The organism is Roseateles saccharophilus (genome assembly GCF_004342485.1).
GTDB lineage: Bacteria > Pseudomonadota > Gammaproteobacteria > Burkholderiales > Burkholderiaceae_C > Pelomonas > Pelomonas saccharophila.
The window spans coordinates 90,789-147,778 of record NZ_SMBU01000009.1; the positions used below are offsets into that span (position 1 = coordinate 90,789).

Genomic DNA, 56,990 nt, shown 5'->3' on the forward strand with positions numbered 1-56,990 from the left:
TCGTAGACGTGCACCTCCCAGTGCCGGCCGCCGAACTCCAGCGGCATCTTGACCAGGGGCAGGTCGGCGCCTTCGCCACGCTGCACCGCCTCGCAGCCGGGCCGCCCGCCCAGGCGCCGGTAGGTGGCGTCGGGGCCCAGGTCGACGAGGCAGACGCCCAGTTGCTCGGGCCAGCCGGCGGCCAGGTGCGACATCAGCAGGTCAGGCCGCAACGTCGCGAAGACCACCCCGTCCAGCGCCTGCTCGCCCGGCACGGCATTGCGGCGGTACAGGGGCTGGTAGACGACGACGCCGACCGCGCCCTCCTTGTCCTGCGACAGCTGGAAGCCCGCCGACGCGACCGGCCGCCCCAGGGCCGCGGCCTGGGCGATGGCCGCGCGCGCGCCGGGGATGGTGCGGACGTTGATGCCCAGGGCGCCCAGGTTGCGCGACAGCGGCTCGATGAGGCGGATGGCCATCATGTCCTCGTCGGCCGGCACCTGCAGGTCGCCGGCGCGGTTGCGGTCGCGCGCCTGGTAGCCGCCGGGAAAGTTGTCGGCCGCGGCCGCGGCGTTGAAGCGGTCGACGTCGGCGCGCGCCACGCGCAGCGTCAGCCCCAGGGCCAGCAGCGGGGTGTCTTCGCCCAGAAAGGCGCTCGTCGCGCGGGCGAACTCCTCGCGTGTGGGCAGCGGCTTGACCTTGATGAGGCCATGCACGCCTTCCAGCGCCAGCAGCGGCTCGCGCAGCCGGCCGGCCAGGTCCTGGGCCGCGCCGTTCGCTTCGCGGGCGAAGTCGGCGCGATTGCGCTGGCGGTCCCAGTCGACCGTCACGGCCACGCCCAGGCCGACGAGCAGCGTCGTCAGCAGCATCGGCAGCCCGACGCTGAAGCGCCGCGGCGCCCAGGCCGAGCGGGGCTGGCCGATCAGCGCGAGCGTGATCGGCGTCGCGATGAGCACGCCCATCAGGTCGCCGGTCCACCAGATCGTCCAGACCAGGGGCATCTGCGCCGCCGTGATGACGCCCAGAGTTTTCAACACCAGCGTCGCGCAGCTCGGGCTGACGAGGCCGGCCAGCGCCGCGGCGGCCAGGTAGCCGCCGATCTCGCGCGGCGAGGTGAGCAGCGGTGGCCGGCCGCACCAGCGCCGCACCAGCAGCGTGCCGGCGGCGGCCTGGGCCGCCGCGCCGCAGCCGATGCCGGCGGCCAGCAACAGCGCGCTGGCGCCCATGTCGGCCATCGCCGTCGCCTGCACGATGGCGGAGCCCAAGGCCACGGCCGGCAGATGGCGCAGGCCCAGCACCAGCAGTACCGCCAGGCCCCAGCCCGCGGCCGGGTAGATGGGCGCCACATGGTAGGGCGGCAGCACCATCAGCAGGCCGAGCCGGCCCAGCAGGTAGTAGACGAGGGTGATGCCCGCCGACAGCACCAGGTAGCGACCGACGCCGCGGACCGACACCGGGCTGGCCTGCTTCATTCCGCCTGCGCCTCCCGCAGCGTCTGCACGACGGGCCGCTGCAGCACGCCGCGCAGGCTCCACCAGCCGGCGCTCCAGGCCAGCAGCGCGCCGCAGGCCGCGCCCACCAGGGGCACCCAGGGCTTGATCTGCCAGTCGAACTCGAACACGAAGTGCGCCAGCAGCGCCGCCAGCACCAGGGCCACGCCGCCGGCCAGCAGGCCGGCCAGCGCGCCCACGCCGAGCAGTTCGGCGCGCTGCACCCGGGCCAGCAGCGAGGACGGCGCGCCCAAGGCCCGCATCAGCGCGAACTCGCGCGTGCGGGCCTCGCGCGTGCTGCCCACGGCCGCCAGCAGCACGACCAGGCCGGTCGCCAGCGTGAAGCCGAACAGGAACTGCACGGCCTGGATGACCTGGTCCAGCACGCCCTGCACCTGGTTGAGCTGGGCCGACACGTCGATGACGGTCAGGTTGGGGAAGCGCCGCGCCAGCTCGCGGTCCAGCTTGGCTCCCGCCGGCGTGCGGTAGGCGGCGATCTGCGTGGACGGCAGCTCGGGCAGCGCGGCGGCCTCGAACAGCACGAAGAAGTTGACCCGCATCGACGACCAGTCCACCTTGCGCAGGCTGGTGATGCGGCCCTGCACCGGCTGGCCGCCGATGTCGAAGGCCAGCTGGTCGCCGAGCTTGAGGCCGAGGTTCTTGGCCAGCCCTTCCTCGACGCTCAGGCCCATTTCGCCTGGCCTTGCGCCGCCCCAGCGGCCGGCCACGATCTGGTTGTGCGCGGGCACGTCGGCGGCATGGCTGAGGTTGAACTCGCGCTCGGCCAGGCGCTGGGCGCGCTCGTCGGCGAAGCGCCCGGCCTGTACGGCCTCGCCGTTGATGGTGGTGAGGCGGCCGCGGATCATCGGATACCAGTCGAAGCCCGCGACGCCGGCATCCTTCAGCACCTTGCGGAAGTCCTCGCCCTGGTCGGGCTGGATGTTGATGACGAAGCGGTCCGGCGCCGCGGCCGGCGTGGCGCGGCGCCAGCTGTCGATGAGGTCGGTGCGCAGCAGCACCAGCAGGGCCAGGGCCAGCAGGCCGACGGCCAGCGACGCCACCTGCATGACGGCAAAGCCCGGCCGCGCCGCGACCTGGCGCGTGGCCAGCAGCAGCCAGCGCGGCAGGCCAGCGCCGCTGACATTGACCGGCACCAGGCGGCGCAGCAGCCACACGGCGGCCCAGGCCAGCAGCGCGAACAGCAGCACCGCGCCGGCAAAGCCGGCCGCCGCGATGGCGCCCAGCTTCAGGTCGCCCGCCAGTACGACGAGGATGGCCGCGAGACCCGCGACGCCCGCGCCCAGCACCAGCAGGGAGCCGGCCTTGGGCGCGCCGAGGTCGCGGCGGATCACGCGCAGCGGCGGCACAGCGGCCAGTTGCAGCACCGGCGGCAGGCCGAAGCCCAGCAGCAGCGACAGCCCCAGGCCCAGGCCCAGCAGGGCCGGCCAGATGCTGGGCGGCGGCAGGCTCACGTCGATGAGGCCGGCCAGCAGCGACACGAAGACTTGGTGCAGGGCCAGGCCGCCCAGCACGCCGGCCCCGCTGGCCGCTAGGCCCGCGAGCAGGAACTCCAGGCCATAGGCCCAGGCGATGCGCCGCTGCGGCTGGCCCAGCACGCGCAGCATCGCGCAATCGTCCAGGTGGCGGGCCGCGAAGTCGCGCGCGGCCAGGCCCACGGCGACGGCGGCGAGCAGGGCCGACAGCATCGCCACGAGGCGCAGGAAGCGGGCCGCGCGGTCCAGGGTCTGGCGCATCTCGGGCCGGCCCGATTCCAGCGACTCCAGGCGCACGCCGCGCAGCTGCGTCTCGCCGACGAGCTGCTCGGCACTGGTGACGAACTTCTTCACGGCGTCGGGAGCCGCGCCGGGGCCGGGCACCAGGGCCAGGCGATAGGTGATGCGGCTGGCCGGCTGCACGAGGTGGGTGGCTTCGAGATCACTCTCGGACAGCATGACGCGCGGCGCGAAGTTCATGAAGCCGGCGCCGCGGTCGGGTTCGGTCGCTATGAGGGCGGCGAGCCTGAGGCGGGCATCGCCGAGCAGCAGCGTATCGCCGAGCTTGAGGCCCAGGCCGTCGGCCACGGCCGCGTCGACCCAGGCCTCGCCCGGTGCCGGCGCACCGCCGCGGCCGGGCAGGGCCTCGCGCAGCGCGATCCGGCCGCGCAGCGGGTAGCCGCTGCCGACCGCCTTGACCGCGACGAGCCGGCTCTCGCCGCCTTGGGCCTCGTCGGCTCGCGCCATGCTCGCGAAGGTGGCGCTGCGCACGCCGGTCAGCTTCAGCTCGGCCGCGAGGCTGACGAGGGGCTGGGGCGTGGGCTGGTCGCTGGCGACGACGGCGTCGCCGCCCAGCAGCTGGGCCGCGTCGCGCCGCAGGCCCTGGTCGAGCCGGTCGGACAGGAAGGCCACCGCGCACAGCGCCGCGACGGCCAGCGCCACGGCCAGCATCAGCAGGCGCAGCTCGCCGGCCCGCCAGTCCCGCAGCAGCTGGCGCCAAGCGATCAGCAACGTGGCGGGCGGACGCGAAACAGCTGGGGACGTCATGCGCGCGACTGTAGCCGCGGCCGTCAAGCCCTAAGGTGCGTTTGTGGCCGCAAGTGTGGCGCGTGCCGCATCGCGCCAGGCGGCCTCGGCCGTTTCAGTGCGCTGCACGGCGCGTTCGGCCGCTGCCCGCGCGCCGGCGCGGTCGCCGGCATCCAGGCGCAGCCGGGCGAGGTTGATCCAGGCCACGGCGCTGTCGTGGCGCTGCGCCGCGGCCTCGAAGGCCGCACTTGCGCCGGCCGCATCGCCGGCGGCATTCAGCGTGTTCCCCAGGCCGATGCCGGCCAGCAGATTGCCCGGCCAGCGCGCCAGCAGCGTGCGCCAGGCCAGCGCCGCCCGGGCCGGCGGCGCCGCGCGCTCGAAGCCGATGGCGGCTTCCTGCGCGTCGGCCTCGGTCGCCGTGGCCGGCAGGCGGTCCGGTGGCAGTACGGTGATGGCCCAGCGGCCACCGCGGGCCCAGGTGTATTCGAAGGTGCGTAGCGGCAGCGTCTCGCGCGCCGTCGTGCCGCTGCGCAGGATCAGTTCATGCGCGGCCAGGTCGTAGCCGACGACGACGGCGTAGTGCCAGCGCGGCAGCCAGTCCAGGCCGAGGTTCTGCAGCACGACGACGGCGTGGTCGGCCGCCACCTCGCGCAGCAGTGCCTCCAGCTCGCGCGGCAGCCGGGTCGCGACGGCGCCCTGGCGGCGCGCGCCACCCAGCATCTCGATCTGCAGGCTGCCGGCCCGCGAGGGCAGGAAGACGGCGTCGGCCAGGCGGTCGGGGTCGGCGGGCAGTTGCACGTCGGCCAGCGCGGTCGCGAGTGCGGCCGGGCCGCAGTGGTCGCGGGTCTGGGCGAAGAACGGCACGTCGGCTCGCTCGGCCCGCGGCGGCAGGCCGGCGGGCGGCGCGGCCAGCAGTGCAGCCGTCTGCGGCGGCGTGGCCAGCGTCGCGCAGCCGCCCAGCAGCAGCGCGGCGCAGGCGATGAGCTGCCGGGCGATCAACGCACCGAGCGCGTGAACGGGAAGACCTTGGTCAGGCCGAGGATGTCGGTCACCAGCAGGATGATGAAGATGGTGAAGAGCACGCCGACGACGTCGCCGCCCGCTGGCGCCTGGTCGACCTGCTGCAGCATCTGCTGGGCCTCGGCATCGGTCAGCGCGTCGACGCGGGCGCGCATCTCGTCGGTGGACACGCCGCGGGCCTGCAGCATCGCGGCCAGGTCGGCGCGGTCCAGCGCGGCCTGCAGCCGGGCATGGGCCTCACTGCGCGCAGCGGGCTGCAGCGCGGCGGCGGCCTGCTCGGTGCTGATCAACGCCGTCGGCGCTGCCTGCGCCATGCCGCTGAAGACGAGGGAGGCGGTGATGAGGGAAATGAGGGTGCGCCGGACTTGGGTCATGTCGGTCTCCTGTGGGGGAGGGTTGGGAACGGCCGACATGCTAGGGCGGGCGGCCGTTACAAATCCGCCGTGGCCGCCATGTCGCGGCCTTGTCCTACAGGTTCCGTGGCGCCGGCGAGCCGGGTCATAATCCGCTCCCAACGCGGGCGTCGTTCAATGGTAGGACCTGAGCTTCCCAAGCTCATGACGTGGGTTCGATCCCCATCGCCCGCTCCACTTCTGTCTAAGAGATTGATTCCAGAGAGGGAATCATCGCTGTGCCTCCTCCAGGACAGCCGACTGGTACAACCAGAGGCCGAAAATGGACGGAGTCCCACTGACAACGCCTCCGCGTTTCGGTCAATGGAAGTTCCCGCCGTGCGCCCGACGCAAAGGGCGTGCCTCTATATCCGGGGCGGATAACCGAGGTGCCAAACCGGCGGGTGGCAGGATCCCCCGCGAGAAGAGATGATGCGGTCGAACGGTCATGGAAAGACTTCCAGGACTTATGGGACCGGGCGATGGAGAGCCGCAAGCCAAGGCCATTTGGCAGCCGGCCACGAGGCTGCAAAAGCATCACGACGACTCGTGACGAACACAAGTCATCTGCAGCCCTCCAGGCGGCGGGCGTTTTCGCCGACCAGTCCTGGCATGAGAGATCCCCTCAAGCTAGCAGCTCGAAAATGCGCGTGCGAACTTCCGAAACGACTTCGCGCGCTCTGCGGAACGTCCGAATGGGCCGCATGTTTGGCGGTCAGTCCGCGCTCACGCGGCGGGTATCTCGACCGGAATCAACGTGTCGCCGCAGTCTGAATCTGCAGGCCCAGCTTGCCGATCGCGTCTGACACCGGGACGAAAAAATTCATCCCGGCGATCCCCTTGGCGCCCAGCCCGAGGACGGTGATGCCGATCACCTGTCCGGACTTGTCGAGCAGCGGGCCACCGCTGTTGCCGGGCAGGATGGCCACATCGCTCTGAAGGTATTGCTGCGAGCTGATTTCGCGCACACCGCTGAGGATGCCGCGCGTCAGCGTGGTGTTGAAGGCGTCGCCCAATGGCGAACCCAGCGCATACACATCCTCGCCGATCGCCGGGTCGGTCAGGCGGATCGGCATCGGCGGCACGCCGGCCGGCTCGGTCTTCACCAGCGCGACATCGCGCAGCGCCGCCGTGCGTTGCACCTCTCCGACCAGCTCGCGCCCGGTCGCCAGCCGCACCTTGACGAACTTGGCACTGCCGACGACATGCTGATTGGTCAGCAGCCAGCCGCTGCGTCCAATGAAGAAGCCGCTGCCCGAGCCGGCGTCGCCGAAGACAGTCGCGACCGCAGTGCGCAGCAGCGTGATGTTCTTCGACAGCGCGTCGTTGTCCGCTGTCGCCACGCCGTCAATGGTGAGCTTGGCGTTGTCTGCCGGCGCAGAAGCCGCAATGGCGCCGGCAATGCCTGCCAACACTGTCGTGTCGGCAGGCGTGGACACGGCGGTCAGGAAGCCGGGCTCGGCCAGCAGGTTTCTCGCCGCTGCCACGAAGGCTTCGACGGGAATCGCCGAGACTTGGCCGTCCAAGGCCTTGTCCGCAGTATGGAAGCGCCCTTCGGTGGTGGTTTCGAAGACGACCTTCTGCTGCTCGGGCGCAAACACCTGCCAGAACAGCTTCAAATAGGCCTCGCCGGTCCAGGAGTTGGTGCTCTTGCTGCACAGATTCGTCGAAACCTCCTTGATCAGCACACCGACATGGAGCTCATCTTTGCGCTCCTTGCTGGCGCCGACGTTCGCCTTCTCCTCGAACAGCGCATCTGACGGCGTGGGAACTGGAAAATTGGCCTGCTGCAGCAGTTGCTTGAAGCGCGCCGTAATTTGCCCGTTCGGCAAGATGGCCTCGGAGGTTTTGTTGTTCCACTGGATATCGCCGCGTCGCCCACAAAACCAGCCACCCTGCAATTCCCCGATCGGGCCCGCGCCAGCGTCGAAGCGCCGCTTGACGGTGCGTAGATAGGTTGGGCGGCCGGGCTTGCCGTCCGGAAAATGCAGGGCCGCCTTGAGTTCCACCGCCGGGATCTGTGCGGGTGCCGCCTGTGCCACGCCTGCCGCGGTGCTCAGAACCAGGCTGAAAAGCAGGCAATGAGCGAGCGCTGGGCCGGGCATCTTCGGGTGTGTATCGGAATTCATCGGGTCCACCATCGGGATTCAGGGCACTGGATTCAAACGCGGGCGATGCTGCCACACGTTTCTGCGCGCTTCGCTTGGGTGGCGGTGATCTTTCACAAAGCGGGCAGTGTTTCTTGGGCACGACATGGGCCGTGCGCGGCGGCGACCGGGCTCGTCGGCAATCGTCACGGCCGCCGGCGCAGCGGTGCTCGGCCGCTGGTTCTGCCGCTGCAGTAAGCCGGTCTCTCAGCCGTCACGCGGCCCTTCTGCGCCGCTTACGAGGATGTGGTCGGTGCGCAGGTCCTGGTTCCCTGTGGAGGCGAGGTTGCGATAGCCCCGCCAGGTCCAGCTATGGGGCGGCTGCTCTAAGTGGCGGAGACCGACTAGCTGCTGGAACTGCGCGTGTTCCTTGGGCGTGTGGTGGATCTGGCCGGTCAAGGCGATGGGGTCGTAGAAGTCGCGGCCTTCGGGCACGATGTTGGCGTCGTCCATCAGCACGATCAGCACGAACTGCTCGTGCGACTTCATCTGCCCGCCGACCCAGCCGTCCAGCGCGTCAAGCCAGCCGAATTTGTAGACGAACTCGTCACAGCCCGGTGCCTGGCTGTTGGGGAAGTGGCCGGCGATGACGAGGGCCTGTCGGTCGCCGACGCGCGGGCCCAGTTGCGGTGGATGCAAGCGTTCTGGGAAACGAGGTCGCCCTGCGGAAGAACGCTGCTGGTCTACCGCCGCTTGCGCTTTGGGCGGCGCCGACATCAGTCAATGCGTCGCATCCTCACGCGTCCGAGAGGCGATTCGCCGCAGGCCCTTGGAGGCGCGCAACGCCGGACCTCATGCTCCAACCATCTGGAACGGACCGGCATTCCAGGGAGTGGGCGGGGCTTGATCAGTACCTCAGACTGCCCCTTCTCGATTCAACCCTCCACCCAGCTCACCCGCCCGCGCCCGGCCGCTTTGGCGAGGTAGAGGGCCTTGTCCGCGGCCTCGACCAGCCCCTGGGCCTGCGCAGCGGCCGACACGCCGAGGCTGATCGTCACGATGCCGTCGATGCCCGGGTGCGGCAGGGCCAGCGCCCGCACGCTGTCTTCCATCAGCTGGGCCACGCCGATGGCGCCGGCCAGGTCGGTGTCGGGCAGCAGGCAGATGAATTCCTCGCCGCCGTAGCGCGCCAGCAGGTCGGTGGGCCGGCGCAGGCAGCTGCGCAGCGTGGCGGCGATGCGGCGCAGGCAGTCGTCGCCGGCGAGGTGGCCCAGCGCGTCGTTGTAGCGCTTGAAGTGGTCGACATCGGCCAGCACCACGGCCAGCGGCGAGCGCGTGCGCTGGGCGCGGCGCGTCTCGGCAAGGAAGCGCTCGTCGAAGTGGCGGCGGTTGTGCACGCCGGTCAGGCCGTCGATGAAGGCCAGCTCGCGCAGCAGGTCGGACTGGTGCTTGAGCGTCAGCTGGGTGCGCACGCGGGCCCGCACGACGCTGGGGTTGAAGGGCTTGGTGATGAAGTCGGCGGCGCCGGCGTCCAGGCCGCGGGTCTCGTCGTCGGGCTGGTCCTGCGAGGTGACGAAGATGACGGCGATGGAGCGCAGCAGCGGGTCGGCCTTGAGCTCGGCGCAGAGCTCGTGGCCGTCCATGCCGGGCATCTGCACGTCCAGCAGCACGAGGTCGGGCTGGCGTTCGCGGCACAGCTGCAGCGCGCGCGTGCCGTCCGTGGCCATCAGCACCTGGCAGTCGCTCCCGAACACGCGGTGCAGGGCCTGGATGTTGACGGGCTGGTCGTCGACGAGCAGCAGGCGCGGCCGGCGGCCCGGCGGGGCCTGGCTGGTCAGAGGCATGGACAGCATCATGGCGGGGTCTCCAGCATGGCGCGCAGTTCGCGGCACAGGGTCAGCGCGCGGCCGAAGTCGAGCGTGGCGATGGCCGCATCCAGGGCGGCGGCGTGGGGCTGCGGGAGCTGCTCGCGGAGTGCGGCGTGGCAGTCCAGGGCCTCGAGGTCGGCGCCGTCCAGCAACTCGACGAGGCGTTCCAGCCGAGCGGCGAGGCTGCCCGCGGGCGCCTCGGGCGGTGGCGCCACGGGCGGGGTGGCGCGGGCCGCGAGGTTGGCGGCCAGGCGGTCGAGCGCGGCCAGGTCGGCGCGGCGGCGCTCCAGGAAGCGGCGCTGCCAGTCGTCGTCGGGTTGCACCGTGTGTTCGCCCTCGGCGGCCAGCTCGGCGAGGCGCTCGGCGCCCAGCATGGCGGCGAGGCCGCGGAAGCCGTGCAGGCCGCGCGCGGCGCTCGTGCCGCCCTCGCTGAGGACCTGGGCGAGCTTGCGGTCCTGCTCGTGCAGCGCGGCCAGCGTGCGCTCGAACAGTTCGACGCGGCCGGACATGCGCGCCAGCGCCTCGGCCAGCGCAATGCCGGCGCGGCCGGCGTCGGCCAGCAGCGCCGGCGGCAGCGCGGGCCGGGCCGGTGCCGTGGCCTCGGCCTGGGCTTCGCCGCAACGGCGCCGCAGCACGGCGACCAGGCTGTCGGGGTCGAAGGGCTTGCCGATGTGCTCGTCCATGCCGGCGTCCAGGCAGGCCTGGCGCTCGGCGGCCAACGCGCCGGCGGTCATCGCGATGATGGGCAGCTTCAGGCCGAGCTGGCGGCGGATCAGGCGCGTGGCCGTCGTGCCGTCCATCACCGGCATCTGCACGTCCATCAGCACGGCGTCGAAGCCGCGCCGGCCACGGGTCTGGGCGAGCAGGGTCAGCGCCTGCTGGCCGTCGCCGGCCAGCGTGACGGCGGCGCCTTCGAGCTCGAGCAGCTCGCGCGTGACCTGCTGGTTGCCGGGGTTGTCCTCGACGAGCAGCAGGCGCAGGCCGGCGAGGCGCTGCGGCGCGGGTTCCGGTGCGTCGTCGCCGTGGCTGCGCGCGCGGGCGGCGGCAGCCACGGCCTGGGCCAGCAGCGTCGCGGTGACGGGCTTGACGAGGAAACCGTCCAGCAGGGCCTGCTCGCTGGCGCTGCGCTCGGCCAGGCGCTCGCGGTCCTGGCCGGTGACCATCAGGATCAGCGGGCCGGGGCCGAGGCGCTGGCGCAGGTGCACGGCTGTCTGCCAGCCGTCCATGCCCGGCATCACCCAGTCGAGCAGCACGACCTCGGGGGCATTGCTCCCGGCGAGTTCCAGCGCCTGCGCACCGCCGGCGGCGAGGCTGACCTGCCAGCCCAGCGACCCGGCCAGCGCGCCGATGACGCGGCGGGCCTCGGCGTGGTCGTCGACGACGAGGGCGCGCAGGGCCTGGTGAGGCGCCGGCTGGGCCTGGGTCTCGGGCAGCGCGAAGCTCAGCGTGAAGCTGAAGCGGCTGCCCTTGCCGAGTGCGCTGTCGACATGGATGTCGCCGCCCATCAGGCGCACCAGGCGGCGGCTGATGGCCAGGCCCAGGCCCGTGCCGCCGAAGCGGCGCGCGGTGGAGGCCTCGGCCTGGGTGAAGCCGGAGAAGATGCGCTGCTGCTGCTCGGGCGCGATGCCGATGCCGGTGTCGCGCACCGAGAAGGCCAGCGTCGTGCTGCTGGCGGTCTGTGCGACGCGCGCTATGCCGAGCACGACTTCGCCGGCCTGGGTGAACTTGATCGCGTTGCTGGCGAGGTTGACGAGGACCTGCTGCAGCCGCAGCGCGTCGGCGATGACGACGGGTGGCAGCTGCGGGTCGACGTCGAAGAGCAGCTCCAGTTCGCGCTTGTCGACGTTGGCTGCGAGGATGACGGAGAGGTCGCGCAGCAGTTCGTCCAGCCGCGTCGGGTGCGGGTCCAGCTCGAGGTGGCCGGCCTCGATCTTGGAGAAGTCGAGGATGTCGTTGAGCAGGCCGAGCAGGCCGCGCGCAGCGCCCTCGCTCTTGGCGGCGTAGTCGCGCTGGCGTGCGTCCAGCGGCGTCTTCTGCAGCAGGCGCAGCATGCCGAGCACGGCATTCATCGGCGTGCGGATCTCGTGGCTCATATTGGCCAGGAAGCGCGTCTTGGCCTGGGAGGCGCGCTCGGCGGCGAGGCGGGCCTGGGCCTGGGGCGTCAGGTCCAGGCAGGTCAGCACCAGGCCGCCCGGGAGGGACGAGGACGGCGGCAGCAGGGCGGTGCGTGCCTCGACGAGATGGCCGCCGCTGCGGTAGGTTTCCAGGCGGTTGGCTTGCGGGTCGCGGCCCAGGGCCAGGGCGGCCTCGGTGGCGGTGCGGGCGGTCTCGCCCTGGCCGTAGTCGCCGCGCGAGGCGAGGAAGCCGATGAGGTCGTCGAAGCGCAGCGAGGGCTCTTCGAACAGCGAGGCCGGCAGGTTGAAAAGCCGCTCGAACTCGGCGTTGTGCACGATGAGGCGGCGCTCGGCATCGAAGACGGCCAGCCCGCAGGGCAGATGGGCCACGACCTCGCGCATCAGCGGGCTGGCCGAGGCGGTCGCACCAGGGGGGCCAAGTGCGTGCTCGGCGCCCGTGCTGCCTTGCATGTCCCAAGCCGCCATCGCTCCCCCGAACCGCTGGCGCCCGGCTTGCGATGCCAGGCGGTTTCGAGTCTAGGGCGGCCCCACCGGATGGCGCGATGGGGTCGCTGCAAGCAGTTACAGGTTTGCCCTAGTCCCGCACGATGCGGCCGGGTGCGGCCTGCCGCACCGCGTCGGGGTTGGCGCGCAGCAGGTCGACGAGGGCATCGATGTCGGTGCCCAGCACGGCGCGGTCGCGGCCATGCTTGAAGCCGGCCTGGGCATCGCCACCCTCGGACAGGAAGTTGTTGACGACGACGCGGTAGTCGCGTGTGCGCTCGAGCGGCTGACCGCCGACGAGGACCTCGCCGAGCGCGGCATTGCCGTCGGTGCCGACGCGCCAGTGGTAGCGCAGCGTCGACGAGGGCTGCAGCATGCGCGGCTCGGCGCCGCCCCTGGGCAGCTGGCGCTGCAGGATGTCCCGGATCTGCTGACCGGTCAGCGTCAGCGCGACGACGTCGTTGCCGAAGGGCTGAATGGCGATCAGGTCGCTCATCGTCGTCGGCTTGTCGGGCTCGACGCTCAGGTCGGCGCGGATGCCGCCCGGGTTCATGAAGGCGATGTCGGCGGGGCCCTGCCTGCGCGCGAACGCGAGCTGGCTGTCGGCGATCAGGTTGCCCAGCCAGGAGTCGCCGTTGGGCTCCTTGGCATGGCGCGTGGCGCCGCGCGGCAGCGTGGCGACGGGCTTGTTGCGCTGGGCCGCCGTCAGCGCGGCGGCTTGGGCGACCAGGGCCGCCAGTGCCGGGTTGGGTGCGTAGACCGACTGCAGCACGGGGTGGTTGATGGCCTGGGCGTCCAGCACATGGCCGGCGGCGTCGAGCTTGAGGCGGCTCTCGGTGATCCAGCCGCCATAGCTGCCGGCCTGCACGACCAGGCGGCCGTTGATCTTGCAGGTGTAGGCCTGGTGGGTGTGGCCGCCGATGATGATGGCGTAGGCAGGGTCCAGTCGCCTGGCGATGTCCAGCACGCGACCGCTCAGCGTCGGGCAGGCATAGCTCGCGTCGTTGGCCGCGCCGCCGGGGCCTTGCACGCCGCCCTCGTGCATGACGGCGACGAGCACCTGGGCGCCTTCGGCCTTGAGCCGGGGTACCAGCGCGTTCAGCGTGTCGGCCTCGTCCGCGAAACGTATGCCCTGGATGGCCCGCGCGACGATGACGTGCGGCGTGTCCAGCGTCGCGACGCCGGCGATGGCGACCTTGAAGCCGGCCGCCTGCTTGACGACGTGGGTGGGCAGCAGGGGCTGGCCGGTGGCCGCGTCCAGCACATTGGCGCCGAGATAGGGGAAGCCGGGGCCCTTGAAGCCGGGCCACAGGCACTCCGTCGGGCCGCATTCGCCATGTGCCTTGCGCAGCAGCTCGGGCAGGCCGGCGTCGAGCTCATGGTTGCCCAGCGCGCTGGCGCTGATGTCGAGCCGGGACATGGCCGCCAGCGTCGGTTCGTCGCGCAGCAGGCCGGAGATCAGCGGCGACGCGCCGATCAGGTCGCCGCCGGCGACGACGAGGGAATCGGGGTGCCGGGCGCGCAGTTCGGCCAGCGCGGAGGCCAGATAGGCCACGCCACCCGCCGGCTGCGCCTTGACCTCACCGGTGGCAGGGTTGGCGACGCGCGGCATCAGCGGCGTCGGCTGGGCGGGCTGGATGTTGCCGTGGAAGTCGTTGATGGAGAACAGCGTCAGTTCGGTCGGGGCTGCGGCCGGCTGCGCCGCACAGCCGGCGAGCAGGGCGGCGAAAGCGATGCCGACGCTGAAACGAAATTGGGTTGAAAAGGCCATGGCGCAGGGGGCTTGAACGTGGCGGCGATCTTAAAAGTGGCCATGCGGCAGGAGTTTGTCGCGATTTGGCGACAACCCTCAGGGCCTGCCCCTAAGTTTACAAATGCCGAAATTTGCACTCGTTGGGTGCGCCCGAATGGGCCCATATGGTTTGTGGCAAGGCGGATTTGGGGGCGAAAACGAGGTCTGTCGCGGTCTTTCGATGCACTGTCGAAGTGCCTTTTCAATCGGGCGAGTGTCTGAAACGGGCCACTTCTGACTTACCCGTAAAGTTCTGTCACGGAAAGTCATGACAATTCCGTCACCGCCGCAGCCGCGCCCATGTTTCGGGCGCCGAGCAATGCAGCAGCAATACGTCGCGTGACGTTTTTGTGACGATTTCGACATCAGCAGCGCGAGTTCGCGCAAACAACAGGAGAGATTGGGATGAGCAACAGGTTTGGGTCTGGATTCCCGCTGTCGGCGCTATGTGCCGCTGTCGCCATCGTGGCTGCCGCGCCGGCCGTGGCGCAGAACACGACCGCTGCCGTTGCCGGCCAGGTCATCGGTGCCGACGGCAAGCCGCTGGCTGGTGCCACGGTCACCATCGTGCACAGTGATTCGGGCTCGACCAATACGCTGACGACCGACGCCGATGGCCGCTTCTCGGCCCGTGGCCTGCGCGTTGGCGGCCCCTACACCATCACCGCCGTGAAGGGCAGTGACCGCGAAGTCCGGAACGACGTCTACCTGGCCCTGGCCGAAACCCAGAGCCTGGAACTGCGCATCCGTGGCGCCAACGTGCTCGAAACCGTCGTCACGACGGGTAGCGCCACCGGCAGCAACAAGTTCGACAGCTCGACCATGGGTGCCGGTACCAGCATCGGCAAGCAGGAACTGGCCGCCTACGCGTCCATTTCGCGCAGCCTGCAGGACTACGCCCGCAATGACCCGCGCGTCGTCCAGACCGACAAGGGCAATGGCGAAATCTCCGTTGCCGGCCAGAACGGCCGCTTCAACACCGTGACGATTGACGGCGTGAAGGTCAACGACACCTTCGGCCTGGAACTGAACGGTCTGCCGACGCTGAAGCAGCCGATCTCCATCGATGCCATCCAGGCCGTGCAGGTCAACGTCTCCAACTACGACGTGACCCAGCAGGGCTACACGGGCGCCAACATCAACGCCGTCACCAAATCGGGTACGAATGAGTTCACCGGCAGCGTCTATGCGGCATACCGCGACGACAAGCTCAGCGGTGACCGCTACGACCGCGTGCGCAACGTCACCTTCCCGACGCCGACTTTCCAAGAGAACCTGAAGGGCTTTACCTTCGGTGGCCCGATCATCAAGGACAAGCTGTTCTTCTTCGCCAATTACGAAGAATTGAAGAGCAGTCGCTCCGTGCCGGCTTTCGGCCCGTTGGGCAGCAGCAGCGTCAACGTCGGCATCACGCAGGCCCAGATCCAGGCCGCACAGGATTTGGCCAACAGCAAGTACGGCATCGACATTGGCAGCCTGTCGACGCCCAAGGGTGTCCAGCTGGTCGCCAAGGACACGCTGCTGAAGCTGGACTGGAACGTCAGCGACAACCACAAGGTCAATGTCCGCTATACCAAGTCGGAGGAGAGCAATCCGATCTTCCCGAACTACACGGCCAACCAGCTGTCCCTGTCATCGGATTGGTATTCGCAGGTCAAGACGCTGGAAACCGTCGTCGGCCAGTGGTTCGCCGACTGGACGGACAGTTTCTCGACCGAGCTGAAGCTGTCGCAGCGCGATTACAAGAGCGACCCGAAGAACAACAGCAACCTGCCTCAGGTGGGGCTGACCTGGACAACGGCGGCCCCCGCCGGCACCGCCACCGGCAACCGTACGCTGACCTTCGGCACCGAGCAGAGCCGCCATTTCAACAGCCTGCACACCAAGACCTTCAACGGGTTCTTCGCGGGCAACCTCTTCTTGGACAAGCACGAGATCAAGGCCGGCGTCGACCTCGAGCGCAACGAGATCTTCAACGCTTTCTTGCAGAACACCCGGGGCGTCTACACCTTTAGCGGCACCGATCCGATCGCGCTGTGGAATGCCGGCGTGCCGACCTCCTACCAGGTCCAGCAGCCGCTGGCCGGCAACACGCTGCAGGACGGCGCCGCCAACTGGACACTGTCGAACATCGGCCTGTTCGTGCAGGACACCTGGAAGGTCAACAAGCAGCTGAACATTGTCGCGGGCCTGCGTCTTGACACGCTGGAGACCGGCGACAAGCCGAAGTTCAACTCGGTCGCTTCCGGTGCTCCGACCATTCTGGTCAACGGCCGTGCTGGCGGTGGCTTCGGCTACAACAACAGCTACACGCTGGACGGCCAGAAGATCATCCAGCCGCGCTTCGGCTTCAATTACCAGTTTGATACTGCCGACAAGCTGAAGACTCAGTTGCGCGGTGGCGCTGGTCTGTTCATGGGCTCGGCCGCTTCGGTGTGGCTGACCAACCCCTACCAGAACACCGGTGTCACGACGGCCAACTTCAGTTGCGGTGGCGGTTCCACGCCTTGCTCGGCCATTCAGTATTCGCCCAATCCGGCGACGCAACCGACCGTGACCGGCACGCCGCCGGCCGCGAACGTCGACTTCATCGCTCCGGGCGTGAAGCAGCCGACGGTCTGGAAGATGAACCTGGCGCTGGACAAGGAACTGCCCTGGTACGGCCTCGTCGCTGGCGCCGAGTGGCTGCACACCGAGGTCGACAAGGGGCTGTACTACCAGTACCTGAACCTCGGCCCGGTTGTTTCGACGTCGCCGCTTGACGGTCGTGAGATGTATTACAACGCTGCTGGCCGGAGCCCCCTGTGCTACGCGGGCGGCAACGATTCCAGCCCCAGCAATTGCGGTCGCCTGGTCAAGTCGCTGAACAACCAGAGCTTCAACAACGTCACGCTGCTGAAGAACACCAGCAAGGGCGATGGCGACGTGCTGACCTTCTCGCTGACGGGGCCGAACAAGACGGGCTTCGGCTGGAGCGCCGCCTACACCTTCACCCGCGCGACGGAAGTGAGTGGCCTGACCTCGTCGACCGCCAACTCCGGCTGGCTGAATCGTGCCGTCTTCAATCCGAACGAAGAGGTTGCTGCGAACTCGGCGACGCTGATCCGTAACCGCTTCACCGGCAACCTGAACTGGGCCAAGGCTTTCGTCGGCAAGTACAGGACGACCTTCGGTCTGTTCTATGAAGGCCGCACCGGCCATCCCTATAGCTGGACGTTCAACAACGACGTGAATGGCGATGGTGTGGCGGGCAACGATCTGCTCTACATCCCGAAGGGCCCGGGCTCCGGCGAAGTCATCTTCCGCTCGTCGAACACGGGCGCGGCGATGACGACGCAAGCTCAGATCGACGCGTTCACGGCGTCGACCTCGGCCGCGGCCGAAGCCAAGTTCTGGTCCATCGTCGACGCCAATCCCAGCCTGCGCAACTCCAAGGGCAAGGTTGTCGGCCGCAACGCCGCCTTCTCGCCCTTCGTCAACAGCTTTGACGTGCGCGTGAGCCAGGAAGTGCCGGGCCTGTTCGGCAACAACAAGGGCACCATCACGCTGGACATTCTGAACGTCGGCAACCTGATCAAGAAGGAATGGGGCCGCATCGACGAAGTCGGCTTCGGCACTGGTGGCGCGACCCGTCGCTGGATCAACTACGCCGGCATCGACCCCACGACCGGCAAGATGGTCTACGCGGTGAATGATCCGAGCGACTACACCACCAAGCAGACCCGCGGCGAATCGCAGTGGGCCATGCAGATCACGGCCAAATACGAGTTCTGACCGCGCAAGAAGAGCAGGGCCGCCTCATCGGCCCCGTCAAAAGCAAAGGGCCCCACAAGGGCCCTTTTTTACTGGCGAAGATTTCCGTCGTGGCTATTTCTGGATGTCACCCAGGCACAGGTACTTCACCTCGACATAGTCCTCGATGCCCTGGCGCCCGCCTTCGCGGCCCAGGCCCGACTGCTTGACGCCGCCGAAGGGCACCTCGGCCGTCGAGATCAGGCCGGTGTTGACGCCCACCATGCCGTACTCCAGCGCCTCGCCGACGCGGAAGATGCGGCCGATGTCGCGGCTGTAGAAATAGCTCGCCAGGCCGAACTCGGTGGCATTGGCGAGCTGGATCGCGTCGGCCTCGGTCTGGAACCTGAAGACGGGCGCGACCGGGCCGAAGGTTTCCTCGCGCGAGCACAGCATCTGCGGGTTGGCATCGGCGAGCAGCGTCGGCTCGAAGAAATTGCCGGAAAGGCCGCCCGCCGCCTCCATGCGCTTGCCGCCGGCTAGTAGGCGCGCGCCCAGCGCGATCGCGTCGGCCACGTGGGTCTCGACCTTCTGCATCGCCTGCTCGTCGATCAGCGGGCCGACGTTGATGCCGGCCTCGAAGCCGTTGCCGGTCTTCAGCGCCGCCACCTTGGCCGCGAATTTTTCCAGGAAGGCGTCGTAGACGCCGGCCTGCACATAGATGCGATTGGCGCAGATGCAGGTCTGGCCGGCGTTGCGGTACTTGCTGGTGATGGCGCCGTCCACCGCCGAGTCGAGGTCGGCGTCGTCGAAGACGATGAAGGGCGCGTTGCCGCCCAGCTCCAGGCTGAGCTTCTTGACCGTCGGCGCGCACTGGCGCATCAGGATGCGGCCGACTTCCGTGCTGCCGGTGAAGGACAGGTGCCTGACGACGTCGCTCTCGCACAGCACCTGGCCGATCTCGATGGACTGCTGCGCATCCGCCGTCAGCACGTTCAGCACGCCGGCCGGCATGCCGGCGCGCTGGGCCAGCTCGGCCGCGGCCAGGGCGGTCAGCGGCGTCGCCTCGGCCGGCTTGATGATGACGGTGCAGCCGGCGGCCAGGGCCGGCGCGACCTTGCGCGTGATCATCGCCAGCGGGAAGTTCCATGGCGTGATGGCCGCGCAGACGCCCATCGCCTGCTTGACGACGAGATAGCGCTTGGTCGGGTCGGTCGTCGGGATGGTCTCGCCGTAGATCCGCTTGCCTTCCTCGGCGAACCAGTCGAGGAAGCTGGCGCCGTAGATCACCTCGCCGCGCGCCTCGGCCAGCGGCTTGCCCTGCTCGGCCGTCATCAGCCGGGCCAGGTCGTCGGCATGCCTGACGAGCAACTGCTGCCAGCGCACCAGCACGGCGGCGCGCTCCTTGGCGGGCTTGGCACGCCAGGCGTTGAGCGCGTTGGCGGCGGCGGCGATGGCCGTGTCGGCCTCGGCCCGGCCCAGATTGGGCACCTGGGCCAGTTCGCGGCCGGTGGCCGGGTCGGTCACGGCAAAGCTGCCCGGGCCGGCCACCCATTCGCCATTGATCAGGGCCTGGGTGCGCAGCAGGCCGGCATCCTCGAGCGCGGCCAGCGGGGAATTCGCGTCCATTCGGGGGATCTCCAGAAGGTATGGCCGGCACTCTACCCCCGGCAGCCAAAGCCCCCTCTCTACAATCGCCCCTCTTTGTCACTGACCTTTTCCAGGAAGCCCCGGGATGAAAGCCGCCGAGATCCGCCAGACCTTTCTGAAGTTCTTCGAGTCGAAAGGCCACCAGATCGTCGCCTCCAGCCCCGTGGTGCCGGGGGACGACCCGACGCTGCTGTTCACGAACGCGGGCATGAACCAGTTCAAGGACGTCTTCCTGGGTTTCGACAAGCGCCCCTACAGCCGTGCCACCACCAGCCAGAAGTGCATCCGCGCCGGCGGCAAGCACAACGACCTGGACAACGTCGGCTACACGGCCCGCCACCACACCTTCTTCGAGATGCTGGGCAACTTCTCGTTCGGTGACTACTTCAAGAAGGACGCGATCAGCTACGCCTGGGAGCTGCTGACGGTCCACTTCCAGCTGCCGAGCGACAAACTCTGGGTCACCGTCTACGAGGAGGACGACGAGGCCTACGAGATCTGGAACAAGTTGGTGGGCGTGCCGGCCGAGCGCATCGTGCGCATCGGCGACAACAAGGGCGCGCGCTACATGTCCGACAACTTCTGGATGATGGGCGACACCGGCCCCTGCGGCCCCTGCACCGAGATCTTCTACGACCACGGCCCCGACGTGGCCGGCGGCCCGCCGGGCTCGGCCGAGCAGGACGGCGACCGCTACATCGAGATCTGGAACAACGTCTTCATGCAGTTCAACCGGACCGAAGACGGTGTGATGCACCCGCTGCCCAAGCCCAGCGTGGATACCGGCATGGGCCTGGAGCGCCTGGCCGCGGTGCTGCAGCATGTGCACTCCAACTACGAGATCGACACCTTCGTGAACCTGCTGGCCGCGGCCAAGTCGGCCGTGGATGCGGCCGGTGGCGGCGACTGCGACAAGGACAGCCCGAGCCTGAAGGTCATCGCCGACCACATCCGCGCCTGTTCCTTCACCGTCGTCGACGGCGTCATCCCCGGCAATGCCGGCCGCGGCTATGTGCTGCGCCGCATCGCCCGCCGCGCGATCCGCCACGGCTACAAGCTCGGCGCCCGCACGCCCTTCTTCCACAAGCTGGTGGCCGCGCTGGCCGCCGAGATGGGCGATGCCTACCCCGAGCTGCGCCAGGGCGAGAAGCGCGTCACCGACGTGCTGAAGCAGGAGGAAGAGCGTTTCTTCCAGACCATCGCCACCGGCATGGAGATTCTGGAAGCGGCACTGGCCAAGGGCGGCAATGTCGATGGCGACACCGCCTTCAAGCTGCACGACACCTACGGCTTCCCGGTCGACCTGACGGCCGACGTCTGTCGCGAGCGCGGCGTGACGGTGGACGAGGCCCGCTTCCACGAGCTGCTGGAAGAGCAGAAGGCCCGCGCCCGTGCGGCCGGCAAGTTCAAGATGGCCCAGGGCCTGGCCTACAGCGGCGCGCCCACGGCCTTCCACGGCTACGAGCATCTCGTCTGCGAGACCAGCAAGGTCACGGCCGTCTATGTCGATGGCGTGCAGGTCGACGCGGCCCAGGCCGGCGACGATGCCGTCATCGTGCTGGACCACACCCCCTTCTACGCCGAGAGCGGCGGCCAGGTCGGCGACGCCGGCGAGCTGCGCAACGGCACGACCCGCGTCGTCGTCGGCGACACGCTGAAGATCCAGGCCGACGTGTTCGGCCACCACGGCCAGGTTGCCGAGGGCTCGGTCAAGGTCGGCGACGTGTTCGTCGCCCGCGTGGACGCCGAGCGCCGCGCCCGGACCGTGCGCAACCACAGCGCCACCCACCTGATGCACAAGGCCCTGCGCGAGGTGCTGGGCGCCCATGTGCAGCAGAAGGGCTCGCTCGTGAATGCCGAGCGCACCCGCTTCGACTTCGCGCACAACGCGCCGATGACGGCCGAGGAGATCCGCGAGGTCGAGGCCCTGGTCAATGCCGAGATCCTCGCCAATGCAGGCGCCTCGGCCCAGGTGATGGCGCTGGACGACGCGCAGAAGTCCGGCGCGATGATGCTGTTCGGCGAGAAGTACGGCGAGACCGTGCGCGTGCTGTCCATCGGTTCGTCCAAGGAGCTCTGTGGCGGCACGCACGTGAAGGCCACGGGCGACATCGGCCTGTTCAAGATCGTCGCCGAGTCGGGCGTCGCGGCCGGCATCCGCCGCGTCGAGGCCGTCACGGGCGACAACGCGCTCGCCTATCTGCAGTCGCTGGAGACGGCGGTCCAGGGCGCCGCGATGACGCTGAAGACCTCGCCGCACGAGCTGGGTGCGCGCCTGCATGCGGTGCTGGAGCAGGTGCGCCAGCTCGAGAAGGAACTGGCCGCGGCCAAGAGCAAGCTGGCCTCGGCCCAGGGCGACGAGCTGCTGGCCCAGGCCGTGGACGTCAAGGGCCTGAAGGTGCTGGCCGCCAAGCTCGAAGGTGCCGATGCCAAGACCCTGCGCGAGACCATGGACAAGCTCAAGGACAAGCTGAAGACGGCGGCCATCGTGCTGGCCGCCGTGGACGGCGACAAGGTCCAGCTGGCCGCCGGCGTCACGGCCGACAGCGTGGGTCGGGTCAAGGCCGGCGAGTTGGTCAACTTCGTCGCCCAGCAGGTCGGCGGCAAGGGCGGCGGCAAGCCCGACATGGCCATGGCCGGCGGCACGCAGCCGGCCGGCGTGGCGGCTGCGCTGAACAGCGTGGCCGGCTGGGTGGCCGAGCGCGTCTGACGCGGCGCCCGCCCCGATGAACAAGGCCCGCGATCAGCGGGCCTTGTCGTTTCAGCCGTTCAGAAGGTTTCCCAGTCGCCCTCGTCGACCGATGCGGGTGCCGGCGGGGCAGGGCGGGGTGCCGCAGCGGTGCTGGCGCGCGGGGCTGGCGTCGTGGCGACGGCGGGGCCGGTCTTGGCAGGCGCCGCGGGCTTGCGGGCAGCCGGCGCGGCGGGTTTGGCGGCCGCCGGCTTGGCGGCAGGCTTGGCGACGGGTTTGGGCGCTGCCGCCTTTGCGGCCGGCAAGGCTGCGGGTGCCGGCGCGGCGCGCGGCGCGGCGCTTCGATGCAGCGATTCGCCTCCCGCGACGCGGAACACGGCCACCGCCTCGACGAGGCGCTGGGCCTGCTCCTTCAGGCTCTCGGCGGCGGCGGCGGACTCCTCGACGAGCGCGGCGTTCTGCTGCGTCATCTGGTCCAGCTGCACGACCGAGGTGTTGACCGAGGCGATGCCCTCGCTCTGCTCGGTGGCGGCCGAGCTGATCTCGCCGATGATGTCCTGCACGCGCTGCACGCTGGAGACGATCTCGCCCATCGTCGTGCCGGCCGTCTGCACCAGGCGGGCACCGTTCTCGACGCGCTCCACGCTGTTGCCGATCAGGGTCTTGATCTCCTTGGCCGCCTCGGCGCTGCGGCCCGCGAGGGAGCGCACCTCGCCGGCCACGACCGCGAAGCCGCGGCCCTGTTCGCCGGCGCGCGCCGCCTCCACCGCCGCGTTCAGCGCGAGGATGTTGGTCTGGAAGGCGATGCCGTCGATGGTGCCGATGATGTCGGCGATCTTCTTGCTGGCCGCATTGATCTCGTCCATCGTCGTGACGACCTGACCGACGACCTCGCCGCCGCGCGTGGCCGCCGACACGGCCGACTGCACGAGCTGGTTGGCCGTGCGGGCCGAGTCGGCCGTCTGGCGCACCGTGCCGGTCAGCTGGCCCATCGCCGAAGCGGCGTTCTGCAGGTTGCTGGCGGTCTGCTCGGTGCGCTGGCTCAGGTCGAGGTTGCCGGTGGCGATTTCGGTGCTGGCCGTGCCGATGCTGTCGACCGACGCGCGAACCGTGCCGATGGTGGAGGCCAGGCGCTGGCGCATGCCCTCGGTGTCCTGGATCAGCGAGCCGATCTCGTCGTTGCGGCTGCTGCTGACCGACTGGCTCAGGTCGCCGTCGGCAATGGCGCCCACGGCCTTCTGCAGTGAACCCAGCGGCTCGGCGACCCAGCGGCGCATCATCCACATCAGCCCGACGCCCAGGCCGGCGGTCGTCAACGCCAGCGCGCCCCAGAAGAACCACAGCGTCGCGCGGCCCGCGGCCTGCGCCTCGCCGCGCGAGACCTGGGCGATGACCCAGTAGCCGGTCTTGTCGCTCTTGCGCGCGACGGCGAAGTTGTCGGAGAGGCCGTTGCCCAGCACGTCGGGCACGTCGTCGAACACGACGGCGCTCTCCTTCTGCTCGGCCAGCAGCTTCTCGAAGCCCGGGGAGACGCTGGCGAGCAGCTTGCCCTTGGCCGTCGGGTGGGCCGCCAACTGGGCCTTGGACGGGTCCTCGGGCATGGCGACGATGTAGGTGCCGCCGTGGTTGAAGAACTTGGCGCTGCCGGCCATGCGGTCCATCGCCGTCTCGAAGGCATCGAGGTCGAAGCCGACGAGGAGGATGCCGACGACCTTGCCGGCGTCGCTCTTGATCGGCTCGTAGTGCGTCATGTAGGCGCGGCCGGACAGCAGCGCGCGGCCCGTCCAGGACTTGCCGGCCATGATGTTGGCGTAGGCCGGGTGTTTCTTGCCCAGCAGCGTGCCCATCACGCGCTCGCCCTTGTCGTTCTTCAGCGAGGAGGTGATGCGCTCGAAATCGTCGCCCTTGGCGGCGAACACGGTGGCCACGCCGCCGTTGACGGCCGCGAACTTGTCCACCTGGGTGAAATTGCCGTTGAGCTTGGGGCCCCAGTCGCGCAGCTCGCCGGTGGCCTCGTCGAGCGTGAAGCTGGGGCCGAAGTCCTGCCGGAAGGAGCCGAAGTTGCGCTGGACCTGCTTGGCCGCGATGTCGTCCATGGCCTGCATCGCGTCGACCAGCGATGCGGCCTTGTCGCCCACCCAGGTCTGCACCTGCTCGTTGGCCGAGCGTTTGAGCAGCGCGCCGACCACGAGGCTGACCCCGAGCAGTACGGCTGCGACCGCGATGGCGCCGGTCATCGAGACCTGGCGGGCAATGGAGTGGACGGGTTGGCTCATTCGGTTCTCCAGATGCCTAGTCGGGACAGGGCTCCGCCGCCCCCGGCTCGTGGCGAGGGTGCTCGCGGGCGTTCAGGGCATGGCGGTCAGGCGGCGATGGCTGCGTCCATCAGGCCCATTTCGGCGCTGCTCATCAGCCCCTCGATGTCCATCAGGATCAGCATGCGCTCGCCCACCGAGCCGATGCCGGTGATGAAGCTCGTATCGACCGAGGCCGCGCTCAGCTCGGGCGCCGGCTTGATCGCGTCGCGGTTCAGCTCCAGCACGTCGGACACGGAGTCGACCACCGCGCCGACGACGCGGTTCTTCACGTTCAGCACGATGACGACGGTGAAGCTGTTGTACTCGGCGCTCGGGCAGCCCAGCTTCAGGCGCAGGTCGACGATGGGGACGATGACGCCCCGCAGGTTGACGACGCCCTTGATGAAGTCCGGCGCGTTGGCGATGCGGGTGGGCGCCTCGTAGGAGCGGATCTCCTGCACCTTCAGGATGTCGATGCCGTATTCCTCGGAGCCGAGGCGAAAGGTCAGGTATTCGCCACTCGCCGGGCCTTGGGCCTTGGTGGTGGCGACGGCGCCTTGCTGGCGCAGGGCGGGGACGTTGCTGGCTTCCATGCAGACCTCTCCTTGTTGTGTGATGGTTTCAGTGACGGGAACGGCGCACGAGGCTGCCGACGTCCAGGATCAGGGCCACGCGGCCGTCGCCCATGATGGTGGCGCCGGAGACGTCGTTGACCTTGCGGTAGTTGGCTTCGAGGTTCTTGACGACGACCTGCTGCTGGCCGAGCAGTTCGTCCACCAGCAGCGCGACGCGGCCGCCTTCGGCCTCGACGACGACCATGATGGAGCTGACGTGCTCGAAGTCGAAGCGCGGCACGTCGAAGACCTTCTCCAGCTCGATGACCGGCATGTACTCGTCACGCACCTCGACGACGCGGCCTGAGCCGGCGACGGTCTTGATGGTGTTGGACTGCACCTGGAAGGACTCGACGACGCTGGACAGCGGCAGGATGTAGCACTCGTCGCCGACACCCACGCTCATGCCGTCCATGATGGCCAGCGTGAGCGGCAGGCGCACGGACACCTTCATGCCATAGCCCTCGGCGGAGTCGATCTCGACGGTGCCGCCCAGCGAGGTGATGTTCTTCTTGACCACGTCCATGCCCACGCCGCGGCCGGACACGTCGGTCACCTGCTCGGCGGTGGAGAAGCCGGGCGCGAAGATCAGGTTCCAGCACTCGGCGTCGCTCATACTGTCTGGTGCGTCGATGCCCTTCTCGCGGGCCTTCTTGATCAGCTTCTCGCGGTTCAGGCCGCGGCCGTCGTCGCGCACCTCGATGACGATGCTGCCGCCCTGGTGGGAGGCGACGAGGGTGATGGTGCCCTGCTCGGGCTTGCCGCGGGCGACGCGGTCGGCCGGCATCTCGATGCCGTGGTCGCAGCTGTTGCGCACCAGATGGGTCAGCGGGTCGGTGATCTTCTCGACCAGGCTCTTGTCCAGCTCGGTGGCTTCGCCCTGCGTCACCAGTTCGACCTTCTTGCCCAGCTTGGCGGCCAGGTCGCGCAGCATGCGCGGGAAGCGGTTGAACACCGTCGACATCGGAATCATCCGGATCGACATGACGGACTCTTGCAGGTCGCGCGTGTTGCGTTCCAGGTCGGCCAGGCCGCTGGTGAGCTGCTGGTAGAGGGCCGGGTCCAGTTCGCGGCTGTTCTGGGCCAGCATGGCCTGGGTGATGACGAGCTCGCCGACGAGGTTGATGAGCTGGTCGACCTTCTCGATGGAGACGCGCAGCGTGGTCTGGTCCAGGCCGCCGCCGGCGGGCTTGGCGTCGGTCTTGGCCGGTGTCGCCGGGCGGGTCGGCACGATGGCGGCCGCGGGCTTGGCCTCGGCGGCCGGGGCCGGCGCCGCAGCGGCGTCGGTGGGCACGCCCGGGGCGTCCTCGAAAAAGCCGTAGCCGGGGTCGGCCGACGGGGCCTCGGCCGGCGGCGCGCCGGGGGCGCCCTCGTAGAAGCCGAAGCCCGGGCCCAGCGGCGTGAGCTTGACCTGGTCGCGGGCGACGTGGAAGGTGAACAGGTCCAGCAGGTCGTTGTCCGTGCTGCTGGTCAGCACCTTGAAGCGGCGCATGCCGTCGGAACTCTGGCCGGCGTCCAGCGGCTCGATGGTGCCGAGGTCGGTGATTTCCTTGAACAGCTCGATGAGGTTCTCGGCCAGGCTGACGTCGGTCAGCGGGCCGACCTGCAACTCCAGCAGGCGGGCGCCGGGGTTGGCCGCGGCGGCGGGCGCCGGTGCCGCCGGGGCGGGAGCCGCCGCCTGCGGCGCGGGAGCGGGGGCGGACGCGGCAGGCGCGGCGCCGCCTTCGACGAAGCTCTTGATGCTGACCAGCAGGTCGGTCGTGTCGAAGGGGGCGGCGCCCGAGCCCTGGTGGCGGCCGAGCTGGGCGCGCAGCGCGTCGCCGGACTGCAGCAGCACGTCCACCATGGCGGCGTTGGGCTGCAGTTCGTGGCGGCGCAGCTTGTCCAGCAGCGTCTCCATCTGGTGGGTCAGCTCGGCGACGTCGCTGAAGCCGAACGTGGCCGCGCCGCCCTTGATGGAGTGGGCGCAGCGGAAGATGGCGTTCAGCTCCTCGTCGTCCGCGGCCTCGACGTTCACGTTCAGCAGCAGCTGCTCCATGTTGTCGAGGTTCTCGCCGGCTTCCTCGAAGAAGACCTGGTAGAACTGGCTGAGGTCGATGCCAGCACTGATGCTGGCGCCTTCGGTGGTCATGTCACCCATGGCTGTGCTCCCTTTGGAACCGGCTTCAGCGGATGACCTTGCCGATCACCTCGATCAGCTTGGCCGGGTCGAAGGGCTTGACCAGCCAGCCGGTGGCGCCGGCGGCACGGCCGGCCTGCTTCATCGCGTCGCTGGACTCGGTGGTCAGGATCAGGATGGGCGTGGTCTTGAACTTGGGGTTCTCGCGCAGCTTCTTGGTCAGGCTGATGCCGTCCATGCGCGGCATGTTCTGGTCGGTCAGCACGAGGTCGAAGTCGCGCTGGCCGGATTTTTCCCAGGCGTCCTGCCCGTCCACAGCTTCCACCACGTTGAAGCCGGCGTTCTTGAGCGTGAAGGCCACCATCTGGCGCATCGAGGCCGAGTCGTCGACAGCGAGGATTGAGTGCATTTGATTTTTCTCCGGGGGGAACGTAGGGTGCCTGGGGCAGTAATGGGGCCGGGGGGATTCAGAAAAGTTCGATGGAGCCGGCGTCCATCTCGTCTTGGGTGACCGGGTTGGGCCGCAGCGGCGCGATCTCGACGATGGCGGCGCCGTCCTCATCATCCAGGCCGAATGTGTCGCGGGCCAACTGGTCGGCGCAATTGCGCAGGCGCTGGCTGGTGTGGGCGATGAGCTGAGTGGCCATGTCCTGGAACTGCAGGGCCGTGATGGCACCGGCGATGTCCTGCATGATCTGCTTCAGCCCTTCGGACGCAGCGCCGCCGTCGGTGCCGCTCAGCAGGGACATGGCCTGGTTGGAGGCGCTGAAGAAATGGGTGGACAGGGCCTCGCCGGCGTCGTCGATCAGGCGCTGCAGGCGCTCGAGGTCGTTGGTCACCGTCATCAGGTGATCCTGCAGTTCCGCGGCCGCCAGCAGGGGCATGGCGGCCACGGCGCCGTCGAGATCGGCTGCGGTGGAGGTGTCTGTCTGCATCGTGTCTCCGCGAGGGGATGCCGCTTCTTGTCCTGGTCGCCCTGTGGTTTCTCTCAGGGCGAATACATCATGGCATGTTCACCCCCTTTTCGGCCACTGTCGACCGCCAGATGTCGCGAGAACGAGCCGTATTACCGCTCTGCACCGCGTTGAGTATGGCGCCAGGCGGCATGCCCTGAGTGCCGCTGCGCCACGGGCAGCGGCATACTGCGCTCCCATGACGATTTCTGGTGTGGAGCAGGCGCCCCGGGTCCTGCGCGTGCTGCATGTCGAGGACTCCGAACTCGACCATCAGCTCATTGCGACGCAACTGGCGCGCGCCGGGCTCAATGTCGAGATGCGCAGGCTGGATGCGCTGCCCGCAGTGTTGGCGGCGCTGGACGAGCGCTGGGATGCCGTCATCTCCGACTTCAACCTGCCGGGCTATTCGGGCCTGGAGGTGCTGGACGCGCTGAAGGCGCGCGCGCTGCCGCTGCCCTTCATCCTCGTTTCCGGCGAGATTGGCGAGGACATCGCCGTGGCCGCGATGCGCAACGGCGCCTCCGACTACCTGCTGAAGAACAACCTGAACCGCCTCGCGCCGGCCCTGTTGCACGCCATCGACGCGGCCGAGAACGAGCGTGCCCGGCTGGCGGCCGACCAGGAGCTGGTCAAGTCCAAGCAGCGCCTGCACCAGCTGGCGGGCCATCTGCAGACCAGCGTCGAGCTGGAGCGGGCGGCCATTGCGCGCGAGATCCACGACGACGTCGGCGGCTCGCTGACGGCCCTCAAGTTCGACCTCGCCTGGATCGACCGCCATGCCACCGAGCCCGCGGTGCGCCAGCGCGTCAGTGCGGCGCTGGAGACGGTCAACTCGGCCATCGACGCCAGCCAGCGCATCATGCACAACCTGCGCCCTGCCATCCTGGAGCAGGGCCTGGTGGCCGCGCTGCAATGGATGACGGCGCGCTTCGAGCGGCGCACCGGCATCGAGGCCGGCCTGCGCGTCGGCGACGAGCGCCTCGAGTTGCCGCCCGGCGTGCCGCTGGTGGCCTACCGCACGGCCCAGGAGGCCCTGACCAATGTGTCAAAGCATGCGGGGGCGAAGCGGGTGGACATCGAACTCAGCCTGGACTCCGGCGTGCTGACGCTGGAGATCCGCGACGACGGCCGCGGCATCGCGGCGGGCGATCTGGCCAAGGAGCGCTCCTTCGGCATCCGCGGCCTGCACGAGCGCGCGGCAACCGTGGGGGGCTGGGTGGACCTGTCCTCCTCGCCCGGGGGCGGCACCAGCCTGATCCTGACCGTGCCGCTGGCGGCCGATGCCATCGACGCGCTCGACGACGCCACCGACTTCGGCGCCGACGACACCGGTACCTCCATCTGGGGCCGGGCATGATCCGCGTCATCCTCTGCGATGACCACGGCCTGATCCGCCGCGGCATCCGCGACACGCTGGCCGACAGCGGCGACATCGAGGTCATCGGCGAGGCCGGCGACTACACCGAGCTGCGCGGCCTGCTGCACAAGCTCGGCAAGGACAACCCCTGTGACGTGCTGGTGCTGGACATCAACATGCCGGGCCGCTCGGGCCTGGACGTGCTGCATGTGCTGAAGGACGAGGGCGCCGCGGTGCGCACGCTGATCGTGTCGATGTACCCCGAGGACCAGTACGCCATCCGCGCGCTGCGCGCCGGCGCCTACGGCTATGTCAACAAGGGTGGCGACCCCGCCAGCCTGGTGCAGGCCGTGCGCACGGTCGCCCAGGGCCGCAAGTACGTGACGCCCGAGATCGCGCAGATGCTGGTCGAGAGCCTGACCGCGCCCGTCACCGAGCAGGCCCATCACAAGCTGTCCGACCGCGAGCTGCAGACCCTGGTGATGATCGCCTCGGGCAAGCGCCTGTCGGACATCGCCGAGGAGCTGATGCTCAGCCCCAAGACCGTCAGCGTCTACCGCGCCCGTGTGCTGGAGAAGCTGGGCCTGACGAACAACTCCGAGCTGACGGTCTACGCCATTCGCAACGGCCTCGTCGCCAGCTGAGGCCGGCGCGCCTGTCGCCGTTCGTCCGCCCTGGCGGCGATTCGCCGGCGCCGGCTGCCGTTCGTCGATTGTTGACATCCGCTGGCAGCAGCGCCTGCACAATGCGCCGGTTTCCAAAACGGCTGCGCTGGCGGCTGCAACAGTTCAGGGAGCGTGTCATCGATACCGGATTGCTGAAGGAGCTGCGCATCGAAGGCGCGCAGCGTGAGGATCATGACGGCGGGATGCCGAAGTGGGTCTGGGGCCTGCTGGCCGGGCTGGTCATCCTGGTGCTGGTGGCCGCCGGCGCGTGGTGGTTCATGGCCGGCAACAAGCCCATCGCCGTGCAGACGGCGACGGTGCGTGCCAACGGACAGGGCGCCAGTGCCGACGCCGTGCTGCAGGCCACGGGCTATGTGACGCCGCGCCGCATGGCCACCGTCTCGGCCCAGATCACCGGCACGTTGACCGAAGTACTGATCGACGAGGGCTTCAAGGTCAGGAAGGGCCAGGTGCTGGCGCGGCTGGACGACACCGGCCTCAAGGCGGGCCTGGCCGCCGCCGAGGCCCAGGTGCGCAGCGCCGAGGCCAATCTCGTGCAGCTGCGCGCCCAGTTCGCTCAGACCCAGGCCGACTCGCGCCGCCAGACCGAGCTGGCCGCCAGCGGCATGACGACGCACCAGGCCCAGGAGCTGGCGGCGACGGCGGTGAAGACCGTGGGCGCCCAGCTCGAGGTGGCCCAGCGCCAGATCGAGGCGGCCCAGGCGCAGGCCCGCCAGGCGCGGGTCAACTTCGACTACGCGACGGTGCGGGCGCCGTTCGATGGCGTCGTTACCGCACGGGCGGCGCAGGTCGGCGAGATCATCTCGCCGCTGTCCGCCGGCGGCGGCTTCACGCGCACCGGCGTCGGCACCATCGTCGACATGGACTCGCTGGAGGTGAACGTCGACGTCAACGAGGCCTACATCGCCCAGGTCAAGGGCGACATGCCCTGCGAGGCCGTGCTCGACGCCTACCCGGACTGGAAGATCCCGGCCCATGTCGTCGCCGTCATCCCCAGCGCCGACCGCGGCAAGGCGACCGTCAAGGTGCGCGTGGCCCTGGACCAGAAGGACGACCGCGTCGTGCCCGACATGGGCGTGCGCGTGAGCTTCCTGGCGGCCAAGCCCAAGGTCGAGGCCAAGCCGGTGCCGGGCGTGTTGCTGCCGCCCGAGGCCGTGGTGCAACGCGACGGCGCCAGCAGCGTGTTCGTCGTGAGCGAGGGCCGGGCGCAGCAGCGTGCGCTCAAGCTCGGTGCCGATGCCGGCAAGTTCAAGCTGGCCACCGAGGGCCTGAAGGCGGGCGAGACGGTCGTCGTCTCGCCGCCGGCCGAACTGAAGAATGGTTCCAACGTCGTGAACAAGGAATGAGCATGAGCGCTTTGATCGAAGTCCGCGACCTGTCCAAGGTCTACACCCGTGGCAAGCAGAAGGTCGAGGTGCTGCACAGCATCAACCTCGATGTGCAGCAGGGCGATTTCCTCGCGCTGATGGGCCCCTCGGGCTCGGGCAAGACGACGCTGCTGAACCTGATGGGCGGCCTGGACGCGCCCAGCGGCGGCGCCATCAGCGTGGGCGGCGAGCGCATCGACAAGCTCTCGGGCGCGGCCCTGGCCAAGTGGCGGGCGTCCAGGGTCGGCTTCGTGTTCCAGTTCTACAACCTGATGCCGACGCTGTCGGCGCAGAAGAATGTCGAGCTGCCGCTGCTGCTGACCAAGCTGTCGGCCGGCGAACGCAGGAAGCGCGCGGCCATCGCGTTGCAACTGGTCGGCCTGGCCGACCGCGCCGCGCACAAGCCCACCGAGCTGTCGGGCGGCCAGCAGCAGCGCGTGTCCATCGCACGCGCCATCGTGTCCGACCCGACCCTGCTGGTCTGCGACGAGCCCACCGGCGACCTGGACCGTCAGTCGGCCGAGGACGTGCTGACGCTGCTGCAGGCCCTCAACCGCGAGCATGGCAAGACCATCGTCATGGTCGCCCACGACCCGCGTGCCGCCGCCCGCGCCAGCCACACGCTGCATCTGGACAAGGGCACGCTTGTCGAACAGGCCGTCGCCTGAGCCGCATGAGGTGATGCCATGAAATACCTCCACCTGATCTGGGCGGCGCTGTTCCGGCGCAAGGGCCGCACCTTCCTGACCCTGGTCTCCATCATCACGGCCTTCCTGCTGTTCGGCCTGCTGGATGCGGTGCGCGTGGGCTTCGAACAGGCCGGCCAGAGCGCCAACGGCGCGCAGCGCCTGCAGACCGGCTCCAAGCTGAGCTTCATCCAGCTGCTGCCGATGTCGCTGGGCGCGCGCATCGCGCAGATCGACGGCGTGAAGGACACGACCTTCGCCAACTGGTTCGGCGGCGCCTACCAGAAGCCCGAGAACCAGGTCTTCAGCTTTGCCGTCGCGCCCAACTACCTCGACATCTACCCCGAGATGGAAGTCTCGGCCGAGCACCGCAAGGCCTTCGCCGAGACCAAGAACGGCGCCCTCGTCGGCGAGGGCCTGGCGCGCAAGTTCGGCTGGAAGGTGGGCGACCAGGTGCCCATGCAGTCCACCATCTTCCCGGACAAGAACGGCAGCCAGAACTGGCCCTTCCAGATCGTCGGCATCATCCACGTGCCCGACAAGAAGACGGCCGGCTGGTGGGACCAGATGTTCCTGCTGAACTGGAAATACTTCGACGACACGACGCCCTGGAACCAGGGCAATGTGGGCTGGTACGTCACGCGCGTGAAGGACGTCAACCAGGCCGACCGCGTGCTCAAGGCCATCGACGAGATCTCGGCCAACTCCGACCACGAGACCCGCACGCTGACCGAGCAGGCGGCCATGTCCAGCTGGATGAAGCAGGTGGCCGACATCAACCTCATCGTCACCTCCATCATGGGCGCCGTGTTCTTCACGCTGCTGCTGCTGGCCGGCAACACGATGATGCAGGCCGTGCGCGAGCGCACCGGCGAGATCGCCGTGCTCAAGACTCTGGGCTTCTCGGGCGAGAGCGTGCTGGCCATGGTGCTGGCCGAGTCGGTGCTGCTGCTGCTGATCGGCGGCGCCATCGGCCTGCTGCTCGCCAGCGTCATCGGTCCCGCCGTCAGCGCCGGCAGCGGCGGTGCGCTGAACCTGCCGGCGGCCGGCCTGGTCAGCTGGCTGATCGGCATCGGTCTGGCGCTGTTTTTCGGACTGGCCGTGGGCGCGCTGCCGGCGTTGCGCGCGATGCGCGTGAACATCACCGATGCACTGGCCGGGAGGGCTTGATATGAAGTTCCTGAAAAATCTCGGGCTCGTCTTGCTGCTGGTCGCCGTGCTGGCGGCCTGGGTGATGCTGCCCTGGCAGGGGGCGCTCGTGCTGGCCGTGCTGCTGGCCGCGTGGATGTTCCTGTTCCGCAGCGGCGCGCAGACGCGTTCCGTGGCCGCGGTGGGCATCAGCACGCTGACGCAGCGCCTGGGCTCGTCGGCCGTCATCGTCGTCGGCATCGCCGGCGTGGTCGGCGTGCTGGTGGCCCTGCTGGCCATGGCCGAAGGCTATGCGCAGACACTGCGCAACTCCGGCTCATTGGACACGGCAATAGTCATGCGCGGCGCCTCGGCCAACGAGGTCTCGTCCTCGCTGAGCCGCGAAGACCTGCTGCAGATCGAGCAGGCGCCGGGCGTGGCCCACAACGCCAAGGGCGAGCCCATCGTCTCGGCCGAGACGGTGGTGGCGGCCAACCTGCCGGTCAAGGGCAGCAAGACCGGCGACGAGGGCAGCGCCCAGGTGCGCGGCATCAGCGAGGCGGCCTTCGCGGTGCGGCCCAACGTCAAGATCATCGAGGGCCGGACCTTCCAGCCGGGTCTGCGCGAGATCGTCGTCGGCAAGGGCGCGGTGCGCCAGTTCGAGGGCCTCAAGGTCGGTGCCAGCCTCAAGCTCGGCAACCAGCCCTGGACCATCGTCGGCATCTTCGCGTCGGGCGATGCGATGGAATCGGAGCTCTGGGCCGACGCCAATGTCGTCAACGACACCTACCGGCGTGGCAGCGGCCGCAACTCGGCAACGGTCAAGCTGGAGAACGCGGCGGCCATCAAGGCCTTCGGCGAGGCGCTCGAGGCCAACCCCCAGCTCAAGGTCAAGGCCAGCACGACGCTGGAGTTCTTCGCCAAGCAGAGCGAGAAGATGACGCAGATCCTGCGCATCATCGGCATCACGGTGGGCGCCATCATGGCCGTGGGTGCGGTGTTCGGCGCGCTGAACACGATGTTCGCCGCCGTGGCCTCGCGGGCCCGCGAGATCGCGACGCTGCGCGCCATCGGCTTTCGCGGCCTGCCGGTGGTCGTCGCCGTGATGCTGGAGACGACGCTGCTGGCCCTGATCGGCGGCCTCATCGGCGGCCTCATCGCCTGGCTGGTGTTCAACGGCTTCGAGGCCTCGACGATGGCGGCCGGCTCGGTCGGCAAGCTCAGCTTCAACCTGGCCGTATCGCCCGGGCTGCTGTGGGAGGGCATCAAGTGGGCCCTGGCCATAGGCTTCGTCGGCGGCCTGTTCCCGGCGGTGCGGGCGGCCAGCGTGCCGGTGACGACGGCGCTGCGCGAGCTCTAACTGAACACCGCCAGCAGGCGCTCCAGCGCCACCGTGAACGGTGTCTGCATCAGCGGCAGCGTCGCGACCATGCCGATCAGGCCGACGCTGACCGTCAGCGGGAAGCCGACCGAGAACACGCCGATCTGCGGCGCGACGCGCGAGATCACGCCCATCACGAGGTTGACGAACATCAGCATCGTGACGAGGGGCAGGGCGATCCACAGCCCGATGCTGAAGATCTCGGCGCCCCAGCGCTGGGGCGTGGCCACGCGCAGGAAGGCGAAGGGCTCGGCGCCGACCGGGAAGGCGTGGAAGCTCTGCACCAGGGCGTTGATGAGCAGCAGATGGCCGTTGATGGCGATGAACAGGAAGGCCACCATGCTGCCGAAGAAGCGCGCGCTGGCCGTGCCCTGGGCGCCGCTGCCGGGGTCGAAGAATCCGGCGAAGTTCAGGCCCATCTGCAGGCCGATGATTTCGCCGGCGAACTCCAGCGCGGCGAACACGATGCGCACCGCGAAACCCATGGACAGGCCGATCAGCAACTGCTGGGCGACGAGCAGGGTCAGCATCGGCAGCGAGTCCAGCGGCGCGACCGGGATCTCGGGCAGCGAGGGCTGGGCCGCGACGGCGATGAAGAGCGACAGGCCGACGCGCAGGCGCAGCGGCACATTGCGCTGGCTGAACGTGGGCATGCCGGCGAACAGGGCCAGCGTGCGGATGAAGGGCCAGAGCAGCGGGTTCAACCACGCCAGCAGCTGGGCCTCGGTGACGGAGAACATCTAGCCGACGACGTTCGGGATGGTCTGCAGCGTGCGCTGGATGTACTCCACCAGCTCCGTCATCATCCACGGCCCGGCCACGGCCAGCGTCAATATGGCGGCGATGACCTTGGGCACGAAGGACAGCGTCGCCTCGTTGATCTGCGTGGCGGCCTGGATCACGCTGACGACGACGCCGACGAGCAGCACGACGATCAGGATGGGCGCGGCCACCAGCATCATCATGTAGAGGCCCTGCTGGCCGAAGGTGAAGACTTGTTGGGCGTCCATGGTTTTCAGTCAGTTGGGGACAGAGCTACTCGCTTCGCTCGGGCGGCCGGTGCAAGGCCATCAGATCAGGTCACGAAGGAAGCCGCCAACGAACCGAGCAGCAGGTTCCAGCCGTCCGCCAGCACGAAGAGCATGAGCTTGAAGGGCAGGGAGACGAGCACCGGCGACAGCATCATCATGCCGAGGCTCATCAGCACGCTCGCCACGATCATGTCGATGACGAGGAAGGGGATGAAGATCAGGAAGGCGATCTGGAAGGCGCTCTTGAGCTCGCTGGTCACGAAGGCCGGCACCAGCACCTTGAAGGGCACGTCCTCGGGCTTCACGCCGCTGTCGAGCTTGGCTAGGCGCGAGAACAGGGCCACGTCGGCCTGGCGCGTCTGCTTGAGCATGAAGCCGCGCATCGGCACCTCGGCGCGCTTCAAGGCCTCGTCGAACTGGATCGTGCCGGCGCTGTAGGGTTGCCAGGCGTCGGCATAGACCTTGTCCAGCGTCGGGCTCATGACGAAGAAGGTCAGGAACAGCGACAGGCCGACGATGACCTGGTTGGGCGGTGCGGCCTGGGTGCCCAGGGCCTGGCGCATGAGGCTCAGCACGATGGCGATGCGCGTGAAGGCCGTCATCATCAGGATGACCGCGGGCAGGAAGCCCAGGGCCGTGAAGAACAGCAGCGTCTGGATGGGCACCGAGTAGCTGCCGCCGCCGACTCCCTGGCCGACCAGGAGGGGCAGCGTGGCGGGCGGCGTCGCGTTCTGGGCGAAGGCGGCGCCTGCCGTCAGCAGCGCGGCGCCGGCCAGCAGCGGCTTAAGCTTCATGACCACTCCCCTGGCCGCGCTCCTTGCTCAGCAGCTTGGCGAACGAGGCCGGGGCAGGCGGCTCGGCCTGGGGCGGCAGGGTGTGCAGCGTCGTGATGCTCTGGGCCGTCGCGCCCAGCACCAGCCAGCGACGCTCATCGCCCTGGCCGACCTCGACGACGAGCAGGCGCTGGTTGGGCGCCGTGGGCAGCTGGGTCACGACGCGCAGCAGGCCGGCGGGCGCCGCACCGCCGAACACGCGGCCATAGGGCGTGCGCTTGAGCAGCCACAGCGCGACCGGGATCAGCGCAATGATGGCGAGGAACCACAGGAAGGGGAGCAGGCCGGAAGCGTTCATGCCTCGGCATTCTGCGGACCGACTTGAGCCGGCGAAGCGCCCAACAGGCGGCTCAAACCGCGGCTATTCGGCCGTCTGAAATGCAACCGGAGACACAGAGGAACTCCGGTTGGGGCCTTCTCCGTGCCTCGGTGGTCGCCCTTGTCTTCGTCAAGCCGCCTTCGACAAGCGGCGCATGCGCTCCGACGGCGTCACGATGTCGGTCAGGCGGATGCCGAATTTGTCGTTCACGACGACGACCTCGCCCTGGGCGATCAGGTAGCCGTTGACCAGCACGTCCATCGGCTCGCCAGCCAGCGCGTCCAGCTCGACGACCGAGCCCTGGGCCAGCTGCAGGATGTTCTTGATCGGGATGCGGGTGCGGCCCAGCTCCACGGTCAGCTGGACGGGAATGTCCAGGATCATGTTGATGTCGCCGGCCGAGCCCGCCGCCGTCGTCGGGCTGAAGTTGGCGAAGCTGGGCGTGGACACTTGCTCGGGCGCCACCTCGGTGGCGACCTGGGTGGCAGGCGCGGGCGCAGGCGCGGCCTCGGCCAGCGCCGCGGCCCATTCGGCCGCCATCGCGTCCTGTTCTTCTTGGCTGGGTGAATCAGGGCTCATGTTTGGCTCCCAGCCAGCTCTCCTGAGAGCCGGTCAGCATCTTGTCGATCTTGAGGGCGTATTTGCCGTTGGAGGTGCCGTAGTGGCAGTTGAAGACGGGCACGCCGTCCACCTTGGTCTGGATCATCGGCTCCAGGTCGAGCTCGATGAAGTCGCCCGCCTTGAAGGCCAGCAGCTGCTCCACGGTGGCGGGCGCCGTGCCCAGCTCGGCCACGAGCTCGACCTCGGCGGCCTGGATCTGCGTCTTCAGCAGGTTGATCCAGCGCCGGTCGGGCTCGGAGGAGTCGCCGACCGTCGTCGAGTACAGCACGTCGCGGATGGGCTCCAGCGTCGAGTAGGGGATGCAGAAATAGATCGTGCCGCTGGTCTCGCCGATCTCCAGCGTGAACGAGGTCGACACGACGATCTCGCTGGGCGTGGCGATGGTGGCGAACTGGGGCTGCATCTCGGAGCGCTGGTACTCCAGCTCCAGCGGGTAGATGCCCTTCCAGGCCTTGTGGTACTCGGCGAGGATGACCTCGACGATGCGGGTGATGACGCGCTGCTCGGTGGGCGAGAAGTCGCGGCCCTCGATGCGGGCGTGGAACTTGCCAATGCCGCCGAACAGGGAATCGATGACGGCGAACACGAGGGTCGGGTCGCAGACGATCAGCCCACTGCCGCGCAGCGGCTTCACCGACACGATGTTGAAGTTGGTCGGGACGACGATTTCTCGAAGGAAGGCCGAGTACTTCTGCACCTTGATGCCGCCGATGGCGACCTCGGGGCTCTTGCGGATGAAGTTGAACAGGCCGACGCGGATGTTGCGCGCGAAGCGTTCGTTGATGATCTCCATCGTGGGCATGCGCCCACGGACGATGCGTTCCTGGCTCGCGAGGTTGTACTCGCGTATGCCGCCGACCTGCTCCTCCTCCTGCTCGAGCTTCTGGCTCTCGCCGGTGATGCCCTGGAGCAGTGCATCGACTTCGTCTTGGGAAAGGATCTGCTGATTCATGGCGAATCCGCGGTCACTGCACGATGAAGTTGGAGAAGAGCACCTGGGTGACGGGGCTCTCGACGGCGGCCTTCTTCGTTTTCTTCTTCTTTGGCGCGTCGGCCGCGGGTTCCTCGTCCGCGTTGTCGAGCTCGATGCCCATGGGCCGCACCGACTCGCGCATGATGTCCTTGGCCAGCTTTTCCTTGCCCTCGACGCTCAGCAGCTCTGCGGCCGTCTTGCGCGACAGCACGACCAGCACGTTGTTGCGGATGGCTGGCATATAGGTCTTGATCTGGTCGGCGAAGTGCGGGTCGTCGACTTGCAGCGTGATGCCGATCTGGGCGAAGCGGTCCACGTCCTTGTCGGCCAGGTTGACGGTGAAGGGGTCCAGCGGCACGAAGGTGGGCGGGTGGTCGCTCTTGGCGTGGGCCTTGGCCTTGACCGGGGCCTCGGTGGTGTCGGCGGCGTCCTCGCCGTCCTCGGCGGGCTTCTTCTTCAGCAGCAACAGCGCCGCGCCGCCGCCGGCCAGCACCAGCACCAGCACGGCGGCGATGATGATGATCAGCTTCTTCTTGCTGCCGCCTCCCTTGGGGGCGGCTCCTTCGGCAGCCGGCGCAGTCGCCATGGGAACTCCTTGAACATCCGCGGCCCATCGGACGCAATGGGCAGCGCTTCGCCCGATTATTGACCCCGGGATGGGCCGATAAGCCTGGATTAGCCAGCGCGGTGCGTGGCTAATTCCACTTCAGCTTCAGGCGAAGGTGTCGAGCAGGCCGACCGTGCGCCGCGTCGCAGGCGCATCGATGCTGCTGTTGCCGCCGACCCGGCCCGGGGCTGCCACGCCTGCGCCAGCCGTGCCGCTGCCACGCTCGGCGCTCGTGTCGTAGCCGCCACGCTGTTGCTGCGGAGCCTGCTGGAAGACGCCGCCACCCGACAGCGTCAGGCCCTGGCCCTGCAGTGCGGCGGCGAGGTCGGGCAGGCTTTGCTCCAGCGCCTGACGCGTCTCGGCCTGGACCGCGTGAAAGGACACCTGGGCCTGCGAGCCGTCCACGACGATCTGCACGGCCACCGGACCCATGTCGGCGGGGTTGAGCTGCAGCTCGGCATGCTGCACGCCGTCCACGGCCATCAGGCTGACGCGGGTGGCCACTTCGGGGGCGAAGGCCGCGCTCAGCGGCGGAGAGGCGATGGCGGCGGAGGCCGCAGCCCCGGTGCCGGTGGCCGGTGCGGCATTGGCCGAAGCCGCCTGCAGGCTGGCGGCGAAGCTCGGCGGGGCGGCGTCGGTCGTGCCATGCGGGTGCGGGCCGGTCGGCGTGGTGTCCAGGGCCTTGGACGCGTCCGCGGCGGCAGCGGCAGCATGACCGGCCTTGGCATCGGACGTGTCGGTCAGGCCGACGGACCGGGCGGTGGCGGCATTGGCCTTGATGTCCTGGCCGGCTCCGCCCGCGCGGCGGCTGCCGCGCGCGTCGGTGGCGGTGGCCGCCGCCGGCTCGGCCGCATCGCCGGCCGGGGCCTTGGCGGCGGCGGCCTGAAGCGCGGCCTGGGCCGCCGCAGCCGCGGCTGCGGCGTTGGGCAGGCCGATCAGGGACGTGAATTCGTTCAGGCCAGCGGTGGCGGGCCGGGCCTTTTCGTCGGCACCTGCCTTGCCGTCGGCAGTGGCCTCGGTGGGCTTGTCGGCATCGGTCGGGGCCTTGTCCGGGGCGGCGGGCTTGGCCGCGTCGTTGCCGCGCGATTTGGCGGTGGTGGCCGGCTTGGGCGGCGCGCTCGTGCTGGCGCTGGCCTGCGGCGCCTCCTGGGCCGCGGCGGCTTCGTGCGGTGCCGGGGCGGTGGACGGCCGCGGTGCAGCAGCCTGGGGCTGGGGGGCGGCAGGTGGCGGGGCCTGCACGGTCAGCATCTGCGCGAAGCTCGGGCCGGCGCTGCTGCGCGGCGCGGCGGGTTGGGGCAGGGCTGGCGCGGCGGCCTTGTTCGCGTTGACGGCGGCTTGCGGGCTCAGCATGGCATCAGGCGTGGGCTTGCAGGCTGCGGCGCAGATGCACACGGGCGGCGAATTCGTCGGCAGTACGCTGCTCATGGCGGTCGGCGGCGGCCCGGGCCTCGGCCTCGCGGCGCTTGATGAGCTGGCGCAGCGCGGCCACGCGCATCTCGGCCGCGCGCAGCGTGTCGCGGGCGCGCACTTCGCGCTGGTCGGCATGCTGGGCGACATGGCCCTGCGTGTCTACGGCCTGGTTCAGGCGCTGGCCGAAGCTCTGGTAGCAGGCGACGATGTCCATCGTCGTCGCGCGCGAGAACTGCTCGGTCCAGCGCTGCTGGTATTCCTGGCGGTAGCCGGACAACTCGCCATGCTGGGCGCGCGCGGCCTGGGCCTGGGCGTTGGCCGCATGCAGGGCCTGGGCGGCGGCGTCGCGTTCCGCCTCGGCGCGTTCGAGCAGCAGGCTCAGCGTGGTTGCACTCATTCAAAACTCCAGCGCGCGCACAGGCCGGCGGCCCGGCGCTAAGTCGTTATCGGCGCGCCTGTCCCCGGGGTTTAGGCGCCCTGGACCACGGCCTGCAACTGGCTGACGCTGGCGTGAAGAAGTGCCGGGCTGTGCATGTCCTGCTGCAGCAGCCGCGTCATGTCGGCATGCAGGCGCACGGCCAGATCCAGCTCGGGGTCGCTGCCCGGGGCATAGGCGCCGAGCTGGATCAGGTCGCGGGCCTTGTTGTATTTCGCCAGAAGCTGGCGGAAGCGACGCGCGGAATCGACCTGGTTTTGGGGTGCAACACTGGTCATCACCCGCGAGATGGAGCGCTCGATGTCGATGGCCGGGTAGTGGCCGGCCTCGGCCAGCTCGCGCGACAGCACGATGTGGCCGTCCAGGATGCCGCGCGCCGCGTCGGCGATCGGGTCCTGCGGGTCGTCGCCCTCGGTCAGCACGGTGTAGAAGGCCGTGATCGAGCCCTCGCCGGCCAAGCCGTTGCCGCTGCGTTCCACCAGCTGGGGCAGCTTGGCGAAGCAACTCGGCGGATAGCCCTTGGTGGCGGGCGGCTCGCCGATGGCCAGGGCGATCTCGCGCTGGGCCATCGCGTAGCGCGTCAGCGAGTCCATCAGCAGCAGCACGTGGCGGCCTTGGTCGCGGAAATACTCCGCGATCGCGGTCGCGTAATGGGCGCCCTGCATGCGCATCAACGGCGGCGCGTCGGCGGGTGCCGCGACGACGACGCTGCGCTTGCGGCCCTCCTCGCCGAGGATGTCCTCGATGAACTCCTTGACCTCGCGGCCGCGCTCGCCGATGAGGCCCACGACGATGACGTCGGCCTGGGTATAGCGCGCCATCATGCCGAGCAGCACCGACTTGCCGACGCCGGTGCCGGCGAACAGCCCGAGGCGCTGGCCGCGGCCGACGGTCAGCAGCGCGTTGATCGCGCGCACGCCGGTGTCCAGCGGCGTGCGCACCGGGTCGCGGTCCATCGCGTTGATGGGCCGGCGCACCATGGGTTCGTTGTGGATGTTGCCGATGTCGCCGCCGCGGTCCAGCGGGTGGCCGTGCGGGTCGACGACGCGGCCGAGCAGGCCGTCGCCCATCGGCAGGTGCAGGCCGCGGTCCTCGCCGCGGCGCCAGGGGTGCAGGGGCTGGCCCAGCCGGGGTGCCAGCGGCGGCAGGTGGCGCGGCACGACGGTGGCGCCGCTGGACAGGCCCTGCACCTCGTCGGTGGGCATCAGGTAGGCGCGGTCGCCCGAGAAGCCGACGACCTCGGCGTTGACGGGCGCCATGCCGCGGCGCGGGCTGTTGCCGCTGCTGGGCATCTGGATGCGGCAGACCGAGCCCAGCGGGACGCGGATGCCGGTGGCCTCCAGCACCAGGCCGGCCACGCGCACCAGCTTGCCGTGGGACTCCAGCGGCGCGGCATTGCCGGCCAGCGTCTCGAGGTCGCAGAGGTAGCGCTGCCAGCGGCCAGTGCGCTCACTCGTCATCGCTGTCGCCTTCGCGGCGGTCTTCCCAGATGGACTTCTGGCCGATGGCGGAGACGGCCTGCTGCCAGCGCGTGGCGAGCGTGGCGTCGACGCTGGCGATGTCGGCGTCCACCTTGACGCCGCCGCGCGGCACGTCCGGGTCGGGCACGAGCTGGGCCTCGCGGGCCTGCATCTCGCTGCCGGCGCCTTGCTGCACCAGGGGGTAGTCGTCGGGGTGTACGCGCACGCGCACATGGCGGGCCGACAACTGCAGCGCCTCCACCGCGTCATGCGCGACGCGCGCGATCAGCTCGGGGCGCTGCTCGATCTCGCTGCGCACGACCTGGCGGGCCAGCTCGACGGCGATGCGGGCGACGGATTGGGCCATGTCGCCCTCCAGGGCCTGCAGTTCGGCATCGAAGTTCTTCACCAGGGTGCCGACCTGTGCGCTGATCTGCTGGGCGAAGCTGTGCTTGAAGGCGTCCAGCGCGGCCATGCCGTCGCGGTAGCCGTCCTGGTAGCCGCCCTGGCGCACGGCCTGCAGCTGCTCCTGCACGTCGGGCTGGGGCGGCGGCGGGGGCGGCTCGGCGGCCGCGGGGGCGGCCGGGTTGGGTACGGCGGGCGTGCCGGGGCGCATCGGCGCGAAGGGCGAGGGCGCGGTATCGCCCAGGTTGTCCGGGTTCCAGGCCTTGGCGCCCTGGACCTCCTCGCCGGGGATGAAGCGCGCGTAGGTGGCGCGGCGCTCGCCCTCGCGGCGGTCGGGCGGCGGCACCTGCCGCGGCGGTTGACGACTGGTGACCATATCAGTCGCTCTCCAGGGCATCGCTGATCGGATGCAGTTCGGGCCGAGCGCCGGGCCTGCCATTGGCCAGAGGCCAATGGCCTTTCGTAGGCACAAGCAGTCCGCAGGGACTGCTTGTGTCCGACTCCAGTTCCCAAGCCGGCCCGTCATGGCGATGTGCTTGCCGGTCGCGCCGGCAAGCATCGCCGTCCCCCAGGGGGACCGGCCAAGGTACTCCTTGGACGAGGGGCTTCATGTTCTAGACAAATTGATCGTCACCGCCGCCGGCGAGCACGATCTGGCCTTCGTCGACGAGGCGGCGCACGATCTTGAGCATTTCCTTCTGCTCGGCCTCGACCTCGGACAGGCGCACGGGGCCGCGGGTCTCGAGGTCCTCGCGCAGCGTCTCGGCGGCGCGGGTGGACATGTTGCGGAAGATCTTCTCGCGCAGCTCGGCGCTGGCGCCCTTGAGCGCGACGATGAGGCTCTCGGTCTGCACTTCCTTCAGCACGGCCTGGATGCCCCGGTCGTCGATCTTGTTCAGGTCGTCGAACGTGAACATGTTGTCCATGATCTTCTGGGCCAGGTCGGCGTCGGCCTCGCGCACATAGTCCAGCACCGAGGCCTCGACGCTGGAGCCCATCATGTTGATGATCTCGGCCGCCGTCTTGGCGCCGCCCAGCGAGCTCTTCTTCATGCGCTCGCCGCCGGCCAGGATCTGGCTCATGACCTCGTTGAGGTCTTTCAGCGCGGTCGGCTGGATGCCGTCCAGCGTCGCGATGCGGATCAGCACCTCGTTGCGGCCGCGCTCGGGGAAGAGCTTGAGGACCGAGGCGGTCTGGTCGAAGTCCAGATGGGCCAGGATGGCCGCGATGATCTGCGGGTGCTCGTTGCGCAGCAGTTCGGCCACGCTGGCGGCATCCATCCACTTCAGGCTCTCGATGGAGGAGACGTCGCTGCCCTGCAGGATGCGGTCCAGCAGCAGGTTGGCCTTGTCCTCGCCGAGGGCCTTGCGCAGCACGGCGCGCACATATTCGTCGGTGTCGGTGACCAGGGTGCTGTGGGTCTCGGCGACGTCGTCGAACTTGTCCAGCACCAGCTCGACCTGGGCGCGCTTGATGACCTTGAGCTTGGCAATCGTCTCGCCCAGCGCCTGCACCTCCTTGGGCGACAGATGCTTGAAGACCTCGCTGGCCTCCTCCTCGCCCAGCGACATCAACAGAATTGCGGCGCTCTCGATGCCCTTGTCATCCATGCTCAAACCTCACGCAAAGGCGCAGTGCCTTCCCAGGCGGCTGCCGTGGAACCGGCTTTGCCGGGCCACTTGCAGCTGCCAAGGCCGGAGGCCTTGTCCCTCGCCAGGCACAAGCAGTCCACAGGACTGCCTGTGTCCGGGCTCGGCCCCCTTGAGGGGGCTCGCGAAGCGAGTAGGGGGTGGGTCATTTTCATGCGGGCGTCTCACCCGCCATCCAGTCGCGCACGATGTTGGCGACGGCGACCGGATTGTCGCGTGCCAGCGCGCGGGCGCGGTTCAGCTTTTCGCTGTGCACCGGGGCCTCGAGCTTGGGCATGCCGGCGGCGCCGGGCAGCAGTTCAGTGTCGTCCACGACCTCGTCCACGGTCTCGGGCTTTTGCTCCGGCGGCGGCGGGGCGGCGGCCCTGATGGCCGGGCGGATCATGCCGAACACGGCGATCAGCGCGATCAGCACGCAGGCTGCCGGCACGATGGCGCTGCGCAGCAGGTCGGTCAGCCAGGGCTGCTTCCACAGCGGCATGTCCGCCGGCTCGGTCTTGTCGACGACGAAGGGCGCGCTGACGACCTTGACCGAGTCGCCGCGCTCGCCGCTGAAGCCCATGGCCTCCTTGACGAGCTCGGTCAGGCGGGTGATCTCCTCGGCCGGCACGGGCTGGGTCGTCGTCTTGCCCTTGGCGTCGGTCACGCTGCGCTGGTTGACGACGATGGCCGCGCTCAGGCGCTTGACGTTGCCGACCGCGCCGCGCGTGACGCGCACCGTCTTGTCGAGCTCGTAGTTGGTGACCTGCTCGCGCCGGTTGCTGCTCGTGCCGCTGCTGCCCTGGGCGGCCTGCAGCGGCGCGCTGGCGCCGTTGACGGGTGCGGTGGCCGGCACCGGCGGCTGGTTGGTGGCGGCGCCCGGCACGCCGGTGGGCTGGGCGGCGTTGGCATTGGTCTGCTCGCTGCTCTGGCTGGAGCGCACCGAGGCCTGGGTGTTGGCGCCCTGGTTGGGGCGGTATTCCTCGGCGGTGGCCTCGGTCTGCGAGAAGTCGACGTCGGCCGTCACCGTGGCGCGCAGGTTGTCGCGGCCGACGACCGGCTCCAGCAGTTCGAGGATGCGCTTGTTGTAGCCGGCCTCGACCTGCTGCTTGTATTGCAGCTGCTGGCTGTCCAGGCCGTTGGCGCCGTCGGGGCCGGCCTGGGAGAGCAGGGCGCCGGTCTGGTCGAGCACGCTGACCGCCTTGGGCGCGAGCTCGGGCACGCTGCTGGAGACGAGGTGGACGATGCCGGCGATCTGGGCGCGGTCCAGCGTGCGTCCGCCGCGCAGCGTCAGCATCACGCTGGCGCTGGGCTTCTGCTGCTCGCGGAAGAAGCCGTTCTGCTGCGGGATGGCCAGGTGCACACGCGCGTCGGCCACGTCGGACAAGGCCGTGATGGTGCGCGTCAGCTCGCCTTCCAGCGCGCGCTGGAAGTTCAGTCTCTCGTTGAACTGGGTCTGGCCGATGCTGGACTTGTCCATCAGCTCGAAGCCGACCGTGTTGCCCGTGCCGCCCTTGGGCAGGCCCTGGGCGGCGAGCTTCATGCGCAGCTCGTAGACCTGGCCGGCGGGGACGAGGATGGTGCCGCCGGCCTCGTGCTTGTAGGGCACATTCATCGCCGCGAGCTGGCCGATGACGGCGCCGCCGTCCTTGTCGGCCAGGCCGGTGAACAGCGGACGGTAGTCGCCCTGGGCCGACCACAGCGTCACGGCCAGCACGGCGCCGGCCAGGGCCAGCAGGCCGGCACCCATGGTCAGCTTGCTGCGCAGCGGCAGGCCGTTGATGCGCTGGACGAAGTTGGGCGCCTCGACGGGCGTGACCATCATCGGGGCTGCTGCGGGGGCGCTCAGGGCTGTGTCCATGAAGGCGGCAAGGAACGAGAGGAGGGCCTGGATCGGCCGATGGCGCAAATTATTCGTGCCGACCTCCTCAAGAAAGCGCTGAAGTGGCCGACCCCGCCCGCGTATCTCGGGGCTTCGCGTCCGCGGCTTGCTGCCAAAGTGCCGCCCCATGGACATGAAGCTGCGCCCCTTCGATTTCGCCCAGGCTGCCGCCCGCGCGGGCCTGGGGGTCAACGGCCAGCCGCTGTCCGTGAAGCCGGCCGCCACGACCGGCGCGAGCTTCGGCGACGCGATGACGCAGGCGCTGAAGAACGTCAGTGCCCAGCAGAACGAGGCGACGCGGCTGCAGCGCGAGGTGCAGCTCGACAACCCCACCGTCAGCCTCGAGGAGACCATGGTCTCGATGCAGAAGGCCCAGATCGGCTTCCAGGCGACGCTGCAGGTGCGCAACCGCCTGGTCTCGGCCTACTCCGAGATCATGAACATGCAGATCTGAGCGCTTCGCTCGATTTGGTGTCTTCCCAAGCGGCTGCCGTGGAACCGGCTTTGCCGGGCCACCGGCAGCGCCCCTTGAGGGGGCCGGCGCCAGCCGGTAGGGGGAGGGCCGATCAACAGCCGCCGCGCGAGTCGGCGCCGCAGATCTGCGGCCGGCCGAGCGGGCCCAGGTCCAGGTAGAGCTGCTGGTTGCGGTCGTTGGAGATGCCGATGCGCGTCCAGCCCTGGGCCCGGCCCAGGCCGGCCTCGAAGGTGACACCCTGGCCGGACTGCAGCAGCGTGCCCTTGTGCTCGCGCGCGCTGACACCGCCGAGCTCGCAGCGCGGCTGGCCGGTGGCGCAGTCGCAGGGGGCCTGGCGGCTCGAGCCCCAGCACCATTGCGCGCCGCTCTGGAAGCTGACGTAGACGCTGCGCCCCTCCTGGACGCTGATTGCGCGGGCGTGGCGCAGGTCCTGCTCCAGCAGCTCGGCGACATGGCGCAGGCGCTGGCGGGCCAGGTAGTTGGCATAGCTGGGCACGGCCGCGGCCAGGATGATGGCCAGCACGGCCACCGTGAAGACCGCTTCAAGCAACGTGAAGCCCGAGATGCGACGTGGCTTCATAGGTCCAGCTTCAGCAGGCGCCGGCGCTTCTGCGTCTGGTCCACATAGACCTGCAGCGAGCGCCCGGCCGCGGCGTCGAGGTCGACGAAGGCGCAGCCGAGCTGGCGCGTGCCGCCGGGGTCACCGCCGATCGGGCTGGCGTGGTGGGGCAGCAGCGCGACCCGCAGCGCGGTGATGCGGTCCAGCTCCAGCACCAGGCCGGCGGCGACATGGCCGATGGGCAGCAGCGGGGCCGGGTCCACGTCGGCCGGCAGGGCCAGAGCCAGACCGCCGATGCTGATGTCCAGCACCCGCAGCGCGTGCCCGGGCTGGGCGCCGCCGGGCACGACGACGCGCGGGTAGAGGCTGCCGGCGGGCTGCACGCGGTAGGACTGGCGACGCTGGAAGCGGTAGAGCCGCGTCGGCAGCGTGCCGCGCAGCACGGCGCCCTGCGCGCCGCTGACGAGGACGGAGGCTTCGAGCTCGAACTGCAGCTTGATCGTGCCGAGGTAGGCGACGGCGGTGATCTCGCCACCGGCCACCAGGGCCTGGCTGATGCCTTCGGGGTCGGCGCCGATCTCCAGGCCGAGCAGGTCGGCCGCCGGGTCCAGCGCGACGATGCGGCTGGGCAGGCTCAGACCGGGCGGCCCGCTGAGCATCAGCGCGGCGTCCTCACGCTGCAGCTGCTGCAGGTAGGCGGTGATCTCGGTGATGGTGGAGACGCGCAGTTCTTCCGGGGCGGCTTGAGTTGTGGCGGACATGCGGACGATGGTAGCCGCGCCAAGTGCGCCGAAGCGGCGATGTGCCGATCAGGGCGGCCTTCCCAGGCAGGCGTAGCTGCAGTGAGAGGTCAGGCGGTCTTGTCGATGTTGTTGCCCAGAGCCGACGTGGGCGGGAACGTGGGCCGCTGCTTGGCGGCCGCTTCCAACTCGGCAGTGAGCCTGCTCAACCACGGGAAGCGGGGAGGGATGGGTTGCTGAGTGACCTTGTCGATCTGTTCCGTCAGGTTAGCGGCGAGCGCATCCCTGCGTGCCTGAGACGTGGTGTCAGAGGCCGAATTGTTGCGTGCATCCACGCTGTCCGTCCTGTAGGAGGTGACGGCTCCCACGCCGTTGACGCTGTTCATCACGATCCCCTTCAGTCCAAATTGAAGGTCTTTCACCAGCCTATCGGCAGTTCGACGAAGAACTTTAGGCACCAGGGTGCGACAGATGTCACGCCTTGGTGCCTGGAATTGTAGTTCCGGGCGGTGTGAAAGGGGGGGGGGCGTGTTTCAGTGCGTCAGCACGGGGCGGCCGGCCAGTACTCGGTCGAGGTCCTCGAGCCAGGGCTCGGCGAGATGGCGAATCTCGGCATCGTTGAGAAGGATGCGCTGCATGATGCGTGTTTTCAGGGTGGATTCGCCAGGGGCGAGCGTCCCCCGGTTCGCGGCTGCCTTGAGCTGGCAGATCAGCAGCACGCAGGCCCCTTCCAGCCGGACCACTTCATCCCAATTGCCGTTTCGGGCGGCGGACAGCATGTCGGCACTGGCCTGTTCGATCGCTTCGTAGTAACTCAGCAGGGCGGCGTTCATGGTCAACCTGCGCTCACGGAGGAGGGGGCCTGTGCGCCGGCATGCACCTGCGCGGCGATGCCGTCCCAGGCATCCTTCAGGGTGTCGACCAGCTTGGCGCATTCGACCAGGGCGGCCTCGTCGTTGTGCAGGTTGGCCAGGGTGAGGCGGCGGGCCAGATAGTCGTAGAGGGCAGCGAGGCGCTTGGCGATTTCGCCACCGCGGGACATGTCGAGGACGCCCGCCAAGCCTTCGTCGACGATGCGCACGGCCCGGCTGATCGCATGGGCCTTGGCGGGCATGTCGCCGCGCTGCATGGCGCCGCGGGCCGTATGGATGTCGCTCAACAAGGTGTTGTAGAGCAGCCCGATGAGCTTGTGGGGGCTTGCGTCGTCGGTTGCCGTGCTGGTGCCGATCTCGGCATAGGCGTTGGCGGGGGGGCGGCGGCCGCCGAAGGACTGAGGCATGCTGAACATCACGCTGGACTCCGGTTCACTTGTCTTGTTTTCGGCCGTCGAGGCCGATTCTTGAACCGGGATTGGCGTGTCAAACGCCATTAGTTCGCGCTCTTTAGCCCGACTTCTGGTTGTTCCAAGTCGTGATCTGCTGCGTCATATATTTTGCCAGCGAGTTGGCCTGCGACATGGTCGCATCCAGTGCCGAGTATTGATCCTGCAGCCGTTTCTGCGTCAGATCCAAGCGGGTCTGGAGGGCGTCCTGATCCTTCTGGTTGGACGCGATCATTTTCTGGATCGACTGCTGGCGGGTCGGTAGCGAGCCGTCGACGCCCAGCGCGACATTCTCCCAGTCGGACAGCTTCTTGAGGATGCCGTTGTTGGACGGGTTGGTCGTGTCGACATTGGCCAGCGCTTTCTGCAGCTCGGGCATGTTCTGGACCGCCGCACTCAGCTTGGTGTCGTCGACCTTGAGCGAGCCGTCCTTCTGGAACTGCAGGCCGATCGAGCTGAGCGTGGTGAACACAGTCGACGCCGTATCGAAGCCGCCCAGGACATTGTGCAACTGGGACTGAAGGCTCAGCGTCGTGCGGTCGCCCTGCAACAGGGCACCCTTCTTGGCCACCGGGTCATAGGCGGTGTTGGCGCTGACGAAGGCGCTGAGCGCGTTATAGGCTGCAACGAAGCTCTTCACCATCGTCTTGACCGCGTCGGTGTTGGCCGTGACCGCCACCTGAACCGGCGAAGTGGTCACTTTGTTGACGTTCAGCGTCAGCCCCTGGATGACATTGGTCAACGTCGTGCCGGGGCTGGAGATGGAGATGCCGTTGACCGTGGCCTGGGTGTCCGCCGCCGCGGTGGTCTGCGTCATCTGCGTGACCCCGCTCGTGGGATCGAAAGCGAGGCGGGACAGTCCTGCCGCATCCGTGTTGGTCCCGTCGTCGTCGGTGACGGAGACCTTGAAGCCATTGGCCGCTCCCGTCGACGAGGACTGCAGGGCCAGGCGAGCGCCGGAGGAATCGGTGACGATGGTGGCCGTGACACCGGCATTGGCCGCATTGATCTTGTCGCGGATGCCGGCCAGCGTGTTGCTCGTCGAGTCGATTGCGATGCTGATCGATTGAGCGCCGGACTTCGGCGTGAAGGCCGTCTGCCCGGCATTCCAACTGCCGAGATTGATCGTGAGCGTGCCCGTGCCGACGACATCGGTGGCAGCGGAAAACTGGCCGCTCGCGCTGACCAGCGTCTGCGGTGCGGCCAGTGCACTGACCGACACTGCGTAATTGCCCGGCACCGCGCTCGCCGAACTGGTCACGCCGACGCTGCTTGCATCGGAAGTCGTGGCGGAGGTCAGCGAATAGTTCGACGCCGTCAACAGCGGCGTGGTGGCATCCTGCAGCGAGGACACGAGCGACTGCATCTGACCGAAGGCAGACAACTGGGTCTGCATGCCCTGGGCCTTTGTCTGCAGGGCTTTCATCGGCAGGTTCTCGACCGCCATCAACTGGGTGATGATGCTGTTGACGTCGAGTCCGCTGCCGATGCCGGGCGACGACATCGTCGAGGTGCCGCTGATGGAGGTCATAGTCCTACATTTATCGGGTCAGACAGGCGAAATTTTAGGTGCTTTACCTTCCGAATCGCGGACGGAAGTCACGCCGCCGGGCGCAACCTCGGGGCGAAGGGCGTCATCAGCCCTTCAACAGCGCCAGCACCTGCTGCGGCAGCTGGTTGGCCTGGGCCACCATGGCCGTGCCGGCCTGCTGCAGCACCTGGGCGCGGCTGAGGTTGGCGGTTTCCGCGGCGAAGTCGGCGTCCTGGATGCGGCTGCGCGAGGCCGACAGGTTGTCGCTGGCCGTCTGCAGGTTGTCGATCGTGGAGCTGAAGCGGTTCTGGATCGCGCCCAGCGTGGCGCGGTTGCTGTTGATCGTGGTGAGGGCGGCATCGATGGCCGACAGCGCGGCGTTGGCGCCGCCCACGGTCGAGATGTCGATCGCGCTGACGGCGGTGCCGGTGGCGCCGATGGCGGTCGTCGAGTTCAGGCCGCCGGCCTGGGCGAACACCACGCTGCCGCTCGTGCCGGGAGGCGCGACGTAGTTGATGTTGATCGTGCCACCATAGGTGGTGCCGGACGTGGCGCCGATGCCGAAGTCGGTCAGGTTGGAGCCGGTGAAGGCGCCCGCGGCATAGCTCACCGTGATGTTGCGGCCGTCGGCAGCCGTCAGCGCGACACCCGAGCCAGTGTCGGTGGCATTCACGCCGGTCACGGCCGATTGCGCATTCAGTGCGGCGACGACGTTGGCGCGGTTGGAGGCCAGCGCTGCACCACCGGTCGTGCCGTTGACGTTGATGGCCACGCCGTTGACGGTGATGGTGGCCGCGCCGGAGGCCGAGGAGTTGGCGGTCGAGGTGCCCGCGGCGACGCTGGTGGCATTGGCGGTGGCGGTCAGTCCGGCAATATTGGCGGAGTTGATCGCCGAGGCCTGGGCCTTGGCGTCGACGGCGACGGTGCCGATCGCCACGGGGCCAGCGCCGCCGACATTGACCGTCAGTGCGGCTGGCGTGTTGCTGGCCGTGCCGATGGACTGGCCGGTGAGCGTGAAGCCCTGGAACTGGCCGAGGGCGCTGGCTCGCGCGCTGGCGATGCCGGCGACCGTGATGGTCTGGCCAGCATTGGCGCCGACCTGGAATTGCTGGGCCTGGAAGCTGCCGTCCAGCAGGTTCAGGCCGTTGAACTGCGTCTGCGTCGCGACGCGGTCGATTTCGGCGGAGAGCTGGGCGACTTCCTGCTGCAGCGCGGCGCGGTCGCTGGTGCTGTTGGTCGCGTTGGCGGACTGCACGGCCAGTTCGCGCATGCGCTGCAGGTTGCTGCCGATCGAGCCCAGGCCACCTTCGGCCACTTGGGCCAGCGAGATGCCGTCGTTGGCATTGCGGGCCGCCTGGTTCAGGCCGCGGATCTGCGACGTGAAGCGTTCGGCGATCGCGAGGCCGGCGGCGTCGTCCTTGGCGCTGTTGATGCGAAGTCCGGACGACAGGCGCTGGATCGCGGTGCTCAGATCGTTCTGCGTCCGGTTGGCATTGCGCTGGGCAGTCAGGGACGACAGATTGGTGTTGATGGTCTGCGGCATGAAATCTCTCCGTGAAAGCCTTGCATTCGTGGATCGATTCCGTCGATCCGAACGCCAAATGCCGATCCGGAATTTGGTGTACGAATTCTTCCGAGCACGGCACCTCGGCCTAGCCCGGATAAGCGGCGGCTTTTACGGCCAATTCCTGCCTCCCAAATGACTGCGGGCCGGCTCTCGCCGGGTTGCCCCGGAGAAAGTCGGCCCGCGGCGCCACGCTTGCGGCGCGGCGCGACTCAGGCGTGCTTAACGCAGCAGCGTCAGCACTTGCTGCGGCAGCTGGTTGGCCTGGGCCACCATGGCCGTGCCGGCCTGCTGCAGCACCTGGGCGCGGCTGAGGTTGGCGGTTTCCGCGGCGAAGTCGGCGTCCTGGATGCGGCTGCGAGAGGCCGACAGGTTGTTGCTCGTGGTCGACAGGTTGTCGATCGTGGAGCTGAAGCGATTCTGGATCGCGCCGAGGTTGGCGCGGCTGCCGTTGACCGAAGCCAGCGCGGCGTCGATGGCCGACAGGGCGGAGTTGGCGCCGCCGACCGTCGAGATGTCGATCGCGCTGACCTGCGTGCCGGTCGCGGCAATGGCGTTGCTGGCGCTCAGGCCACCAGCCTGTGTGAAGGCGACCGTGCCCGAGACACCTGCCGGGGCGGTGTACGCGAGGTTGACCGTGCCGCCATTGGTGGCCAGGGCCGCGGCGCTGACGCCGAAGTCGGTCGAGGCAGAGCCAGTGAACGTGCCAGCCGCGTATGCGACCGTGATATTGCGGCCATCGGCGGCGGTCAGCTGGACGCCGGCGCCGGTGTCGGTGGCAGACACGCCGGTGGCGGCCGACTGTGCGTTAAACGCGGAGACGACAGCGGCCCGGTTTGAGGTCAGGCCGGCGCCGCCGGTCGTGCCGGCGACGCTGATGGCGATGCCGTTGACAGTGAAGGTCGCTGTACCGGAGGCGCTGGAGGCGGCAGCCGAGACGCCAGCGGCGACGACGGTGGCGTTGGCGGTGGCGGTCAGGCCGGGGACGTTGCCCGAGTTGATTGCTGCGGCCTGGGCCTTGGCGTCGACGGCCACGGAGCCGAGGTTGTAGTTGGTGCCACCCACGTTCACCGACAGCGCTGCGGCGGTATTGCTCGCCGTGCCGATCGACACGTTGCTCGCGGAGAAGCCCTGGTACTGGCCGAGGGCGCTGGCGCGGGCGCTGGCGATGCTGGCCACCGTGATGGTCTGGCCGGCATTGGCGCCGACCTGGAATTGCTGGGCCTGGAAGCTGCCGTCCAGCAGGTTCAAGCCGTTGAACTGGGTCTGCGTCGAGACACGGTCGATTTCGGCGGCGAGCTGCGTGACTTCCTGCTGCAGGGCGGCGCGGTCGCTGGAGCTGTTGGTCGCGTTGGCGGATTGCACGGCCAGTTCGCGCATGCGCTGCAGGTTGCTGCCGATGGAGCCGAGCGCGCCTTCAGCCGTCTGCGCCAGCGAGATGCCGTCGTTGGCATTGCGGGCGGCCTGGTTCAGGCCGTTGATCTGCGAGGTGAAGCGCTCGGAAATCGCGAGGCCGGCGGCGTCGTCCTTGGCGCTGTTGATGCGCAGGCCGGAGGACAGGCGAGCGATGGCGGTGCTCAGGTCGTTCTGCGCCTTGCTGGCATTGCGCTGAGCACTGAGCGAGTTCAGGTTGGTGTTGATCTGCATCGACATGATGTAACTCCTTCGAGTTGAATTGACTTCCGGCAGGAGCGCCGGCATCGCCGGAGCCGCGGGAGTCGGACAGCCGACGCCTTGAGCCCCAATCTGCCGCAGAGGGGCTGGCCCGCCCTGCTGCGCCCGGCATCCGCCACCTGGGTGGCCACTCCGGACACGACGCCAATTCCTCGGCTGCCGTTGCAGCGTTTATCGGAATGGCCGGCGGAGAACTTGAATCCTTTGTTGCGGCACTCGCTGAAGAAATGAGAAATCGCCCACCGAAATCGTGGCGATTCGTGAACTGCGTCGCTGTGCGCCCAGCCAAAGCCGCGCTGCGGGCGGGGCTGGCGGCGAAGGCGAATCGGCCAAGGCTGTAGCAGCCTTGTCAGGCAAATTCCTACACCGGGGGTGGAAATACCCGGACTCAAGTCGCCGAAATGGCCCGATCCCGACCGCTATTCGTGCTCTTCACAATCCGTCGCATACCGAAACACGTTGCCAGCAGACACGGAGCCCCCATGAAAGCCGAACAGATCCTTGCCGAAATCCGCGAAGCCAACCTGTCCTATTTGATGCTGGCCCAGAGCCTGATCCGCGCCGACCGCGAGCAGGCCCTGTACCGGCTGGGCATCAGCGAGGAGACGGCGACGCTGATCGGCACGCTGAGCCCGGCGCAGATCATGAAGATCGCGGCCGGCAACACGCTGCTATGCGCCTTCCGCATGAGCGACGACCTGGTGTGGGGCCTGCTGACCAATCACAGCAAGCCGGGTGCGAACGAAAGCGTCAGTCGCCTGCACGCCTCCATCCTCATGGCTGGCCGCCATGAACATGTCTGAGGCCCCCGGCGGCGCGGTTACGCGCCGCTGACCCCCCGAGGGGGTGGGGATCGCTCAGGGGCCAGCCCCTGAGCGGCATCCCCTGAGGCGGGCGGCTTGGGCACGGCCCGGCGCTCGCCCGCAATACCGAATACCGAACACACCGAATTCCAGGAGCCCACCATGCGCGTCAAGAGCATCCTCACCGAAGCCAGGCAGATCGAACGTGCCGTTCAGCTGATCCACCTCGGTGCCCGCCTGCAGGTGCTGGAATCGGAGACCGACCTGTCCTATGAGCGACTGCTGCGCCTGTACAAGGAAGTGAGCGGCAAGTCGCCGTCCAAGGGCCAGCTGCCGTTCTCGACCGACTGGTTCATGACCTGGCAGCCCAACATCCATGCCAGCCTGTTCCTGAACATCCACGAGTACCTGAACAAGGCCGCGGAGATGGACGAGATCGACACCGTGATCAAGGCCTACCAGCTCTATCAGGAGCAGACCCATGCCCAGGGGCTGGAGGCCATGCTGTCCGTCACCCGCGCCTGGCGCCTCGTGAAGTTCGTCGACAACGGCATGCTGACGCTGACCAAGTGCTCCAAGTGCAACGGCCAGTTCGTGACCCACCCGCACGAGATCGCCCGCCACTTCATCTGCGGCCTGTGCAACCCGCCGGCGCGTGCGGGCAAGGGCCGGGCGCAGGGCTCGATCCAGATGCACTAGCCGCGCGGCGACCCATTGCCATGGGCGGGCGTTGGCCGCTGTCGGCGCTGTGGGCCTGGTTGGCGGCCTGGCTGATCTATTCGGTGGCGCGCGCGACCGGCCTGGCGGCTGGCCCGGCTTTGACGCTGGGTGTCGCCACCGGGGCGGTGCTTGGCTGGCGGCAGCGTGATCGTTGGCGCGGCCTCATCGTCGCGCTTGGCTTCCCGGTTTCGGTGCTGGGCCTGGATTGGCAGGGCGGTGCCTCGAGCCTGCTTTGGCTGGCGCCATTGTTGCTGTTGTGGTGGCTCTACCCGCGCCATGCCTGGACCGATGCGCCGCTTTTCCCGACGCCGCAGAACGCCCTCGAGAGCGTGCCGACATTCGCGCCGCTTGGGGCCGGGGCCCGCGTGCTGGATGCCGGGTGCGGCGCCGGTGATGGCCTGCGAGAACTTGTGCGCATCTATCCGGCTGCCCGCGTCGAGGGGGTCGAGTTAAGTCCCCCGCTTGCCTGGCTCGCACACTGGCGTGTGCCCGAAGCAACCGTGCGCCGGGGAGATCTTTGGGCCGACGACTGGGCGCCCTTCGCCCTCGTCTATGTGTTCCAGCGGCCCGAGTCCATGCCGCGCGTCTGGGCCAAGGCCTGCGCCGAGCTCGGCCCCGAGGCCTGGCTCGTAAGCCTGGACTTCGCGGTGCCTGAGGCGGTGCCGGTGGCGCAGTGGCAACTGGGCGGTGGGCAGTTCGTGTGGCTTTACCGGCCGGGGCGGATTGCGACGCCAAAGCCCGCCAAATGAAGGTTTGGGTGCCGCTTCTCCGCGGCATACTCGCTCAAGCCCCCCGGCAGCGGGCCGATATGGCCTGAACACCCCCAACTCGACCGCGCATGTTCGTCCTCATCGGCTGGGCCCTTTCCATGGCCTGCATCTTCGGCGTGTTCATCGCCCACGGCGGGAACATCGGCGTCATCCTGCACGCCTTGCCGTTCGAGATGATCACCATCTTCGGCGCGGCCACCGGCGCCTTCCTGGCCAACAACCAGATGAAGGTGGTCAAGGCCACGGCGGCCGGCCTGGGCAGCTGCTTCAAGGGCAGCAAGTACAGCAAGGCGCGCTATATGGAGCTGCTGGCGCTGATGTACGACATCCTGCAGAAGGCCCGCAAGGAGGGCCTGATGTCCATCGAGAAGGATGTCGAGGATCCGCACAACAGCCCGCTGTTCCAGAAGTACGCGACGGTGGGCAACGACCACCATGTCACCGAGTTCATCACCGACTACCTGCGCATGATGGTGTCGGGCAACCTGAACGCGCACGAGATCGAGTCGCTGATGGACAGCGAGATCGAGACCCACCACCAGGAGGAGCATGCCGCCGTCGCCGCGCTGCAGCGCCTTGCGGGCGGCCTGCCGGCCTTCGGTATCGTCGCCGCGGTGCTGGGCGTCGTGAACACCATGGGCTCGGTCGGCCAGCCGCCGGCCGTGCTGGGCGGCATGATCGGCTCGGCCCTGGTCGGCACCTTCCTGGGCATCCTGCTGGCCTATGGCTTCGCCGAGCCGCTGGCCGGCCTGCTGGAGCAGAAGGTCGAGGACGCCGGCAAGGAGTTCCAGTGCATCAAGA

General features: G+C 68.9%; 49 protein-coding genes and 1 tRNA gene (2 of these 50 cut by a window edge). 14 read left to right on the plus strand and 36 right to left on the minus strand.

Translation table 11 applies throughout. The features are described from left to right. The 4 genes in view from EV671_RS09960 to EV671_RS09975 are tightly spaced (at most 30 nt apart) and all read right to left on the minus strand, a layout consistent with a single transcriptional unit that may run on beyond the window. Window positions 1–1,451, minus strand: partial view of a PAS domain S-box protein gene (locus tag EV671_RS09960; protein ID WP_132571158.1) — the 5' end (the start) only. 1,750 nt of this gene lie to the left of the window's left edge; 1,451 of the gene's 3,201 nt are visible here — the first part of the coding sequence; it begins with the start codon at window positions 1,449–1,451; its stop codon lies off the left edge, out of view. Then, window positions 1,448–4,009, minus strand: a complete 2,562-nt coding sequence (locus EV671_RS09965) for an ABC transporter permease (RefSeq protein WP_132571159.1) — start codon at window positions 4,007–4,009, stop codon at window positions 1,448–1,450. The genes EV671_RS09960 and EV671_RS09965 overlap by 4 nt, the downstream gene beginning before the upstream one ends. A gap of 30 nt (window positions 4,010–4,039) precedes the next feature. Continuing rightward, window positions 4,040–4,987 (minus strand): PA2778 family cysteine peptidase, encoded by a 948-nt coding sequence (locus EV671_RS09970; RefSeq protein WP_132571160.1) that lies wholly within the window; start codon window positions 4,985–4,987, stop codon window positions 4,040–4,042. Continuing rightward, complete coding sequence (locus EV671_RS09975; RefSeq protein WP_132571161.1) at window positions 4,984–5,382, minus strand: PA2779 family protein; 399 nt, start codon at window positions 5,380–5,382, stop codon at window positions 4,984–4,986. The genes EV671_RS09970 and EV671_RS09975 overlap by 4 nt, the downstream gene beginning before the upstream one ends. A gap of 142 nt (window positions 5,383–5,524) precedes the next feature. Between EV671_RS09975 and EV671_RS09980 the strand changes: the two genes are divergently transcribed. Continuing rightward, window positions 5,525–5,598, plus strand: a tRNA-Gly gene (locus EV671_RS09980). A 554-nt stretch (window positions 5,599–6,152) separates the two neighbouring features. Here the strand turns inward: EV671_RS09980 and EV671_RS09985 are convergent. The 5 genes from EV671_RS09985 to EV671_RS10005 form a co-directional block, all read right to left on the minus strand. Continuing rightward, the gene (locus EV671_RS09985) at window positions 6,153–7,529 is read right to left on the minus strand and encodes a S1C family serine protease (RefSeq protein ID WP_243655670.1); all 1,377 of its coding nucleotides are present in this window, start codon (window positions 7,527–7,529) and stop codon (window positions 6,153–6,155) included. A gap of 225 nt (window positions 7,530–7,754) precedes the next feature. Further along, window positions 7,755–8,186: an exonuclease/endonuclease/phosphatase family protein gene (locus EV671_RS09990; RefSeq protein WP_132571162.1), complete on the minus strand. Its 432-nt coding sequence runs from the start codon at window positions 8,184–8,186 to the stop codon at window positions 7,755–7,757. Window positions 8,187–8,422: 236 nt separating this feature from the next. Then, window positions 8,423–9,343, minus strand: a complete 921-nt coding sequence (locus tag EV671_RS09995; RefSeq protein WP_243655671.1) for a diguanylate cyclase — start codon at window positions 9,341–9,343, stop codon at window positions 8,423–8,425. Beyond that, complete coding sequence (locus EV671_RS10000) at window positions 9,340–11,940, minus strand: response regulator (protein ID WP_165917521.1); 2,601 nt, start codon at window positions 11,938–11,940, stop codon at window positions 9,340–9,342. Before EV671_RS10000 ends, EV671_RS09995 begins: the two co-directional genes overlap by 4 nt. 124 nt (window positions 11,941–12,064) lie before the next feature. Next, window positions 12,065–13,744, minus strand: a complete 1,680-nt coding sequence (locus EV671_RS10005; protein ID WP_132571164.1) for a bifunctional metallophosphatase/5'-nucleotidase — start codon at window positions 13,742–13,744, stop codon at window positions 12,065–12,067. A 426-nt stretch (window positions 13,745–14,170) separates the two neighbouring features. On the opposite strand from EV671_RS10005, the gene EV671_RS10010 reads away from it, so the two are divergent. Next, the gene (locus EV671_RS10010; protein ID WP_132571165.1) at window positions 14,171–17,539 is read left to right on the plus strand and encodes a TonB-dependent receptor; all 3,369 of its coding nucleotides are present in this window, start codon (window positions 14,171–14,173) and stop codon (window positions 17,537–17,539) included. 93 nt (window positions 17,540–17,632) lie between these two features. Here the strand turns inward: EV671_RS10010 and EV671_RS10015 are convergent, their stop codons facing one another. Beyond that, entirely contained in the window at window positions 17,633–19,126 is a 1,494-nt protein-coding gene (locus EV671_RS10015; protein WP_132571166.1) for an NAD-dependent succinate-semialdehyde dehydrogenase, read from the minus strand. Between the two features lie 106 nt (window positions 19,127–19,232). On the opposite strand from EV671_RS10015, the gene alaS reads away from it, so the two are divergent. Then, window positions 19,233–21,857: an alanine--tRNA ligase gene (gene alaS / locus EV671_RS10020; protein ID WP_132571167.1), complete on the plus strand. Its 2,625-nt coding sequence runs from the start codon at window positions 19,233–19,235 to the stop codon at window positions 21,855–21,857. Between the two features lie 59 nt (window positions 21,858–21,916). Here alaS and EV671_RS10025 read toward each other — a convergent pair whose 3' ends face one another. From EV671_RS10025 to EV671_RS10045, 5 genes are all read right to left on the minus strand, one after another. Beyond that, complete coding sequence (locus EV671_RS10025) at window positions 21,917–24,112, minus strand: methyl-accepting chemotaxis protein (protein WP_132571168.1); 2,196 nt, start codon at window positions 24,110–24,112, stop codon at window positions 21,917–21,919. An 86-nt stretch (window positions 24,113–24,198) separates the two neighbouring features. Continuing rightward, a complete protein-coding gene (locus EV671_RS10030) occupies window positions 24,199–24,726 on the minus strand; it encodes a chemotaxis protein CheW (protein WP_132571169.1) in 528 nt (175 codons plus the stop codon). A 28-nt stretch (window positions 24,727–24,754) separates the two neighbouring features. Beyond that, the gene (locus tag EV671_RS10035) at window positions 24,755–26,887 is read right to left on the minus strand and encodes a chemotaxis protein CheA (RefSeq protein ID WP_132571170.1); all 2,133 of its coding nucleotides are present in this window, start codon (window positions 26,885–26,887) and stop codon (window positions 24,755–24,757) included. A 25-nt stretch (window positions 26,888–26,912) separates the two neighbouring features. After that, window positions 26,913–27,275: a response regulator gene (locus EV671_RS10040; protein ID WP_056199337.1), complete on the minus strand. Its 363-nt coding sequence runs from the start codon at window positions 27,273–27,275 to the stop codon at window positions 26,913–26,915. A gap of 58 nt (window positions 27,276–27,333) precedes the next feature. Beyond that, complete coding sequence (locus EV671_RS10045) at window positions 27,334–27,801, minus strand: hypothetical protein (protein ID WP_132571171.1); 468 nt, start codon at window positions 27,799–27,801, stop codon at window positions 27,334–27,336. Between the two features lie 217 nt (window positions 27,802–28,018). On the opposite strand from EV671_RS10045, the gene EV671_RS10050 reads away from it, so the two are divergent. From EV671_RS10050 to EV671_RS10075, 6 genes are all read left to right on the plus strand, one after another. Continuing rightward, window positions 28,019–29,179, plus strand: a complete 1,161-nt coding sequence (locus tag EV671_RS10050) for a hybrid sensor histidine kinase/response regulator (RefSeq protein ID WP_132571172.1) — start codon at window positions 28,019–28,021, stop codon at window positions 29,177–29,179. Beyond that, complete coding sequence (locus EV671_RS10055; protein WP_132571173.1) at window positions 29,176–29,823, plus strand: response regulator; 648 nt, start codon at window positions 29,176–29,178, stop codon at window positions 29,821–29,823. The genes EV671_RS10050 and EV671_RS10055 overlap by 4 nt, the downstream gene beginning before the upstream one ends. 170 nt (window positions 29,824–29,993) lie before the next feature. After that, a complete protein-coding gene (locus EV671_RS10060; RefSeq protein WP_207911128.1) occupies window positions 29,994–31,211 on the plus strand; it encodes an efflux RND transporter periplasmic adaptor subunit in 1,218 nt (405 codons plus the stop codon). Continuing rightward, complete coding sequence (locus tag EV671_RS10065; RefSeq protein ID WP_243655672.1) at window positions 31,208–31,900, plus strand: ABC transporter ATP-binding protein; 693 nt, start codon at window positions 31,208–31,210, stop codon at window positions 31,898–31,900. The genes EV671_RS10060 and EV671_RS10065 overlap by 4 nt, the downstream gene beginning before the upstream one ends. Window positions 31,901–31,918: 18 nt before the next feature. Next, window positions 31,919–33,088: an ABC transporter permease gene (locus EV671_RS10070; RefSeq protein ID WP_132571176.1), complete on the plus strand. Its 1,170-nt coding sequence runs from the start codon at window positions 31,919–31,921 to the stop codon at window positions 33,086–33,088. A gap of 1 nt (window position 33,089) precedes the next feature. Next, the gene (locus EV671_RS10075; protein WP_132571177.1) at window positions 33,090–34,406 is read left to right on the plus strand and encodes an ABC transporter permease; all 1,317 of its coding nucleotides are present in this window, start codon (window positions 33,090–33,092) and stop codon (window positions 34,404–34,406) included. Here EV671_RS10075 and fliR read toward each other — a convergent pair. From fliR to fliF, 13 genes are all read right to left on the minus strand, one after another. Next, entirely contained in the window at window positions 34,403–35,167 is a 765-nt protein-coding gene (fliR, locus tag EV671_RS10080; RefSeq protein WP_132571178.1) for a flagellar biosynthetic protein FliR, read from the minus strand. The genes EV671_RS10075 and fliR overlap by 4 nt on opposite strands. Further along, a complete protein-coding gene (fliQ, locus tag EV671_RS10085) occupies window positions 35,168–35,437 on the minus strand; it encodes a flagellar biosynthesis protein FliQ (protein WP_132571179.1) in 270 nt (89 codons plus the stop codon). A 65-nt stretch (window positions 35,438–35,502) separates the two neighbouring features. Then, window positions 35,503–36,252, minus strand: a complete 750-nt coding sequence (gene fliP, locus EV671_RS10090; protein WP_132571180.1) for a flagellar type III secretion system pore protein FliP — start codon at window positions 36,250–36,252, stop codon at window positions 35,503–35,505. Then, the gene (locus EV671_RS10095; RefSeq protein WP_132571181.1) at window positions 36,242–36,589 is read right to left on the minus strand and encodes a FliO/MopB family protein; all 348 of its coding nucleotides are present in this window, start codon (window positions 36,587–36,589) and stop codon (window positions 36,242–36,244) included. Before EV671_RS10095 ends, fliP begins: the two co-directional genes overlap by 11 nt. Window positions 36,590–36,739: 150 nt before the next feature. After that, a complete protein-coding gene (gene fliN, locus EV671_RS10100) occupies window positions 36,740–37,189 on the minus strand; it encodes a flagellar motor switch protein FliN (protein WP_132571182.1) in 450 nt (149 codons plus the stop codon). Then, window positions 37,179–38,183, minus strand: coding sequence for a flagellar motor switch protein FliM (fliM, locus tag EV671_RS10105; RefSeq protein ID WP_132571183.1), 1,005 nt, complete (start codon window positions 38,181–38,183; stop codon window positions 37,179–37,181). Before fliM ends, fliN begins: the two co-directional genes overlap by 11 nt. Before the next feature lie 13 nt (window positions 38,184–38,196). After that, entirely contained in the window at window positions 38,197–38,790 is a 594-nt protein-coding gene (locus EV671_RS10110; RefSeq protein ID WP_132571184.1) for a flagellar basal body-associated FliL family protein, read from the minus strand. 126 nt (window positions 38,791–38,916) lie between these two features. After that, window positions 38,917–40,161 (minus strand): flagellar hook-length control protein FliK, encoded by a 1,245-nt coding sequence (locus tag EV671_RS10115; protein ID WP_132571185.1) that lies wholly within the window; start codon window positions 40,159–40,161, stop codon window positions 38,917–38,919. Between the two features lie 4 nt (window positions 40,162–40,165). Beyond that, window positions 40,166–40,618, minus strand: coding sequence for a flagellar export protein FliJ (gene fliJ / locus EV671_RS10120; RefSeq protein ID WP_132571186.1), 453 nt, complete (start codon window positions 40,616–40,618; stop codon window positions 40,166–40,168). 71 nt (window positions 40,619–40,689) lie between these two features. After that, window positions 40,690–42,117 carry a flagellar protein export ATPase FliI gene (gene fliI, locus EV671_RS10125; RefSeq protein ID WP_132571187.1) on the minus strand — a complete coding sequence of 476 codons (1,428 nt, stop codon included), beginning with the start codon at window positions 42,115–42,117 and terminating at the stop codon, window positions 40,690–40,692. Next, complete coding sequence (locus EV671_RS10130) at window positions 42,107–42,898, minus strand: FliH/SctL family protein (protein WP_132571188.1); 792 nt, start codon at window positions 42,896–42,898, stop codon at window positions 42,107–42,109. The genes fliI and EV671_RS10130 overlap by 11 nt, the downstream gene beginning before the upstream one ends. A 238-nt stretch (window positions 42,899–43,136) precedes the next feature. Further along, on the minus strand, window positions 43,137–44,132 hold the full coding sequence (gene fliG / locus EV671_RS10135; RefSeq protein ID WP_132571189.1) for a flagellar motor switch protein FliG: 996 nt from the start codon (window positions 44,130–44,132) through the stop codon (window positions 43,137–43,139). 190 nt (window positions 44,133–44,322) lie between these two features. Beyond that, entirely contained in the window at window positions 44,323–46,011 is a 1,689-nt protein-coding gene (gene fliF / locus EV671_RS10140; protein ID WP_132571190.1) for a flagellar basal-body MS-ring/collar protein FliF, read from the minus strand. A 148-nt stretch (window positions 46,012–46,159) separates the two neighbouring features. Here fliF and fliE point away from each other — a divergent pair, with 148 nt between their 5' ends. Further along, window positions 46,160–46,486, plus strand: a complete 327-nt coding sequence (fliE, locus tag EV671_RS10145) for a flagellar hook-basal body complex protein FliE (RefSeq protein ID WP_132571191.1) — start codon at window positions 46,160–46,162, stop codon at window positions 46,484–46,486. A 112-nt stretch (window positions 46,487–46,598) separates the two neighbouring features. On the opposite strand, the gene EV671_RS10150 is transcribed toward fliE, so the two are convergent. The 8 genes from EV671_RS10150 to EV671_RS10185 all read right to left on the minus strand — a co-directional run bounded on the left by EV671_RS10150 (window position 46,599) and on the right by EV671_RS10185 (window position 53,875). Further along, window positions 46,599–47,087 carry a pilus assembly FimT family protein gene (locus EV671_RS10150; protein WP_132571192.1) on the minus strand — a complete coding sequence of 163 codons (489 nt, stop codon included), beginning with the start codon at window positions 47,085–47,087 and terminating at the stop codon, window positions 46,599–46,601. Next, complete coding sequence (locus EV671_RS10155; RefSeq protein WP_132571193.1) at window positions 47,084–47,827, minus strand: flagellar brake protein; 744 nt, start codon at window positions 47,825–47,827, stop codon at window positions 47,084–47,086. The genes EV671_RS10150 and EV671_RS10155 overlap by 4 nt, the downstream gene beginning before the upstream one ends. An 89-nt stretch (window positions 47,828–47,916) precedes the next feature. Next, window positions 47,917–48,228, minus strand: coding sequence for a hypothetical protein (locus EV671_RS10160; RefSeq protein ID WP_132571194.1), 312 nt, complete (start codon window positions 48,226–48,228; stop codon window positions 47,917–47,919). A 111-nt stretch (window positions 48,229–48,339) separates the two neighbouring features. Further along, window positions 48,340–48,639, minus strand: a complete 300-nt coding sequence (locus EV671_RS10165; protein ID WP_132571195.1) for a flagellar protein FliT — start codon at window positions 48,637–48,639, stop codon at window positions 48,340–48,342. 2 nt (window positions 48,640–48,641) lie between these two features. After that, window positions 48,642–49,175 (minus strand): flagellar export chaperone FliS, encoded by a 534-nt coding sequence (fliS, locus tag EV671_RS10170; RefSeq protein ID WP_207911129.1) that lies wholly within the window; start codon window positions 49,173–49,175, stop codon window positions 48,642–48,644. 13 nt (window positions 49,176–49,188) lie between these two features. Beyond that, on the minus strand, window positions 49,189–50,658 hold the full coding sequence (gene fliD / locus EV671_RS10175; protein WP_132571196.1) for a flagellar filament capping protein FliD: 1,470 nt from the start codon (window positions 50,656–50,658) through the stop codon (window positions 49,189–49,191). 106 nt (window positions 50,659–50,764) lie between these two features. Next, the gene (locus EV671_RS10180) at window positions 50,765–52,201 is read right to left on the minus strand and encodes a flagellin N-terminal helical domain-containing protein (protein WP_132571197.1); all 1,437 of its coding nucleotides are present in this window, start codon (window positions 52,199–52,201) and stop codon (window positions 50,765–50,767) included. 243 nt (window positions 52,202–52,444) lie between these two features. Then, complete coding sequence (locus tag EV671_RS10185; RefSeq protein ID WP_132571198.1) at window positions 52,445–53,875, minus strand: flagellin N-terminal helical domain-containing protein; 1,431 nt, start codon at window positions 53,873–53,875, stop codon at window positions 52,445–52,447. Between the two features lie 503 nt (window positions 53,876–54,378). Here EV671_RS10185 and flhD point away from each other — a divergent pair. The 4 genes from flhD to motA all read left to right on the plus strand — a co-directional run. After that, window positions 54,379–54,699 (plus strand): flagellar transcriptional regulator FlhD, encoded by a 321-nt coding sequence (gene flhD / locus EV671_RS10190; RefSeq protein ID WP_132571199.1) that lies wholly within the window; start codon window positions 54,379–54,381, stop codon window positions 54,697–54,699. Window positions 54,700–54,861: 162 nt separating this feature from the next. After that, on the plus strand, window positions 54,862–55,398 hold the full coding sequence (flhC, locus tag EV671_RS10195; RefSeq protein WP_132571200.1) for a flagellar transcriptional regulator FlhC: 537 nt from the start codon (window positions 54,862–54,864) through the stop codon (window positions 55,396–55,398). Between the two features lie 20 nt (window positions 55,399–55,418). Then, complete coding sequence (locus tag EV671_RS10200; RefSeq protein WP_132571201.1) at window positions 55,419–56,168, plus strand: class I SAM-dependent methyltransferase; 750 nt, start codon at window positions 55,419–55,421, stop codon at window positions 56,166–56,168. An 89-nt stretch (window positions 56,169–56,257) separates the two neighbouring features. After that, on the plus strand, window positions 56,258–56,990 hold the 5' portion of the coding sequence (motA, locus tag EV671_RS10205) for a flagellar motor stator protein MotA (RefSeq protein WP_132571202.1). 125 nt of this gene lie beyond the right edge of the window; the window shows 733 of its 858 coding nt (coding positions 1–733); it begins with the start codon at window positions 56,258–56,260; its stop codon lies beyond the right edge, outside the window.

Coding starts and splice junctions, on each gene's coding strand:
- EV671_RS09965 (WP_132571159.1), bottom strand. CDS start 4,009: ATGACGTCCCCAGCTGTTTCGCGTCCGCCCGCCACGTTGCTGATCGCT.
- EV671_RS09975 (WP_132571161.1), bottom strand. CDS start 5,382: ATGACCCAAGTCCGGCGCACCCTCATTTCCCTCATCACCGCCTCCCTC.
- EV671_RS09985 (WP_243655670.1), bottom strand. CDS start 7,529: ATGAATTCCGATACACACCCGAAGATGCCCGGCCCAGCGCTCGCTCAT.
- EV671_RS09995 (WP_243655671.1), bottom strand. CDS start 9,343: ATGATGCTGTCCATGCCTCTGACCAGCCAGGCCCCGCCGGGCCGCCGG.
- EV671_RS10000 (WP_165917521.1), bottom strand. CDS start 11,940: ATGCAAGGCAGCACGGGCGCCGAGCACGCACTTGGCCCCCCTGGTGCG.
- EV671_RS10005 (WP_132571164.1), bottom strand. CDS start 13,744: ATGGCCTTTTCAACCCAATTTCGTTTCAGCGTCGGCATCGCTTTCGCC.
- EV671_RS10010 (WP_132571165.1), top strand. CDS start 14,171: ATGAGCAACAGGTTTGGGTCTGGATTCCCGCTGTCGGCGCTATGTGCC.
- EV671_RS10015 (WP_132571166.1), bottom strand. CDS start 19,126: ATGGACGCGAATTCCCCGCTGGCCGCGCTCGAGGATGCCGGCCTGCTG.
- alaS (WP_132571167.1), top strand. CDS start 19,233: ATGAAAGCCGCCGAGATCCGCCAGACCTTTCTGAAGTTCTTCGAGTCG.
- EV671_RS10025 (WP_132571168.1), bottom strand. CDS start 24,112: ATGAGCCAACCCGTCCACTCCATTGCCCGCCAGGTCTCGATGACCGGC.
- EV671_RS10030 (WP_132571169.1), bottom strand. CDS start 24,726: ATGGAAGCCAGCAACGTCCCCGCCCTGCGCCAGCAAGGCGCCGTCGCC.
- EV671_RS10035 (WP_132571170.1), bottom strand. CDS start 26,887: ATGGGTGACATGACCACCGAAGGCGCCAGCATCAGTGCTGGCATCGAC.
- EV671_RS10040 (WP_056199337.1), bottom strand. CDS start 27,275: ATGCACTCAATCCTCGCTGTCGACGACTCGGCCTCGATGCGCCAGATG.
- EV671_RS10045 (WP_132571171.1), bottom strand. CDS start 27,801: ATGCAGACAGACACCTCCACCGCAGCCGATCTCGACGGCGCCGTGGCC.
- EV671_RS10050 (WP_132571172.1), top strand. CDS start 28,019: ATGACGATTTCTGGTGTGGAGCAGGCGCCCCGGGTCCTGCGCGTGCTG.
- EV671_RS10055 (WP_132571173.1), top strand. CDS start 29,176: ATGATCCGCGTCATCCTCTGCGATGACCACGGCCTGATCCGCCGCGGC.
- EV671_RS10065 (WP_243655672.1), top strand. CDS start 31,208: ATGAGCATGAGCGCTTTGATCGAAGTCCGCGACCTGTCCAAGGTCTAC.
- EV671_RS10070 (WP_132571176.1), top strand. CDS start 31,919: ATGAAATACCTCCACCTGATCTGGGCGGCGCTGTTCCGGCGCAAGGGC.
- EV671_RS10075 (WP_132571177.1), top strand. CDS start 33,090: ATGAAGTTCCTGAAAAATCTCGGGCTCGTCTTGCTGCTGGTCGCCGTG.
- fliR (WP_132571178.1), bottom strand. CDS start 35,167: ATGTTCTCCGTCACCGAGGCCCAGCTGCTGGCGTGGTTGAACCCGCTG.
- fliQ (WP_132571179.1), bottom strand. CDS start 35,437: ATGGACGCCCAACAAGTCTTCACCTTCGGCCAGCAGGGCCTCTACATG.
- fliP (WP_132571180.1), bottom strand. CDS start 36,252: ATGAAGCTTAAGCCGCTGCTGGCCGGCGCCGCGCTGCTGACGGCAGGC.
- EV671_RS10095 (WP_132571181.1), bottom strand. CDS start 36,589: ATGAACGCTTCCGGCCTGCTCCCCTTCCTGTGGTTCCTCGCCATCATT.
- fliN (WP_132571182.1), bottom strand. CDS start 37,189: ATGAGCCCTGATTCACCCAGCCAAGAAGAACAGGACGCGATGGCGGCC.
- fliM (WP_132571183.1), bottom strand. CDS start 38,183: ATGAATCAGCAGATCCTTTCCCAAGACGAAGTCGATGCACTGCTCCAG.
- EV671_RS10110 (WP_132571184.1), bottom strand. CDS start 38,790: ATGGCGACTGCGCCGGCTGCCGAAGGAGCCGCCCCCAAGGGAGGCGGC.
- EV671_RS10115 (WP_132571185.1), bottom strand. CDS start 40,161: ATGCTGAGCCCGCAAGCCGCCGTCAACGCGAACAAGGCCGCCGCGCCA.
- fliJ (WP_132571186.1), bottom strand. CDS start 40,618: ATGAGTGCAACCACGCTGAGCCTGCTGCTCGAACGCGCCGAGGCGGAA.
- fliI (WP_132571187.1), bottom strand. CDS start 42,117: ATGACGAGTGAGCGCACTGGCCGCTGGCAGCGCTACCTCTGCGACCTC.
- EV671_RS10130 (WP_132571188.1), bottom strand. CDS start 42,898: ATGGTCACCAGTCGTCAACCGCCGCGGCAGGTGCCGCCGCCCGACCGC.
- fliG (WP_132571189.1), bottom strand. CDS start 44,132: ATGGATGACAAGGGCATCGAGAGCGCCGCAATTCTGTTGATGTCGCTG.
- fliF (WP_132571190.1), bottom strand. CDS start 46,011: ATGGACACAGCCCTGAGCGCCCCCGCAGCAGCCCCGATGATGGTCACG.
- fliE (WP_132571191.1), top strand. CDS start 46,160: ATGGACATGAAGCTGCGCCCCTTCGATTTCGCCCAGGCTGCCGCCCGC.
- EV671_RS10150 (WP_132571192.1), bottom strand. CDS start 47,087: ATGAAGCCACGTCGCATCTCGGGCTTCACGTTGCTTGAAGCGGTCTTC.
- EV671_RS10155 (WP_132571193.1), bottom strand. CDS start 47,827: ATGTCCGCCACAACTCAAGCCGCCCCGGAAGAACTGCGCGTCTCCACC.
- EV671_RS10165 (WP_132571195.1), bottom strand. CDS start 48,639: ATGAACGCCGCCCTGCTGAGTTACTACGAAGCGATCGAACAGGCCAGT.
- fliS (WP_207911129.1), bottom strand. CDS start 49,175: ATGGCGTTTGACACGCCAATCCCGGTTCAAGAATCGGCCTCGACGGCC.
- fliD (WP_132571196.1), bottom strand. CDS start 50,658: ATGACCTCCATCAGCGGCACCTCGACGATGTCGTCGCCCGGCATCGGC.
- EV671_RS10180 (WP_132571197.1), bottom strand. CDS start 52,201: ATGCCGCAGACCATCAACACCAATCTGTCGTCCCTGACTGCCCAGCGC.
- EV671_RS10185 (WP_132571198.1), bottom strand. CDS start 53,875: ATGTCGATGCAGATCAACACCAACCTGAACTCGCTCAGTGCTCAGCGC.
- flhD (WP_132571199.1), top strand. CDS start 54,379: ATGAAAGCCGAACAGATCCTTGCCGAAATCCGCGAAGCCAACCTGTCC.
- flhC (WP_132571200.1), top strand. CDS start 54,862: ATGCGCGTCAAGAGCATCCTCACCGAAGCCAGGCAGATCGAACGTGCC.
- EV671_RS10200 (WP_132571201.1), top strand. CDS start 55,419: ATGGGCGGGCGTTGGCCGCTGTCGGCGCTGTGGGCCTGGTTGGCGGCC.